We start from the raw sequence: 54,795 nt of genomic DNA, 5'->3' as shown, positions 1-54,795 counted from the left end.
CGTCGGACTTCCAGTTCCATCTGCAGATTGCGTTGTCCACCGGCAATCGCTACTTCACCGATATCATGACGCACCTGGGCACCAGCATTATCCCGCGCACCCGCCTGAACTCAGCGCGCCTGGCCCATGATGACCAGCAGCACTACATGAGCCGCCTGAGCCGTGAGCACGAAGAGATTTACGAAGCGATCGCCCGCCAGGATTCGGATGCGGCGCGAGCGGCGATGCGCCTGCACCTGACAAACAGCCGCGAGCGGTTGCGCCAGGCACATGAAGAGGCGCAGGCGCAGCGCGGCTGATGCTCGTCGATGGCGCAGACGCCGGCGTCCCGGCATCTGCGCCTGGTTTCAGGCTGGCGTATTGGGTGTGTAGTTTTGCAGCAGCAGGTAGGTGCTCCAGCCCCACCAATCATTCGTCCACTGTTTGTCGTTGAGGTTGTTGACGTCCTTGCGTCGCAGCACCTTGTCGCCCTCGGCCTTGAACAGCGGTGAGAAGTTAGTGCTCGGGTTGTTCACCGCATTCAGGTCCGGCACATACAGCGGTGCCTTGTACGTGGCCGGGGAGGGCAGGATGCCACTGACATAGGCCTCGAAAATCTCATCGGCCGAGACCTGCACCGCGCGTTTGACCTGAGCGCGGTTGGCCGCATCATTGCTGTCGAAATAGCGTTTGTCGCCATAGGCGTGCCACTCATCGCCCAGTGCGTTGCGTACCTTGAGCCCGAACTTGCTGTCTTCGTCATGCATGAAGCGGCTGATCAACGACCCCAACTCACCCGGTGTGACTACGCGAGCCAGTTGCTTGCGCGGTACGCGCAGGTGCCCCGCGGAAAACAGGTCGGTCAAAAAGTGATCAGCAAAACTGTTCATGGCATAAGCCAGTTCCAATTGCTGGTCGCTGCCACTTTGGTGGGCGACGACCGCTTGTTGCAGGGCGCCGGTATGCCCAGCCAGATAGGCTGACAGCGCCCATTCGCCGAAATGATCGGCGTTGTCGGCGGCCAGCTTAAGGTAGCGCCCCAAGGGCACCATGGCTGAAACGACGCTGCCGCCGCCGGTGATGCGGTTCCACTCTTCAGACAACGTATCTCCGAGTGCGTCATAGGCTTCATGGGCCTGCTTACCCTCCTTGATGGCCTGCTTGACCGCGTTGATCTCCTTTTGCATGACCGCGAGAATTTTGCCCGCTTCGTCCCGCGACGCCGGCAGCGTGGCCAGGGAGTTGAACGCGGCGGTAAAGCGCTGCACGCGCTCGGCTGGCGATGCACCGTCGCTGATGGGCTGGCCGGGGATCCCATAGAAATCACCGCCCAGGGCGATGATCTGGCCATAGGTCAAAGCCAGGCCATTAGGCAGATGCAGTTTGACTTGCGCCCCCGGAATAGAGGGCTCGCCCTGTACGAACCGCAGTAGCGTCTCATCGCCAATAGCGGTGTGCTCGCCGCCTTCGAAGCGTAGGGAGGGGAGGGGCTTGCGGGTGATGACCGATTCAAGTTCTGACATGTTAGCTCCTTGCTATGTCGTAGGATTCTTCCTTGATAGCTGTATGTATATACAGCTATCGCAAGAATAGCGGAGCAATTTCCTACGTCAAGGGGGTTGCCAGTAAACGTCCTCGAGACCCGCGCAAGTCGACGAAATAGTGTTGACGAATATTTTTATAGTTGTACGATGACGTACGACAACAAAAACCATTCCCCAGTATCAGTCGTTATCCAGGGTGTTCGAATAATGAATCCACAAGAACTGAAGTCCATCCTTTCCCACGGTCTGCTGTCTTTCCCGGTCACCGATTTCAATGCCCAGGGTGATTTCAACCAGGCGGGTTACATCAAGCGTCTGGAGTGGCTGGCCCCCTACGGCGCCACTGCCTTGTTCGCGGCAGGCGGCACCGGTGAGTTTTTCTCCCTGGCAGCCAGTGAATATTCCCAAGTGGTGAAAACCGCCGTTGATACCTGCGCCACCAGCGTGCCGATCCTCGCCGGTGTCGGCGGCTCCACGCGCCAAGCCATCGAATACGCCCAGGAAGCCGAGCGCCTGGGGGCCAAGGGCCTGCTGCTGCTGCCGCACTACCTGACCGAAGCCAGCCAGGACGGCGTCGCCGCCCATGTCGAGGCGGTGTGCAAGTCAGTAAAAATTGGTGTGGTGGTGTACAACCGCAACGTCTGCCGCCTGACCGCGCCACTGCTCGAACGCCTGGCCGAACGTTGCCCGAACCTGATCGGCTACAAGGATGGCCTGGGCGATATCGAACTGATGGTGTCGATCCGCCGTCGCCTGGGCGATCGTTTCAGCTACCTGGGCGGCCTGCCGACCGCCGAGGTTTACGCCGCGGCCTACAAGGCGCTTGGCGTCCCGGTGTATTCCTCGGCGGTGTTCAACTTCATTCCCAAAACCGCGATGGACTTCTACCACGCGATTGCCCGGGAAGATCACGCCACTGTCGACAAGATCATCGACGACTTCTTCTTGCCTTATCTCGACATCCGTAACCGCAAGGCCGGTTATGCCGTGAGCATCGTCAAGGCGGGTGCAAAAATCGCCGGCTATGACGCAGGCCCAGTGCGCACCCCGCTGACCGATCTGCTGCCAGAAGAATATGAAGCCCTGGCCGCGCTGATCGACAAGCAAGGTGCGCAATAACCCATGAATAAAGCCGCTGAGTGATCAGCGGCTTTTTGCGTCAGGAGAAGATTCGTGTCCCAAGCCAAGCGTTTTGACAACTACATCGGTGGCCAGTGGGTGGCCGGTGCTGACTACTCAAGCAATATCAACCCCTCGGACCTGTCGGATGTGATCGGCGAATTTGCCAAGGCCGATCTGGCCCAGGTCGACGCCGCCATCGACGCCGCGCGCGCGGCGTTCCCGGCGTGGTCGACTTCCGGCATCCAGGCCCGGCATGACGCCTTGGATAAAGTCGGCAGCGAGATCCTCGCCCGCCGCGAAGAACTCGGTACGCTGCTGGCCCGCGAAGAGGGCAAGACCCTGCCGGAAGCCATTGGCGAGGTGACCCGCGCCGGCAATATCTTCAAGTTCTTTGCCGGTGAGTGCCTGCGCCTGTCCGGTGATTACCTGCCGTCGGTGCGCCCAGGGGTGAATGTCGAAGTCACCCGTGAAGCCTTGGGCGTGGTGGGTCTGATCACCCCGTGGAACTTCCCGATTGCCATCCCCGCCTGGAAAATCGCCCCGGCCCTGGCCTATGGCAACTGCGTGGTGCTCAAGCCGGCCGACCTGGTGCCCGGCTGTGCCTGGGCCCTGGCAGAAATCATCTCCCGCGCCGGCTTCCCCAGTGGCGTGTTCAACCTGGTGATGGGCAGTGGTCGCGTGGTCGGCGATGCGCTGGTCAACAGTTCGAAGGTCGATGGCATCAGCTTCACCGGTTCCGTGGGCGTGGGGCGGCAGATCGCGGTCAGCTGCGTGTCGCGCCAGGCCAAGGTGCAGTTGGAAATGGGCGGCAAGAATCCGCAGATCATTCTCGACGACGCTGACCTCAAGCAGGCCGTCGAACTGTCGGTGCAGAGTGCCTTCTACTCCACTGGCCAGCGCTGCACGGCATCGAGTCGCTTTATCGTGACGGCCGGGATTCATGACCGGTTTGTCGCGGCCATGGCCGAGCGTATGCAATCGATCAAGGTCGGCCATGCCCTGCATGCCGGGACGGATATCGGCCCGGTCGTGTCCCAGGCCCAGTTGGACCAGGACTTGAAGTACATCGATATCGGCCAAGGCGAAGGCGCGCGGTTGGTCAGCGGTGGTGGCCTGGTGACCTGCGACACCGAGGGCTATTTCCTGGCGCCGACACTGTTTGCCGACAGCGAGGCCGCCATGCGTATCAGCCGTGAAGAAATCTTCGGCCCAGTGGCCAACGTGGTGCGCGTAGCGGACTACGAGGCGGCGCTGGCCATGGCCAATGACACCGAGTTCGGCCTGTCGGCGGGCATCGCGACCACCTCGCTCAAGTATGCCAACCACTTCAAGCGCCACTCCCAGGCCGGGATGGTGATGGTCAACCTGCCGACCGCAGGTGTGGATTATCACGTTCCCTTCGGTGGCCGGAAGGGTTCATCCTACGGTTCGCGTGAGCAAGGTCGCTATGCGCAAGAGTTCTACACCGTGGTGAAAACCAGCTACATCGGCTCATAAACCCAGCCCTGGAAAGAGGGGGTTTCTGTAGGAGCGAGCTTGCTCGCGAAAAACGTCAACGATAACGCGTACATCCAGGTAGGACGTGTCGCCCTGAAGTTTTTCGCGAGCAAGCTCGCTCCTACAAGAGCCAGCGTTACGCAACACACAACAATTACCCGCAAAAAAAATAATTAGTGGGAGTACATCTACATGCAAGCGACCAAGCCGACGCACGTCCGTTATTTGATCTTGCTCATGCTGTTCCTGGTGACGACGATCAACTACGCCGACCGCGCCACCATCGCCATCGCAGGTTCCAGCCTGCAAAAAGACCTCGGCATCGATGCCGTCACCCTCGGTTATATCTTCTCTGCTTTCGGTTGGGCCTACGTGGCCGGGCAAATCCCTGGAGGTTGGCTGCTGGACCGGTTCGGTTCGAAAAAAGTCTATGCCCTGAGCATCTTCACCTGGTCGCTGTTCACCGTGCTGCAAGGCTATGTCGGTGAATTCGGGGTCTCCACCGCGGTGGTTGCGCTGTTTATGTTGCGGTTCCTGGTGGGCCTGGCAGAGGCACCTTCTTTCCCCGGCAATGCGCGCATTGTCGCGGCCTGGTTCCCCACCGCCGAACGCGGTACGGCGTCGGCGATCTTCAACTCGGCGCAGTACTTCGCCACGGTATTGTTTGCACCCCTGATGGGATGGATCGTCTACAGCTTCGGCTGGCAGCACGTATTTATCGTGATGGGCGTGATCGGCATCGTGTTCTCCCTGATCTGGCTGAAAGTGATCTACAGCCCGCGTCAGCACCCGCTGATCAACGAGGCCGAGTTCAATCACATCGCTGCCAATGGGGCGATGGTCGATATGGATCAGGACAAGGCCAAGGGTAAGAAAACCGACGGGCCGAAGTGGGATTACATCCGTCAGTTGCTGACCAATCGCATGATGCTCGGCGTGTACCTGGGCCAGTACTGCATCAACGGCATTACCTACTTCTTCCTGACCTGGTTCCCGGTGTACCTGGTGCAAGACCGTGGCATGACCATCCTCAAGGCCGGCTTCATCGCGTCGCTCCCGGCGATCTGCGGCTTTATCGGCGGCGTGCTGGGCGGGGTGATTTCCGACTACCTGTTGCGCAAGGGCCATTCCCTGACTTTCGCGCGCAAGGCACCGATCATTGCTGGCTTGCTGGTTTCCAGCAGCATCATTGCCTGCAACTACGTGGATGTGGAATGGATGGTCGTTGGCTTCATGGCCCTGGCCTTCTTCGGCAAAGGCGTTGGCGCACTGGGGTGGGCGGTTGTGTCTGACACCTCGCCAAAACAAATCGCCGGCCTCAGCGGCGGCCTGTTCAACACGTTTGGCAACCTGGCTTCCATCACCACGCCAATCGTGATTGGCTACATCATCAGCACCACCGGTTCGTTCAAGTGGGCCCTGGTGTTCGTCGGCGCCAATGCGCTGGTAGCAGTATTCAGTTACCTGGTGATTGTCGGCCCGATCAAGCGTGTGGTGCTCAATGAGCCGCCGAGCAAAGGCCCTGAGTTGACTAACCTTTCCCAAGCGCAATCCTGAAGGGGCCGTGTGATGCAGTTGATTGAACATGCCGACTCGCCGCGCTCCATCCGTTTGCACGAGCGCGACAATGTAGTGATTGTGGTCAACGACCAAGGCGTGCCGGCCGGGACCGAGTTCCCGGACGGCCTGGTGACCGTGGAGTTCATTCCCCAGAGCCACAAGGTGACTCTGGAAGATATCCCCCAAGGCGGTCAGATCATTCGCTATGGCCAAACTATCGGTTACGCCTTGCAGCCGATACCGCGCGGCAGTTGGGTCCAGGAAGACCAACTGCGTATGCCCACCGCGCCGCCGCTGGACAGCTTGCCGCTGTCCACCGAAGTGCCCGACGCCCAGGCGCCCTTGGAAGGTTTCACCTTCGAGGGCTATCGCAATGCGGATGGCACCGTGGGCACGCGCAATATCCTTGGCATCACCACCACTGTGCAGTGCGTGACCGGCGTGCTGGACCATGCGGTCAAGCGCATCAAGGACGAGTTGCTGCCCAAGTACCCGCATGTCGATGACGTGGTGGCACTGACCCACAGCTATGGTTGCGGCGTGGCCATCACCGCCACCGACGCCTATATCCCGATCCGCACCGTGCGCAATCTGGCGCGCAACCCGAACCTGGGTGGCGAAGCGCTGGTGATCAGCCTGGGCTGCGAGAAGTTGCAGGCCGGGCAGGTGATGCACGACAACGACAGCTCGGTGGACCTCAGTGAACCGTGGCTGTATCGCCTACAGGACGCCAGCCACGGTTTTACCGAAATGATCGAACAGATCATGGAACTGGCCGAAACCCGCCTGAAAAAACTCGACCTGCGCCGGCGGGAAACGGTACCGGCTGCGCAACTGATCCTCGGCATGCAATGTGGGGGGAGCGACGCGTTTTCCGGGATCACCGCCAACCCGGCGCTGGGCTACGCCTCGGACCTGTTGCTGCGGGCCGGGGCGACGGTGATGTTTTCCGAAGTGACTGAAGTGCGCGACGCCATTTACCTGCTGACTTCCCGCGCCGAAAACCAGGAAGTCGCCCGCGAACTGGTGCGGGAAATGGACTGGTACGACCGCTACCTGGCCAAGGGCGAGGCCGATCGCAGCGCCAACACCACGCCGGGCAACAAGAAGGGCGGCCTGTCGAACATTGTCGAGAAGTCCCTGGGCTCCATCGTCAAGTCCGGTAGCAGCGCGATCAATGGTGTGCTCGGGCCGGGTGAGCGGTTCAAGGGCAAAGGCCTGATCTTTTGCGCGACGCCGGCCAGCGATTTTGTCTGTGGCACCTTGCAACTGGCGGCGGGGATGAACCTGCATGTGTTCACCACGGGGCGGGGCACGCCCTATGGGTTGGCGATGGCCCCCGTGGTGAAGGTTTCGACCCGTACGGAGTTGGCGCAGCGTTGGCCAGACCTGATCGATATCGATGCCGGAAGGATCGCGACTGGGCGTGCGACCATCGAGGAGTTGGGGTGGGAGTTGTTCCACTTCTACCTGGACGTGGCCAGCGGCAAAAAGCAGACCTGGGCCGAGCAGCACAAGCTGCACAATGACATCACCTTGTTCAACCCGGCGCCTATTACCTGAGACCGAGTTGCCTGTATTCGCGAGCAAGCCCGCTTCACACATTCCTTTAGGAGCACGGACAAAAATGTGGGAGAGCGCTTGCTCGCGAAAGCGGTCTGTCAGGCGGCGCTGGGCTGTTTGGCTTATCATTAGCCACCTACCGAAGCTCACCCAAGGTTCTCCCCAGCATGCTGGCTATATTCCTGCAAACCCTGACAATCACCGCGCCGGTATTTGCCATGTTGTTTCTGGGCGTCCTGCTCAAGCGCATCAATTGGATCAACGACAACTTTATCCACACCGCATCGTCCCTGGTGTTCAACGTCACCATGCCGGCGTTGCTGTTTCTGGGGATTCTGCACGCCGACCTGCATTCGGCGCTCAAGCCAGAACTGCTGATCTATTTCTCTGTCGCCACGCTGGTCGGCTTTGCTCTGGCCTGGGGCTGGGCGATTTTTCGCTGCCCGCGTGAGGACCGGGGTATCTATACCCAAGGGGCATTTCGCGGTAACAACGGGGTGATCGGCCTGGCACTGGCGGCCAGCATGTATGGGGACTACGGCATTTCCCTCGGGGCGATCCTCGCGGGGTTGGTGATCCTGTTCTACAACACCCTGTCGACCATTGTGTTGGCGGTCTACAGCCCAGTGATTAAGTCTGACCCGTGGAGTATCTGCAAGAGCGTACTGGCCAACCCGCTGATCCTCAGTGTGATTGCTGCGACACCGTTTGCCTATTTCCAGATTGGCTTGCCCAATTGGCTGGAAACCTCCGGGCGGTACCTGGCCGATATGACGCTGCCCCTGGCGCTGATCTGCATTGGCGGCACTCTGTCGCTGGCCGCATTGCGCCAAAGCGGCAACATGGCATTGAGCGCCAGCCTGGTGAAGATGATCGGCCTGCCGCTCGTGGCGACCGTCGGCGCCTGGCTGTATGGCTTCCGGGGGCCGGAGTTGGGGATTCTGTTCCTGTATTTTGGCGCACCGACGGCCGCTGCCAGTTTTGTCATGGCCCGTGCGGCCCAGGGTAACCATGAGCTGGCGGCGGCGATTATCGTGATCACCACATTGATGGCGGCGGTGACCACCAATATCGGGATCTTTGTGCTGCAGGCGGGCGGCTGGATCTGAAATGAGGGGTGGTCTTCAGGGCCAATCGCGGGCAAGCCCGCTCCTACACTTGAAGTATGTTCACAACTCAAAATGTGGGAGCGGGCTTGCCCGCGATAGCTCTCTTGCAGTCACTGCTCAGCTGGCTGATACGCCTCGATCACTTCTTGCGCCGCCCGAAATGCATCGATCGCCGCCGGCACGCCGGCATACACCGCGCAATGCAGCAGCGCTTCGCGAATTTCTTCAACAGTGCAGCCGTTGTTCAGCGCACCGCGTACATGGCCCTTGAGCTCCTGCGGGCACTTCAAGGCGGTCAGCGCAGCGAGGGTAATCAGGCTGCGCGTCTTCAGCGGCAAGCCTTCACGGTTCCACACCCCGCCCCAGGCATGTTCGTTGACGAAGTCCTGCAACGGCTGGGTGAATTCGGTGGCATTGCCCAGGGCGCGGTCGACAAATGCATCGCCCATTACCTGGCGGCGCATTTCAACGCCGGATTTCGCTTGTTCGGTCATTGCGACTCCCTCTTGTGTTGGCGGTGCCAGGCTCGCAGCGAGGTGAACAACAGGAAGGCCACCAGCGCTGGCAGGACGTAATACAGCATCAGTTGTTCCAGTTTGTTGGCCAGTGGCATGCCGGTGGTAAATGACACCACGTGCAGCCCATACGCCAGGTACAGCCCCAGCAGCAGCAAGCCTTCGGCGCGGGTGATGCGGTAGCCGGTGTAAAACACGGGCAGGCACAACACCACGACGCCGAGCATCACCGGCAGGTCAAAATCCAGGGCGTTGGGCGACACCGACAAAGGCAGCGGCGCCACCAGCGCGGTAAAACCCAGAACCCCCAACAGGTTGAACAGGTTGCTGCCGATCACGTTCCCCACCGCAATCTCCCGCTCGCCGCGCAGGGCGGCGATCAGCGAGGTCGCCAGGCACGGCAGCGAGGTGCTGACGGCGACGATGGTCAGGCCGATCACCCGCTCGGACAGGCCCAGGTCGCTGGCCACTTCCACCGCTGCGCCCAGCACCAGATGCCCGGCGAACACCAGCAACACGAGCCCGCCGATCATCCACAGCAAACTGCTCAGCCACGGCGCCTGTACCACCGTGTCGCGGGTCCGCGGGCGGCGCGAATGGCGGGTCTGGTACAGCAACAGGCCCAGGTAGGCGAGCAGGGCGGCAAGCAAGGTCAGGCCGTCGAGCGGTGTCAGTGCTTCATCACTGGCGAGAATAAACAGCAGCATGCTGGCGCCGATCATCACCGGGATATCCAGGCGCACCAGTTGCCGCGAGACGCGCAGGGGAATAATCAGCGCCGAAAGACCCAGGGTGACGAGGATATTGAAGATGCTGCTGCCAATCACACTGCCCACGGCAATATCGGTATTGCCGGCCAGGGTGGCCTGCAGGCTGACGGCGATTTGCGGCGCGCTGCTGCCAAAGGCGACGATGCTCAAGCCAATGATCAGTGGCCGGACTTTGAGGCTGGCGGCCAGGCGCACGGCGGCGCGTACCAGCATTTCGGCTCCTGCAATCAGCAGCAGCAGGCCGCTGGTCAGTTCAATCAGGCTTATGGGCGAAAGGGCGCTTAATCCGAAAATGGTCCGGGCTCCGTCAGTCAGTTGCTCAGGGCTTGCACGCGCACACGCGCGGTTCCGCTGCGCAGCATACCCAACTGCTCGGCGGCCTGGCGTGAAAGATCGATCAGCCGCCCACGGGTATGCGGGCCGCGATCATTGATGCGCACCACCACGGTTTTGTTGCTGGCAAGATTGGTGACCTTGACCCGCGTGCCGAATGGCAGGCGCCGGTGGGCGGCGGTCAGGGCGTGTTGGTTGAAGGGTTCACCGCTGGCGGTCTTCTTGCCATGGTGCTTGGCGCCGTAGTAGGACGCGGTGCCGGTTTCGTCGTAGCCGTTGGGGTCGATCATGCCGCTGGCGCAGCCGGTGAGCAGGGAGAACAGGGCGCAAAGGCCGAGTAGACGCTTCATTTTCAAGGTGTCCCCAAAATTGATATGGGAACCGACCCCTGTAGGAGCTGGCTTGCCTGCGATGCGGGCGCCTCGGTTTTTCAGATGTACCGAGGTGATGCTATCGCAGGCAAGCCAGCTCCCACATAAGTCGGTTCCCACAGGGCGGCAACCGTTATCAGCCTTCGAGCTTGCTCTTGAGCAATTCGTTGACCTGTTGCGGGTTGGCCTTGCCTTTGGAGGCCTTCATCGCCTGGCCCACAAAGAAGCCGAACATCTTGCCGCGCTTGGCTTCGTCGGCCGCACGGTACTGTTCGACCTGCTCCGCATTGGCTGCGAGCATTTCATCAAGAACGGCCGATATGGCGCCGCTGTCGGTGACTTGCTTGAGGCCGCGCTTCTCGATGATCTCGTCGGCGTTGCCTTCACCGCTGGCCATGGCCTCAAACACGGTCTTGGCGATTTTGCCGGAGATGGTGTTGTCCTTGATGCGCAGCAACATGCCGCCCAGTTGTTCGGCCGAGACCGGGGCTTCCTCGATTTCCAGGCCCTGTTTGTTCAACAGGCTACCCAGTTCGACCATGACCCAGTTGGCCGCCAACTTGGCGTCGCCAGCGATGCTCACGACTTTTTCGAAGTAGTCGGCCTGCTCGCGGCTCGATGCCAGGACGCTGGCGTCATACACCGACAGGCCGAACTGCGCCTGGAAGCGTTCGCGTTTTTGCGGTGGCAATTCCGGCAGGGTGGCGCGCACGTCATTGAGGAATGAATCCTCGATGACCACCGGCAACAGGTCCGGATCGGGGAAGTAACGGTAGTCGTTGGCTTCCTCCTTGCTGCGCATGGCGCGGGTTTCGTCTTTGTTCGGGTCGTACAGGCGCGTCTGCTGGATCACCTTGCCGCCGTCTTCGATCAGCTCGATCTGGCGACGGACTTCGGTATTGATCGCCTTTTCGATGAAACGGAACGAGTTGACGTTCTTGATCTCACAGCGGGTGCCGTACTCAACCTGGCCTTTAGGACGCACCGACACGTTGCAGTCGCAACGCAGGGAGCCTTCGGCCATGTTGCCGTCGCAAATGCCCAGGTAGCGCACCAGTGCGTGGATGGTCTTGACGTAGGCCACCGCTTCCTTGGCACTGCGCATGTCCGGCTCGGACACGATCTCCAGCAACGGCGTGCCGGCGCGGTTCAGGTCGATGCCGGTGGCGCCATTGAATTCTTCATGCAGGCTCTTGCCGGCATCTTCTTCCAGGTGCGCACGGGTCACGCCAACACGCTTGATGGTGCCGTCTTCCAGGGGGATATCCAGGTAGCCCTTGCCGACGATCGGCAATTCCATCTGGCTGATCTGGTAGCCCTTGGGCAGGTCCGGATAGAAGTAGTTCTTGCGCGCGAACACGTTGTGCTGGCCGATTTCGGCGTCAATCGCCAGGCCGAACATCACCGCCATGCGCACCGCTTCCTGGTTCAGCACTGGCAATACGCCAGGCATGCCCAGGTCTACGAGGCTGGCCTGGGTGTTGGGCTCTGAGCCGAACGTGGTGGCGCTACCGGAGAAAATCTTCGATTGGGTGGCAAGCTGGGTATGAATCTCCAGCCCGATCACAACTTCCCATTGCATAGTGTTCTCCTCAGAAGCCGGTTGGGGTGCGAGTGTGCCAGTCAGTATTCAACTGGTACTGGTGCGCCACATTGAGCAAGCGGCCTTCCTGGAAATACGGGGCAAGCAACTGCACGCCCACCGGCAGGCCATCGACGAAACCGGCTGGCATGGACAAGCCCGGCAAGCCCGCGAGGTTGGCGGTGATGGTGTACAGGTCTTCCAGATACGCGGCCACCGGGTCGCCATTCTTGGCGCCGAGTTTCCAGGCCGGGTTCGGCGTGGTTGGGCCGATGATCACGTCGACTTCATTAAAGGCCGCCATGAAGTCGTTCTTCACCAGGCGTCGGATTTTTTGCGCCTTGAGGTAGTACGCGTCGTAGTAGCCAGCCGACAAGGCGTAGGCCCCGACCATGATCCGCCGCTGTACTTCCACGCCGAAACCTTCGCCACGGGAGCGCTTGTACAGGTCGGTGAGGTCTTTCGGGTCTTCACAGCGATAGCCAAAGCGCACGCCGTCGAAACGCGACAGGTTGGAGGAGGCTTCGGCCGGAGCAATCACGTAGTAAGCCGGAATCGCGTGCTGGTTGTTCGGCAGGCTGATTTCCTTGATCACCGCGCCGAGCTTTTCCAGCGCCTTGATGCTGTTGTGCACCAGTTCGGCGATACGCGGGTCGAGACCGGCGCTGAAGTACTCTTTCGGTACGCCGATGCGCAGGCCTTTGAGCGAGGTGTTGAGGCTGGCGCTGTAGTCCGGCACCGGCTCATCGATGCTGGTGGAGTCCTTTGCATCGAAACCGGCCATGCCTTGTAACAATATTGCGCAGTCTTCGGCGGTGCGGGCCAGAGGGCCGCCCTGGTCGAGGCTGGACGCGTAGGCAATCATGCCCCAGCGGGAAACGCGACCGTAGGTCGGTTTCAGGCCGGTGAGGTTGGTGAAGGCAGCGGGCTGGCGGATCGAGCCGCCGGTATCAGTGGCCGTGGCGGCTGGCAGGAAGCGCGCGGCAACGGCTGCGGCCGAACCACCGGACGAACCGCCGGGCACGTGCTCCGCGTTCCACGGGTTTTTCACCGCGCCGTAGTAGCTCGATTCGTTGGCCGAGCCCATGGCGAATTCGTCCATGTTGGTCTTGCCCAGGGTCACGGCCCCGGCTTCGGCCAGCTTGGCGACGACGGTGGCGTCGTAGGGCGCCTTGAAGTTGTCGAGCATCTTCGAGCCGCAGCTGGTGCGGATGCCCTGGGTGCAGAACAGGTCCTTGTGACCGATTGGCGCACCCAGCAGCGCGCCGCTTTCACCGTTGGCGCGACGGGCGTCGGCGGCCTTGGCCTGGCCCAGGGCCAGCTCCTCGGTGAGGCTGATGAAGCTGTTGACCTTCGGATCCAGTGCGGCGATGCGCGCCAGGAGGGTCTTGGTCAGCTCTTCGGACGAAAACTTTTTATCGGCGAGACCGCGGGCGATCTCGGCCAGAGTCAATTGATGCATTGCAGGCTCTTTCCCTTTAGTCGATGACTTTCGGAACCAGGTACAGGCCGTTTTCGACCGCTGGTGCGATGGACTGGTAGGCCTCGCGATTATTGCGTTCGGTCACGACGTCTGCGCGCAGGCGCTGGCTGGCTTCCAGTGGGTGGGCCAGGGGTTCGATGCCGTCGGTATTCACCGCTTGCATCTGGTCGACCAGCCCGAGAATGCTGTTCAGGGCTGCGGTGGTCTGTGGAAGATCGGCTTCATTGAGGCCCAGGCAGGCCAGATGAGCGATTTTTTCCACGTCGGAGCGTTCAAGCGCCATGGGATTCTCCAGTGGAAAACAGAACGGAAGCTATCCGTGTGTTAGATTGTCGGAACACTACCGCATTTCTACGGTCATAAGGCCGCGATTGTGGGGTTAGGTGCACAGAAAGTCGGCCAATTTAGCACATTGGCGCCTTGCCCAAAATCCCTGTCGTTGTTAGAGTTTGCCGCACTTTTTTACCCACGCGTTGCCTAGGGTCCCTTTCCCATGTTCAAGAAACTGCGTGGCATGTTTTCCAGCGATCTTTCCATCGACCTGGGCACTGCCAACACCCTTATTTACGTGCGCGAGCGCGGTATCGTCCTGAATGAGCCATCGGTTGTGGCCATTCGGACCCATGGTAATCAGAAAAGTGTCGTTGCCGTGGGCACCGAGGCCAAGCGCATGCTCGGCCGTACACCTGGCAACATTGCCGCCATTCGTCCGATGAAAGACGGCGTGATCGCCGACTTCAGCGTCTGCGAGAAGATGCTGCAGTACTTCATCAACAAGGTTCACGAAAACAGTTTCCTGCAGCCCAGCCCTCGCGTGCTGATCTGCGTTCCATGCAAATCCACCCAGGTGGAGCGTCGTGCCATCCGTGAATCGGCCCTTGGTGCCGGTGCCCGCGAAGTGTTCCTGATCGAAGAACCAATGGCTGCGGCCATCGGTGCCGGCCTGCCGGTTGAAGAAGCGCGCGGTTCGATGGTGGTGGATATCGGTGGTGGTACCACTGAAATCGCCCTGATCTCCCTCAATGGCGTGGTGTATGCCGAATCCGTACGGGTTGGCGGCGACCGCTTCGACGAAGCGATCATCACTTATGTGCGTCGTAACTACGGCAGCCTGATCGGCGAATCCACCGCCGAGCGCATCAAGCAGGAAATTGGTACCGCTTACCCGGGCGGCGAAGTACGCGAAGTCGATGTGCGCGGTCGCAACCTGGCCGAAGGCGTGCCACGTGCCTTTACCCTGAACTCCAATGAAGTGCTGGAAGCTCTGCAAGAGTCCCTGGCTACTATCGTTCAGGCGGTAAAAAGCGCCCTGGAGCAATCGCCGCCGGAACTGGCTTCCGATATCGCCGAGCGTGGCCTGGTGCTGACCGGTGGTGGCGCCTTGCTGCGCGACCTCGACAAGTTGCTGGCCCAGGAAACCGGCCTGCCGGTGATCGTCGCCGAAGACCCGCTGACCTGCGTGGCCCGTGGCGGTGGTCGTGCACTGGAAATGATGGATAAACACACCATGGACCTGCTCTCCAGCGAATAAGATCGTTGGTTACGCCATGTTTCGCCAACAGGCAGCACTTTGCAGTGCTGCCTGTTGGCGTTTATCTTCTTCAATCTGCATCCAGGCCGGTTTGATGCCGTATGAATAAAGAGAATATCTGCCCGGGAGGAGCGGCCTATTAAACCGCTCTTCACTAAAGGCCCCTCATTGGGCGTGCGCTTGTTGGTGCTGGTCGTGCTATCGGTCGCGCTGATGGTGGTCGACGCCCGCTTCACACTGCTCAAGCCAGTGCGTAGCCAAATGTCGCTGGTATTGATGCAGTCCTACTGGATCACTGACCTGCCGCAACGGCTATGGCAAGGTGTGGCCAGCCAGTTTGGCAGCCGTACCGAACTGGTTGCCGAGAACGAAAAACTCAAGACCGAAAACCTGCTGTTGCAGGGGCGCATGCAAAAGCTGGCGGCCCTGACCGAGCAGAACGTGCGGCTGCGCGAGTTGCTCAATTCTTCCGCGCTGGTCAACGAAAAGGTCGAAGTGGCCGAGTTGATCGGCATGGACCCCAACCCCTTCACCCATCGCATCATCATCAATAAAGGTGAGCGCGATGGCGTGGTCCTTGGCCAGCCGGTGCTCGATGCCCGTGGCCTGATGGGCCAGGTGGTGGAGTTGATGCCCTATACCTCCCGCGTGCTGCTGCTGACCGACACCACCCATAGCATTCCGGTGCAGGTCAACCGCAACGGCCTGCGGGCGATTGCCAGTGGCACTGGCAATCCGGAGCGCCTGGAACTGCGGCATGTGGCAGACACTGCCGACATCAAGGAAGGCGACCTGCTGGTCAGCTCCGGCCTTGGCCAGCGGTTCCCGGCAGGCTACCCGGTGGCGACGGTCAAGGAAGTGATCCACGATTCCGGGCAGCCCTTTGCGATTGTGCGTGCGGTGCCAACGGCTGCGCTGAACCGCAGCCGCTACCTGTTGCTGGTGTTCAGCGACACGCGCACCCCGGAAGAGCGCGCCAACGACGCCGCCCAGGCCCAGGAAGCACAGGACAAGCAAGACGGCACTGCGACGCCGATCATCCCGGCAACCGTACCCAAGCCAGCGGCACCTGTGGCGACACCGGTTGTACCCGCTACGCCTGCTGCCGCGACACCGGCCAAGCCGGTGGCCCAACCTGCTCGGCCAGTCAAACCAGCGGCGACTGCGCCTGCTGCGGCGCCCACGCCGGCAACCACTCGACAGGGGGCGCAATAATGGCCGGTACTCATTCACGCAATGGCTGGATGGTCTGGTTGACCTTCGCCATCGGTATGCTGCTCAGCGTTTCGCCGATGCCGCAATTCATGGAAATCCTGCGCCCGCTATGGCTGGCATTGCTCCTGGCATTCTGGGCCCTGGCCCTGCCGCATAAGGTCGGTATGGTCACCGCGATGTGCCTGGGGCTGGCTGAAGACGTGATGTATGGCACGTTGCTCGGGCAGAATGCGTTGATTCTTACGCTGATTACCTTCCTGGTGCTGTCGTTGCAGCAACGCTTGCGCATGTTCCCGATGTGGCAACAGTGCCTGGTCATCCTGGTGATCTTCGGCCTGGCCCAACTGGTGCAGCTGTGGCTCAGTGCCTTGACCGGCAACCGCCAACCCACCTTGGCGCTGGTCTTGCCGGCCCTGGTCAGTGCGCTGTTGTGGCCATGGATCAGTTTCGGCCTGCGTGGGCTGCGTCGCCGCTATAAAATCAATTGAGTGGGTCGCGAGGCTCTGCCTGGTTATCGAACCCACAGGGAGAGTCTGCAATGCATGCGCTTTATCTGGCCTCCGGCTCTCCTCGGCGGCGCGAGCTGCTGACCCAGATCGGCGTGCCGTTCACCGTGGTCAACGCCGCCATCGATGAAACCCCCTTGGGCGACGAATCGCCCGCGTCCTACGTCGAACGCCTGGCCCGTGGCAAAGCCGCCGCAGGCCTGGCGACATTGACCGATACCGCGAATGCCTGCGTGCTGGGCGCCGATACCGCCGTCATCCTCGATGGGCGGATCCTGGGCAAGCCCCTTGACCAGGCCGATGCCCTTGCCATGTTGCTGGCCCTTTCTGATCGTGAACACGAAGTCCTCACCGCCATTGCCGTGCTCGACGGCCAGCGCTGCGAAACGCGCCTGGTCAGTAGCCGCGTGCGCTTTCGCAAGGTTTCCACACACGAGGCAACGACTTACTGGCACAGCGGGGAACCCCAGGACAAGGCGGGCGGCTATGCTATCCAAGGGTTGGCGGCAGTATTCGTCGCCGGCCTCAATGGCAGTTACTCCGCAGTCGTTGGTCTGCCGGTCTGCGAAACAGCAGAACTGCTGGGCCATTTCGGCATACCCTGTTGGCAACACCTTTCCGTGCGCTGAACGCGTTACTCCAGCGCCACATTTAAGCGATCGGCCACTATTGTGAAAACGCCTGAACGAGACCCAGCCATGAGTGAAGAGATTCTGATCAATATCACGCCGATGGAATCGCGCGTGGCGGTGGTAGAAAACGGTGTTTTGCAGGAAGTGCACGTCGAGCGCACCCAGAAGCGCGGGATCGTTGGCAATATCTATAAAGGCAAGGTCGTGCGGGTATTGCCGGGCATGCAGGCGGCTTTTGTGGATATCGGCCTGGACCGTGCTGCGTTTATCCATGCCTCGGAAATTTCCCTGCGCGAAGGTCCGGCGGTCGAGAGCATCAGCGCCCTCGTGCATGAAGGGCAGAGCCTGGTGGTGCAAGTCACCAAAGACCCGATCGGCTCCAAGGGCGCGCGCCTGACCACGCAACTATCGATTCCATCGCGCTACCTGGTGTACATGCCACGCACCGCCCATGTCGGCATTTCCCTGAAAATCGAAGACGAAGGTGAGCGTGAGCGTCTGAAAAAGGTCGTCAGCGATTGCGTGGCGGCCGAAGGCATCAAGGAAGCGGGCGGCTTTATCCTGCGCACCGCCGCCGAGGGCGCCGGTGCCGACGAGATCCTCATGGACATCCGCTACCTGCGGCGCCTGTGGGATCAGATCGCTGCCCAGATCAAGACCATCGGCGCGCCGAGCGTCATCTATGAGGACCTGGGCCTGGCCCTGCGTACCCTGCGTGATCTGGTCAGCCCGAAGATCGAGAAAATTCGCATCGATTCGCGGGAAACTTTCCAACGAACCACGCAATTTGTCGCCGAACTGATGCCGGAAATCGCCGACCGCCTTGAACACTATCCCGGCGAGCGGCCGATTTTTGACCTGTATGGCGTCGAGGACGAAATCCAGAAGGCCCTGGAACGCAAGGTGCCGCTCAAGTCCGGCGGCTACCTGGTGGTGGACCCGGCGGAAGCCATGAGCACCATTGACGTGAACACCGGCGCCTTCGTTGGCCATCGCAACCTTGAAGAAACCATCTTCAAGACCAACCTCGAAGCCGCCACTGCCATTGCCCGCCAACTGCGCCTGCGTAACCTGGGCGGGATCATCATCATCGACTTCATCGACATGGAAGATGAAGAGCACCAGCGCCAGGTGTTGCGCACCCTTGAGAAGCAGCTGGAGCGCGATCACGCCAAGACCAACATCATCGGTATCACCGAGTTGGGCCTGGTGCAGATGACCCGCAAGCGTACTCGCGAAAGCCTTGAGCAAGTGCTGTGCGAGCCGTGCAGCAGTTGCCAGGGGCGCGGCAAGTTGAAGACCCCGGAAACGGTTTGCTACGAGATTTTCCGGGAAATCCTACGGGAGGCGCGCGCTTACCAGGCCGAGGGTTACAGAGTTTTGGCCAACCAGAAGGTGGTGGACCGATTGCTGGACGAAGAGTCGGGCAACGTTGCGGAGTTGGAGGGGTTTATTGGCCGCACCATCCGTTTCCAGGTCGAAACCATGTATTCCCAGGAACAATACGACGTGGTGCTGCTCTGATCCGCATCAGTCCTTTTCAACGAGACCGGCAAACCTTGAGCTGCCGTCCGACTATTACCTTGAGGGTCGCCTGACATGGAGCGTCTGCAACGCTTTTTTGCCGCACTGACCCGTTGGGGCCTTGGCCTGTGTGCATTGCTGTTGGTCCTGGCGGCGGTCTACGTCAGCCTGGGCCGTGAATTGACGCCATTGGTCGCGGAGTACCGCGGCGAAGTCGAGGCCAAGGCACAGGCGGCGGTCGACATGCCACTGAGCATCGGCAGCCTGGAAGGGCGCTGGAGCGGCTTTGCCCCGGTATTGCTCGCCCATGATGTGATGGTCGGCGAAGGCCCTAGCGCCCTGCGCCTGGACCAGGTGCAAGTGGTGCCCGATCTCTGGGCCAGCCTGCTGGCGTGGGATGTGCGCATCGCCCATCTGGAAGTCAGCGGCTTGCAGCTCAGCGTCAAGGAGGACCAGGACGGGCATTGGGCATTGCAAGGCCTGCCGGTACAGGACGACCAACCCCTGGACCCGGAGCAACTGCTCAAGCGCATGCAAGCGGTGGCGAAGGTCTCGCTGCTGGACAGCCAGGTTACCTTGCAGCCGTTCGACCAAGCGCCGCTGACCTTGACCTACGTGGGCTTGAGCCTGCAAACCGGTGCCACTCGCCAGCGCCTGGATGCCCGCCTGACCTTGCCCGACGGGCAACCGCTGGCCCTGAGCCTGCGCACGCGGATCCGTGCCAGCCAGTGGCGCGACGGTGAGGTCCAGGCTTACCTGAGCCTGCCCCAGAGCAATTGGGCGCAATGGGTTCCGGCGAAGTTGACCCGGGACTGGAAGCTCAGCGAGTTGAAAGCTGGTGGTGAATTCTGGCTGACCTGGGCCAATGGCACGCTGCAAAGCGCGGCCGCGCGGCTCAATGCGCCGCAGGTGAAGGTTCGTTATGCCCAGCGCAAATCCACGAGCATCCAGAATCTGGGGCTGACGGCCTACCTGCAGCGCAGTGACAGTGGCCTGAAGGTGGTCTTCGACTCGTTGGCCATGAACCTGGGCGACACCCGTTGGGAGTCGCACCTGCAATTGCAGCAAACCCTGGCTACCGACAAGGCACAGGAGACCTGGAACCTGCAGGCCGACCGCTTGGACCTGGCGCCGATTACCCCTTTGCTCAACGCCCTGGCGCCATTGCCGGAAGGTTTTGCCAAGACCGTAGAAGCGTTGAAGGCCACGGGCGTACTGCGCAATGTGCGGGTCGATTATCGCCCGCAGGAGGCCGGCGACCAGCGCGTCAGCTTCGCTGCCAACCTCGAGCGCGTAGGCTTTGACGCCTATTTCGGCGCGCCGGCGGCCCGCAATGTATCCGGCAGCATCAGTGGCGACCTGGGCCAGGGCGAGTTGCGCATGGACAGCAAGGATTTCGTCCTGCACCTGGACCCGATTTTCGCCAAGCCCTGGCAGTACATCCAGGCCAATGCACGCCTGACGTGGAAGCTGGATAAGCAAGGCTTCACCCTGATCGCGCCGTATATCAAGGTGCTCGGGGAAGAGGGCAAGGTCGCGGCGGATTTCCTGATTCGCCTGCATTTCGATCATAGCCAGGAAGACTACATGGACCTGCGGGTCGGCATGGTCGATGGCGATGGGCGTTTTACTTCCAAATACTTGCCGGCTGTGTTGAGCCCGGCCCTGGATGAGTGGCTGCGTACTGCGATTCTCAAGGGCGCGGTCGATGAAGGTTTCTTCCAGTACCAAGGCTCGCTGAACCACGATGCGGTGACGGCGGCGCGCAATATCAGCCTGTTCTTCAAGGTGCATGACGCCGAGCTGGCGTTCCAGCCGGGCTGGCCCCATGTCAGCAAGGTGGCCGGTGAAGTGTTCGTCGAAGAGACCGGCGTGCGCATCCTGGCCAGCAAGGGGCAACTGCTCGATACCAAGGTCAAGGATATCTACGTCAACATTCCCCATGCGCTGCCTGGCCATGACAGCCATTTGCTGCTGACGGGCGGTTTTGCCGGCGGTCTGGGGGACGGCCTGAAGATCCTTCAGGACGCACCCATCGGCACGGCGTCGACGTTTGCCGGCTGGAAAGGCGAGGGCGACCTACAGGGTTCCCTGGACCTGGATATTCCCCTGGCGAAGGGTACCGAGCCGAAAATTGTAGTGGACTTCAAGACCGACAAGGCGCGCCTGCAACTGGCCGAGCCGACCCTGGACCTGAACCAGCTCAAGGGCGAGTTCCGCTTCGACAGCGCCAAGGGCCTGAGTGGCCAGAACATCAGCGCCCAAGCCTTCGACCGGCCGATCACGGCGCAGATTGCGCCTGGGGGCAAGCCGGGCAATCTCAGCACTCGGGTCACCGCCAAGGGCCAGGTAACGGTCAAGCGCCTTACCGACTGGCTGAAAGTCAGCCAGCCGCTGCCGGTATCCGGGGATATCCCGTATCAACTGCAGCTTGACCTGGATGGCGCCGACAGCCAGTTGCGGGTCAGCTCCAACCTCAAGGGCGTGGCGGTGGACTTGCCTGCGCCATTTGGCATGCCCGCCAGCCAGGGGCGTGACAGTGTGTTCCGCATGACTTTGCAAGGCGCGGAGCGGCGTTACTGGTTTGATTACGGCGAGTTGGCGAACTTTACCTTTGCAGCCCCGGCGGACAACTTTACCCAGGGCCGGGGCGAGCTGTTCCTCGGTGATGGCGATGCCTTGTTGCCCGGTGGCAAGGGCCTGCGGATTCGCGGGGTGCTGTCGGAACTGGATATCGATCCCTGGAAGAAGTTGGTGGAGCGCTACGCCGGCAATGATCCGGGCGGCAATGCCAAGCAACTGCTGAGCAGTGCCGATTTCAAGATCGGCAAGCTGACCGGGTTTGGGACCCAACTCGATCAGGTCACCCTGAAACTGGATCGCAAGCCCGCCGCCTGGGGCTTGCAGCTCGACAGCCAGCAGGCCAAGGGCACTGTTGGCCTGCCAGATGCCAAGGGCGCGCCCATTGCCATCAACCTGCAGTATGTGAAGCTGCCGGCGGTCGACCCTACGGTACAGGCCGATGAAAACGCGCCTGATCCCCTGGCCGGCATCGATCCCAAGGATATTCCCGCGCTGGATATCGCCATTGCCCAGTTGTTCCAGGGCCCCGACCTGATCGGCGCCTGGTCCTTGAAGGTGCGTCCGACAGCCAAGGGCATGGCCTTCAACAACCTCGACCTGGGTCTCAAGGGCATGCAGCTCAAGGGCGCTGGTGGTTGGGAAGGGGCTCCTGGCGCCAGCAACAGCTGGTACAAGGGGCGCCTGGATGGCAAGAATATCGCCGATGTGCTCAAGGGCTGGGGCTTTGCGCCCACCGTGACCAGCCAGGATTTTCATCTGGATGTAGACGGGCGCTGGCCGGGTTCGCCTGCGTGGGTCGGGCCCAAGCGTTTTTCCGGCAGCCTGGATGCGTCGTTCCGCAAGGGCCAGTTTGTCGAGGTCGAGGGCGGTGCCCAGGCGTTGCGGGTGTTTGGCCTGCTGAACTTCAACTCCATTGGCCGGCGTTTGCGCCTGGACTTCTCGGATTTGCTTGGCAAGGGCCTGAGCTATGACCGGGTCAAGGGCCTGCTGGCTGCCAGCAATGGTGTGTTTGTGACCCGCGAGCCGATAATCCTCACGGGGCCGTCGAGCAACCTGGAACTCAACGGTACCCTGGACCTGGTGGCTGATCGCGTCGATGCCAAGTTACTGGTGACCTTGCCGGTGACCAACAACCTGCCTATCGCCGCATTGATCGTCGGCGCGCCGGCCATTGGTGGCGCGTTGTTTTTGATCGACAAGTTGATCGGTGATCGGGTTTCGCGTTTTGCCAGCGTCCAGTACAAGGTGGAAGGGCCATGGAAAGATCCAAAAATCACCTTCGACAAGCCATTTGAAAAACCACAATAAGCGCCTGTGGAGTAGCATGGCCCCATGCTTTTTATGGAGTGTCGGCCCATGTCCTTTGCGGTAATCCAGATGGTCAGCCAGAGCGATGTCCTGGCCAACCTGGCCCAGGCCAGGCGCTTGTTGGAGCAGGCGGCGGCAGGGGGCGCGCAACTGGCGGTCCTGCCGGAAAACTTCGCCGCCATGGGCCGGCGCGATGTGGCCGCCATCGGCCGCGCCGAAGCCTTGGGCGATGGGCCGATCCTGCCCTGGTTGAAACTGGCCGCCCGTGACCTCAACTTATGGATAGTGGCCGGCACATTGCCGTTGCCTTCATTGGATCACCCCGATGCCAAGTCCAATGCCTGCTCGTTGTTGATCGACGCGCAGGGTCAGATCGTCGCCCGCTACGACAAGCTGCACCTGTTTGACGTGGATGTGGCTGACGCGCGCGGTCGTTATCGTGAATCCGACGACTATGCTTACGGCAACCAAGTGGTGGTGGCCGATACGCCGGTCGGGCGCCTGGGGTTGACGGTCTGTTATGACCTGCGCTTCCCGGAGCTATACAGCGAATTACGTGCTGCGGGTGCCGAATTGATTACCGCACCCTCGGCTTTTACGGCGGTAACGGGCGCGGCGCACTGGGATGTGTTGATCCGTGCGCGGGCCATCGAAACCCAGTGTTACCTGCTGGCGGCCGCACAGGGTGGCGTGCATCCGGGGCCGCGGGAAACCTATGGCCACGGGGCGATTGTTGATCCGTGGGGGCGAGTGTTGGCACAACAGGATCAAGGCGAAGCGGTGTTGTTGGCCGAACGTGATAGTAGCGAACAAGCGTCGATACGGGCGCGCATGCCGGTGGCAGGCCACCGGCGCTTTTTCTCGCAGGGCGCACAGCGACCTGCTTCAGAACGATGAATTTAAGGCCGAACCTATGAGCGAGTTGTTGTCCTCAGTCAGTGAACACCTCCTGGCGCCCGGTGGCGTGACCATCGAAAGTCTGCAAACCGTACTGGGCGACCTGGCCGGGCCTGGCATCGATGCCGCCGACCTGTATTTCCAGGGGCAGATCTCCGAGTCATGGTCCCTGGAAGATGGGATCGTCAAGGACGGCAGTTTCAACCTGGACCAAGGGGTTGGGGTGCGTGCGCAGTCCGGTGAGAAGACCGGCTTTGCCTATAGCAATGCCATCACCCTGGAAGCCCTGGGCCTGGCAGCTCGTGCGGCGCGCTCAATTTCCCGTGCCGGCCAGAACGGTACCGTGCAGGCGTTCAGTACCCAGGACGTGACCCAGTTGTACGGCCCGGACAACCCGCTGGAAGTGATCAGCCGGGCCGAAAAGGTCGAGCTGCTCAAGCGTGTAGATGCCGCAACCCGTGCCCTCGACCCGCGTATCCAGCAGGTGAGTGTGAGCATGGCCGGTGTCTGGGAGCGCATCCTGGTGGCGTCCACCGATGGCAGCCTGGCGGCGGATGTGCGGCCGTTGGTGCGCTTCAATGTCAGTGTGATCGTCGAGCAGAACGGCCGTCGCGAGCGTGGCGGCCATGGCGGCGGCGGGCGTACGGATTATCGCTATTTCCTCACCGAAGACCGAGCCATGGGCTATGCCCGCGAGGCGTTGCGCCAGGCGCTGGTCAACCTGGAAGCCATCCCGGCGCCGGCCGGTACGCTGCCGGTGGTGCTGGGTTCGGGCTGGTCCGGTGTATTGCTGCATGAAGCGGTGGGGCACGGCCTGGAAGGCGATTTCAACCGCAAGGGCAGTTCCGCCTATAGCGGGCGCATGGGCGAAATGGTCGCCTCGAAGCTCTGCACCATCGTTGATGACGGCACATTGGCCGGTCGTCGTGGCTCCCTGAGCGTCGACGATGAAGGCACGCCCACCGAGTGCACCACGCTGATCGAAAACGGCGTGCTCAAGGGTTATATGCAAGACAAGCTCAACGCGCGCCTGATGGGCGTGGCGCGCACCGGCAACGGTCGGCGTGAGTCCTACGCGCATTTGCCGATGCCGCGCATGACCAATACCTACATGCTGGCGGGCGAAAGCGACCCGGCAGAGATCATTGCCTCGGTCAAACGCGGGATCTATTGCGCCAACCTGGGTGGCGGCCAGGTGGATATCACCAGCGGCAAGTTCGTGTTCTCTACCAGCGAAGCCTATTTGATCGAGGACGGCAAGATTACCGCACCGGTCAAGGGCGCAACCTTGATTGGCAACGGCCCGGAGGCCATGAGCAAGGTGTCGATGGTCGGTAACGACCTGGCGTTGGACAGTGGTGTAGGGATGTGTGGCAAGGATGGGCAGTCGGTGCCGGTCGGTGTCGGCCAGCCAACCCTGAAAATTGATGCGATCACCGTGGGTGGCACGGGATCGTAAGGCGTGGAGCTTCGGGTGGCGAAGACCGCCACCCGGGGAAGAGGATCAGCGCAGGCCGCGTTGAGTCTCGTCCAGCTCACGGATGTACTTGAAGATTTTACGGCTGGTGGCCGGCGCCTTGTTCTGTGCCAGTTCGTGCTGGGCCTGACGGATCAGGGAGCGCAGTTGCTGGCGGTCGGCATCCGGATAGTCCAGGACGAACTTCTCCAATACAGCGTCGTCACCGCCGATCAGGCGGTCGCGCCAACGCTCCAGGTTATGGAAGCGTTCGTTGTACTGGCGGGTGGAAGCATCGAGTTGGTCGAGCAAAGTCAGAATGGCGTCAGTGTCCTGGTCGCGCATCAGCTTGCCGATAAACATGATGTGCCGTTTACGCGCGATGTTCGCGGTGTGCTTGGGTGCATCTGCCAGGGCCCGGCGCATTTCGTCGGTCAATGGCAGTTTGGCAATCAAGTCCGGCTTGAGTGTTGTAAGGCGCTCGCCGAGATCAACCAGAGCATGCAGCTCGCGTTTGACCTGGGTTTTGCTTTTCTCCCCATCGAGGGAGTCGTCGTAAGAATCAACCATGGTGGCAGTCCGCAAAGAAACGCCGCCATGATAACCAGTCGGGGGCCGCTTGTCCGGCCCGGTCGCTCGATGGCCTTAACCGAAAGCAGAATTTGAGTGGAGAAAACCATGAGTGCAGCCCAAAGCGTCGGTCCACAAGCGTTACCGGCACTGCAGGAACAAGTTGAGCAGATCATTGCCGAGGCCAAGCGCCAGGGTGCCAGTGCCTGTGAAGTGGCGGTGTCGCTGGAGCAGGGCTTGTCGACTTCGGTGCGCCAGCGGGAAGTGGAAACCGTTGAGTTCAACCGTGACCAGGGTTTTGGCATCACCTTGTATGTAGGGCAGCGCAAGGGGTCGGCCAGTACCTCGGCCAGCGGTCCGGAAGCCATTCGCGAAACCGTTGCTGCCGCCCTGGCAATTGCCAAGCACACCTCCGAAGACGAGGCGTCCGGTTTGGCGGATGCGGCCTTGATGGCGCGCGACCTGAAAGATTTCGATCTGTATCACGCCTGGGATATCACTCCCGAGCAGGCCATCGAAAAGGCCCTGGCCTGCGAAGCTGCGGCATTCGATACCGATAGCCGGATCAAGAATGCCGATGGCACTACCCTGAGCACTCATCAGGGTTGCCGTGTGTATGGCAACAGTCATGGCTTTATCGGCGGCTATGCGTCGACACGCCATAGCTTGAGCTGCGTGATGATCGCCGAGGCCGATGGCCAGATGCAGCGTGACTACTGGTATGACGTAAGCCGCCAGGGTGAGTTGCTGGCGGATCCGGTGAGCATTGGCCAGCGCGCTGCGCAACGGGCCGCGAGCCGCCTGGGCGCGCGCCCGGTGCCGACTTGCGAAGTGCCGGTGCTGTTTTCGGCGGAGTTGGCCGGCGGTCTGTTCGGTAGCTTCCTGGGGGCGATTTCCGGGGGGAACCTGTACCGCAAGTCGTCGTTCCTTGAGGGGGCGATGGGGCAGAAGTTGTTTCCTGAGTGGCTGACCCTGGATGAACGTCCGCACCTGATGCGCGCCATGGGTAGCTCGGCCTTTGATGGTGATGGCCTGGCGACCTACGCCAAGCCGTTTGTCGAAAATGGTGAGCTGGTGTCCTACGTGCTCGGCACCTACGCCGGGCGCAAGCTTGGTTTGCCCAGTACCGCGAACTCCGGTGGCGTTCACAACCTGTTCGTGACCCATGGCGATGAAGACCAGGCGGCGCTGCTGCGGCGCATGGGTCGTGGCTTGCTGGTGACCGAGTTGATGGGGCACGGCTTGAACATGGTGACGGGTGATTATTCCCGAGGCGCGGCGGGTTTCTGGGTGGAGAATGGTGAAATCCAGTTCGCCGTCCAGGAAGTGACCATCGCCGGCAATATGCGCGATATGTTCAAGCAGATCGTCGCCGTGGGTAACGATCTGGAACTGCGCAGCAATATCCGCACCGGTTCGGTGCTGATCGAACGGATGACCGTTGCCGGCAGCTAAACACTATTCCTTACACAGCAGCGCCACCCCAAGGGTGGCGCTTTTTTTTGCCTGGAATCTCACAAGGCCGACAAAGCTATAAGTTCAATGGCTTGTTTTGATTCTCAATATCATTTAATAATAAATATCATTATCGAGTGAGCTTGGATCATGAGTTCTGTCCTGCACGAGGATCCCTACCTGGAAAGCTGGCGCTGGATGAGTCGCCAGATTCGCTGTGGGCTCAACCCTGACGAGCCACGCCTGATCGAACATTACCTAAACGAAGGGCGTTATCTGGCCTGCTGCACGGCCACGCACCCGTGGACCATCGCTGAGACCTCGTTTCGCCTGTTGATCGATACCGCCACCGATATCGCCTTGCCCTGGCATTGGCGGTCCACGTGCCTGGACCAGGCCTGGCGCCCGCTACGCGACCTGGAAAACCTCTCTCACTGTGCCTGCCGCCTCAAGCGCTGGCAGACCTTTGCCTGGCAATTGGCGACCTGTGAATTGTTGCCGTCTATTTCTCACTCCGACTTGGTGCAAGGATCTTCCGATGAGTAATACCCGTATCGAACGCGACAGCATGGGCGAGTTGCAAGTACCCGCAGAAGCTTTGTATGGCGCCCAGACTCAGCGTGCGGTGAACAACTTCCCGATCAGCCACCAACGCATGCCGACCCAGTTCATTCGCGCCCTGATCCTGGCCAAGGCTGCGGCTGCCAAGGCCAATGTCGACCTCAAGCAGATCAGCGAAGGCCAGGGCAAAGCCATCGTCGAGGCCGCCCAGGGCTTGCTGGGAGGCGACTTCATGCAGCATTTCCCGGTGGATATTTTCCAAACCGGTTCCGGCACCAGTTCCAACATGAACGCCAACGAAGTGATCGCGACCCTGGCCAGCCGCCTGCTGGGCGAGGCGGTCAACCCGAACGACCACGTCAACTGCGGGCAGAGCAGCAACGACATCATCCCGACCACCATCCATGTCAGCGCCGCGCTGGTGCTGCATGAGCAGACTTTGCCGGCGTTGCTGCACTTGGTTGAAGTGATCGAGCGCAAGGCGGTTGAAGTCCATCCGTTCATCAAGACCGGGCGTACGCACCTCATGGATGCCATGCCGGTGCGCATGAGCCAGGTCCTGGAGGGTTGGGCGCAGCAACTCAAGGCCAATATCGGTCACCTGCAAGGCCTGTTGCCAAGTCTGCAAGCCCTGGCTCAGGGCGGCACCGCGGTTGGGACCGGGATCAATGCACACCCAGAATTCGCTGCACGTTTCAGCCAGCAACTGAGCCGTCTGACCCAGGTGCAGTTCACACCGGGCAAGAACCTGTTCGCCTTGATTGGCTCCCAGGACACTGCCGTTGCCGTTTCCGGCCAACTCAAAGCCATTGCCGTAACACTGATGAAAATCGCCAACGACCTGCGCTGGATGAACTCCGGCCCACTGGCAGGCCTTGGTGAAATCGAGCTCGAAGGCCTGCAGCCGGGGTCGTCGATCATGCCCGGCAAGGTCAACCCGGTGATCCCGGAGGCCACCGCGATGGTTGCAGCGCAGGTTATCGGCAATGACAGCGTAATCACCATCGCAGGCCAGTCCGGCAACTTCGAACTCAACGTGATGCTGCCGATCATCGCCCAGAGCCTGCTCGGCAGCCTGGAGTTGCTGGCCAACTCCAGCCGCCTGCTGGCGGACAAGGCCATCGCCAGCTTCAAGGTCAACGAACCCAAGCTCAAGGAAGCGCTGTCGCGCAACCCGATCCTGGTCACTGCACTCAACCCGATCATTGGTTACCAAAAGGCCGCTGAAATCGCCAAGAAAGCCTACCAACAAGGCCGGCCGGTGATTGATGTGGCGCTCGAGCACACCGACTTGCCGCGCAGCCAACTGGAAGTCCTGCTGGACCCGGAAAAGCTCACGGCGGGTGGCGTGTAATTACCGACCCTGCTTTGGAGGCTCACCATGGAGCACTGGAAACGCACGATCGAACGGGCCAATCGCTGCTTTATGCAGGGCGAACTGGTGGATGCCCGCGAGCATTACCTGCAGGCCCTGGCCCTGGCCCAAGTGTTGTTTGAGCGCTGGGGTGATGCCGACGAGGCTGTGGCAGCTTGCGTTATTTCCCACCACAACCTGGCGGACCTGCACCTGCGCCTGAATCAGCCTGAGGAAAGCGCCGAATACCTCTGCGCCATTCACCAGCGCTTGCTGCAGACGATGCAGGACACCCGGCTGCCTCAAGCCTTGCGCGAGGCGGCCTTGCGCCAGAGCAGCAAGACCTACGTCGAACTGTTGAATTTCATCAGCGATCACGGCGAGTACCCCCGTACCCATCGCTTGCTGGGCAGCAATACGGCGCAGACGGATACGCCGACCCGCAACAGCCCTTTTTATGGAGCACATTGATATGTCCTACACCTTGCCTGCCTTGCCCTACGCCTACGATGCCCTGGAGCCGCATATCGATGCGCAAACCATGGAAATCCACTACACCAAGCACCACCAGACCTATATCAATAACCTCAATGCTGCCGTCGAAGGCACCGAGTTTGCAGGCTGGCCGGTAGAAAAACTGGTCTCCAGCGTCCAGCAACTACCGGAAAAACTGCGTGCGGCAGTGATCAACCAAGGCGGTGGGCATGCCAACCATTCGTTGTTCTGGGCGGTCATGTCGCCCAAGGGTGGTGGTAAGCCCGAGGGCGCCCTGGGTCAGGCGATTGACGCGCAGCTGGGTGGTTTTGACGCATTCAAGGATGCATTCACCAAGGCCGCGCTGACTCGCTTTGGCAGTGGTTGGGCCTGGCTGAGCGTCACCCCGCAAAAGACCCTTGTCGTCGAAAGCAGTGGCAACCAGGACAGCCCATTGATGAACGGCAATACGCCGATCCTCGGCCTGGACGTCTGGGAGCACGCCTACTATCTGCTCTATCAAAACCGTCGCCCTGAGTACATCAACGCCTTCTACAGTGTTATCAACTGGCCGGAAGTCGCTGAGCGCTACCAGGCTGCACTGGCTTAATGCCCTCTCATAACAAGACCTAAGGCCGACTATGGGCACTGAAACACTGGCGATCAGCAGCGTGCGAATGTTCCGCTATGCGTTTGGCTCGCTGCTGCTATTGGCGGGAACTGCATTGCTGGTGGCCCACGGGCTGGCCTGGCTGGACCTGGAACCGCGCATCCTGCGCGCCCTGCAAGGTGGTGCAATCTGTGCCCTAGGCACGGCATTGGGTGCGGTGCCGGTGCTGGTGATCCGGCGGATGCCGCTGGCGGTCAGCGATACATTACTGGGGTTTGGCGCCGGGGTGATGCTGGCGGCGACGGCGTTTTCGCTGGTCGTGCCGGGAATCGCTGCTGCCGAAAACCTGGGGCTGACGCCCTGGGCCTCCAGCGGGTTGATCAGTTTTGGCATCATGCTGGGCGCATTCGGTTTGTTCCTGGTGGACCGCAAGGTCTCCGGTGCCAGCCCGGAAATGCTGGTCGGCACGCCTGACAAACCAGTGATCCCACCGCGCATCTGGCTATTTGTGTTTGCCATCATTGCCCACAACATTCCCGAAGGCATGGCGGTAGGTGTCTCGGCGGGTGGCGGTATGCCCGATGCCGATAGCCTGGCCATGGGTATCGCGTTGCAGGATGTGCCCGAGGGGCTGGTGATTGCATTGGTGCTGGCAGGGGCGGGGATGTCGCGGGTCAAGGCATTCCTGATCGGCGCTGCATCCGGGCTGGTGGAACCGGTGTTTGCCGTGCTCTGTGCCTGGCTGGTCAGCCTGGCCGAAATGCTGTTGCCCCTGGGCCTGGCCCTGGCGGCTGGGGCGATGTTATTGGTGGTGACTCATGAGGTCATTCCCGAGTCGCGGCGTAATGGCCATGACAAGCTGGCGAGCCTGGGGCTATGCATCGGGTTTTGCCTGATGATGGCGATGGATACAGCGCTGGGCTGACTTTTAGCGCAAAACCAATGTAGGCGCTGGCTTGTCGGCGATAGCGGTGTATTAGTCGATAAAAATGTTGGCTGATCCACAGCTATCGCAGGCAAGCCAGCTCCCACACAAGCCCGTACACATGGGATTTATGTTGGGCAAAGGGCTATTCGCCTTCATCGAAGTAGTTGTTGATCAACTTCACCAGCGCATCCAGCGCTTCCTGTTCCTGCTCACCTTCGGTCTTCAGATGAATCGTGGTGCCTTTGCCGGCAGCCAGCATCATCATCGCCATGATGCTTTTGCCGTCGACCATGGATTCTGGCGTACGTCCGGCCCGGACCTGGCAAGGATACTTGCCCGCAACCCCGACAAATTTGGCCGACGCGCGGGCGTGCAAGCCCAGTTTGTTGATGATTTCAATTTCCAGAGCGGGCATCGCGAAGGTGTTCCTTTCAGCTAAGGTCGCGGTGGCGAACCTGGACATTCTTGAGGGTTTTCTGCAAGACCTGGCCCAGGCGCTCGGTCAGGTAGACGGAGCGGTGGTGCCCGCCGGTACAGCCGATAGCGATGGTGACATAAGCCCGGTTACTGGCGGCAAAGCGCGGTAGCCACTTGAGCAGGTAGCTGGAGATATCCTGGAACATATCTTCGACATCCGGTTGAGCCGCCAGGTACTCGGCAACCGGTTGGTCCAGCCCTGACTGATCGCGCAGTTCCGGCTTCCAGTAAGGGTTGGGTAGGCAGCGCACGTCAAATACCAGGTCGGCGTCTATCGGCATGCCCCGCTTGAAACCAAAGGATTCAACCAGGAATGCCGTGCCGGGCTCTGGCTGGTTCAGCAGGCGCAGCTTGATGGCGTCACGCAGTTGGTAAAGGTTCAGGCTGGTGGTGTTGATCTTGAGGTCGGCCAAATCAATGATCGGCCCCAGCAGCTTGGTCTCGTCCTCGATGGCTTCCGCCAGCGAGCGGTTCGAGCTACTAAGCGGGTGGCGGCGACGGGTTTCCGAGAAGCGCTTGAGCAGCGTTTCTTCGTCGGCATCCAGGTACAGCACGTCGCAATGGATATGCTTGGCGCGTACCTCTTCAAGCAATTCCGGGAATCGCGTGAGGTGGCTGGGCAGGTTGCGGGCGTCAATCGATACCGCCACCAGCGGTTGCGCCAGCTCGGTATGGATCAGCGCGCGTTCGGCCAACTCGGGCAACAGGCCCGCCGGCAAGTTGTCGATGCAATAAAAACCGTTGTCCTCAAGCACGTTGAGGGCAGTACTTTTACCTGAGCCGGAACGCCCGCTGACGATGATCAAACGCATGATTACTGCCCGCTTTGCTCATCCAGGACAACCTGATACAGCGCTTCATTGGTGCTGGCGCTACGCAGTTTCTTACGTACTTCTTCACGGTCGAGCATGCTGGCGATCTGCCGGAGCAGTTCCAGGTGCGCATCGGTAGCGGCCTCCGGGACCAGCAGGACAAACAGCAGGTCAACCGGGGCGCCATCGATGGCGTCGAAATCAGTGGGGGCGTCCAGGTGTAACAGGGCGCTTACCGGAGTTTCACAGCCCTTGAGGCGGCAATGAGGAATAGCGATGCCGTTGCCAAAACCGGTCGAGCCGAGTTTTTCACGGGCAATCAGGGCCTCGTACACGTCTTGCATCACCAGTTCAGGCACTTCGCGGCTGATCAGGTTGGCAATCTGTTCGAGGGCTTTCTTTTTACTGCCGCCCGGCGCGTTCACGAGGGAACGGCCGGGGGTCAGGATGGTTTCAAGTCGAATCATGGGTGGGGAGTGTTAGCGGCCTGTGCCTTGAAGAAGGCTCTGCTGCTTTTCCTTATGCTTTTTGATTTGGCGATCCAGCTTGTCGGTCAGGTCGTCAATAGCGGCATACATATCTGCATGCTCTGCATTGGCGACTACTTCCCCGCCGGGTATACGCAAGGTGGCTTCGATTTTCTGCTTCAGCTTTTCGACAGACATGATGACTTGCACATTGGTGATCTTGTCGAAATGCCCCTCAATTCGTTTGAGTTTCTCGCTGATGTAGGCGCGCAGCGGTTCGGTCACTTCCAGTTGGTGTCCACTGATGTTGACTTGCATACAGCTTCTCCTTCGTTGCCAGTGCATAAAGCGGCGGGTAGGAATACCCGCCACTGGAACGCTGTGGCCCGCCCGTCACATCAACCGCTTACGCTCGCTGGAAGGCGCGATCCCAAGGGACTCGCGGTACTTGGCGACGGTTCGACGGGCGACCTGAATGCCTTGTGCCTCCAGTAAACCAGCGATCTTGCTGTCACTCAACGGCTTTTTCTGATTTTCCGCGGCAACCAGTTTTTTGATGATCGCGCGGATCGCCGTGGACGAGCATTCGCCGCCTTCGGAGGTGCTGACGTGGCTGGAGAAAAAGTATTTCAGCTCATATATACCCCGTGGGGTATGCATGAATTTCTGGGTGGTTACCCGGGAAATGGTCGACTCATGCATGCCAACGGCTTCGGCAATATCATGCAGTACCAACGGCTTCATCGCCTCGTCGCCGTACTCCAGGAAGCCGCGCTGATGCTCGACGATCTGGGTGGCTACCTTCATCAGGGTCTCGTTGCGGCTTTGCAGGCTCTTGATGAACCAGCGCGCTTCCTGCAACTGGTTGCGCATGAAGGTGTTGTCGGCACTGGTATCGGCCCGGCGCACGAACCCGGCGTATTGCGGGTTGACCCGCAGGCGTGGCACCGATTCCTGGTTCAGTTCTACCAGCCAGCGCTCGTTGTCCTTGCGCACGATCACGTCAGGCACGACATATTCGGCTTCGCTGGACTCGATCTGCGAGCCGGGGCGCGGGTTGAGGCTCTGTACCAGCTCGATGATCTGGCGCAGGTCATCTTCCTTGAGCTTCATCCGGCGCATCAACTGGCTGTAGTCGCGGCTGCCCAGCAGGTCGATGTAGTCGGTGACCAGGCGTTGGGCCTCGGTCAGCCACGGGGTCTTGGCGGGTAGCTGGCGCAGTTGCAGCAACAGGCACTCGCTGAGATTGCGCGCGCCAATGCCGGCAGGCTCGAACTGCTGGATGCGGTGCAGCACCGCTTCGATTTCGTCCAGCTCGATGTCCAGTTCCGGGTCGAAGGCCTCGAGGATTTCCTCAAGGGTCTCGTCCAGGTAGCCCTGATTATTGATGCAATCGATCAGGGTCACGGCGATCAGGCGATCGGTGTCGGACATCGGGGCAAGGTTCAGTTGCCACAGCAGATGGCTCTGCAGACTCTCGCCAACGGAGGTGCGGGTGGTGAAGTCCCACTCGTCATCGTCGTTGCTGGGCAGGCTGCTGGCGCTGGTCTGGTAGACATCTTCCCAGGCCGTGTCCACGGGCAGTTCATTGGGAATGCGTTCGTTCCATTCGCCTTCTTCCAGGTTATCCACCGTGGGGGCGGCTTCCTGGTAGGACGGTTCCTGGACGTCGGGATTGGGTTTTTGCTCTATGTTGTCGGCCAGTGGGTCGGCATTATCGAAGTCGTCGCCTTCTTCCTGGCGTTCGAGCATCGGGTTGGACTCCAGGGCCTCCTGGATTTCCTGTTGCAGGTCCAGGGTCGACAATTGGAGCAGGCGGATGGCCTGTTGCAGCTGCGGTGTCATCGTCAGCTGCTGGCCCATTCTCAGGACTAGCGATGGTTTCATGGCAGGGGCTTAACACCTTATTCGCCGGCGCAATGCGCCATCCACGACAGGGCGCGTGAGCGCCAAACATAAGCAAATTATATGCCTGATATCGGGGGCTTTGCCTAGAGCGCGGTAACAATAAAAATAATGAGGTTTTTATTGACTCCCGCGCCCGATGGCGAATGTCCTGACATCACAGTGGTTACAGGCGGAACTCGTGCCCCAGATACACTTCCTTGACCAGTTCGTTGGCCAGGATGGTGGCGGAGTCGCCTTCGGCAATCAGTTGGCCGTCGTTTACGATGTAGGCGGTTTCACAGATATCCAGGGTCTCACGCACGTTGTGGTCGGTGATCAGCACGCCGATCCCCTTGGCCTTGAGGTGATGGATGATCTGCTTGATGTCGCCTACCGAAATCGGGTCGACACCGGCGAAGGGTTCGTCCAGCAGGATGAACTTCGGTGCAGTGGCCAGGGCGCGGGCGATTTCCACGCGGCGACGTTCGCCGCCGGAAAGGCTCATGCCGAGGTTGTCGCGAATGTGGTTGATGTGGAACTCCTGCAGCAGGCTTTCCAGCTCCTGGCGGCGCCCATCGCGATCCAGTTCCTTGCGGGTCTCAAGGATCGCCATGATGTTGTCGGACACTGACAGCTTGCGGAAGATCGACGCCTCCTGGGGGAGATAGCCGATACCGGCCCGTGCACGACCGTGCATTGGCTGGTGGCTCACGTCCAGGTCATCGATCAATACACGGCCCTGGTCTGCCTGGACCAAGCCCACAATCATGTAGAAACAGGTGGTCTTGCCGGCACCGTTGGGGCCAAGCAGGCCGACGATCTGGCCGCTGTCGATCGACAGGCTGACGTCGCGCACGACCTGACGGCTTTTATAGGCCTTGGCCAGATGCTGGGCTTTCAGGGTTGCCATTACTGGGCCTTCTTCTTCGGCTGGATAACCATGTCAATGCGCGGACGTGGCGCGGTGACCTTGGTGCCATTGGCGCGGCCAGCAGTGGCGACCTGCTTGACGGTGTCGTAGACGATTTTCTCGCCTTCGGTCGAGTTGCCGTCGCTGCTGATCACTTTGGCGCGGTCAGTCAGTACGATGCGGTTCTGCGGCGCGTGGTACTGGATGGTTACGCCGTAGCCTTTGATCGGGCCTGGATCGGCGGCGTTTTGCTTCTGTTCGAAATAGGCAAGGTTGCCCACCGAGGTCACGACGTCAATGTCGCCGGCCGGGGTGCGGGTCAGGGTGACGGTATTGCCGGTAATCTTCATCGAACCTTGAGTGATGATTACGTCGCCCTTGTAGGTCGCGATACCTTGCTTGTCATCCAGTTGCGCATCGTCAGCCTGAATGTGGATCGGTTGCTGGCTATCGTTCGGCAGAGCCCAGGCGCTCACGCTTCCCAGTGCTGCGCCCAGACCGAGCAAAATAGGGAGGGTTTTAACGAGCCTCATACTGTCCTCTTACGTTCGATAGCAGGTGTATCCTGCTTTCTTTCAAATACGCTTTCATTCCCTTGCCAGTCGATACACCGCCAGCGCCGTCGATTCTAACGTCTTGCTCGGTCTGCGCATATTGCTTCTGTGGGAATACGGTCATGCGACTGCTGGTAATGATGGTGTCGCGGTTCTGGGCGTCAGTACGCGCAACGCGCACCGAGTCGATCAGTTCCACTTCGGTACCGTCCGGGTTGACCTCGCCACGCTTGCTGGTGACGTGCCACGGGAATTCGGTGCCGCGATACAGATTCAGGTCCGGGTTGGTCAGCAATGTGACCTCCGAAGCCTTCAAGTGTTCGACCTTGTCCGACGTCATTTCGTACTGCACCTTGCCGTCAGGCAGGAACTGCACGCTGTAGGCGTTGGTGGCGTAATAGTCGATGGCGCCCTGGTCGGCCTGCACGACAGGCTGATCGAGGAAGCGCTCCGGGCTGATATTCCAGTAGCCCACCGCGAGGAACAGTGCGGCAATGGCTCCGAATATCAGGAAGTTGCGAATCTTTTTGCTCAGCATAGAAGGCTCTATAGGTAGGCGGCGTGGGCCGCTTCAAGGCTGCCCTGGGCGCGCAGGATCAGCTCGCAGAACTCGCGGGCGGCACCTTCGCCGCCACGGGCCTGGGTAATGCCGTGGGCGTGTTCGCGAACAAACGATGCGGCATTGGCCACGGCCATGCCCAGGCCCACGCGCCGGATCACCGGCAGGTCAGGCAAGTCATCGCCCAGATAGGCGACTTGCTCATAGCTTAGGTTGAGTTTGCCAAGAAGCTCATCCAGAACCACCAGTTTATCCTCGCGGCCCTGATAGAGGTAAGGAATCCCCAGGTTTTGTGCGCGGCGTTCCACGACCGGGGTCTTGCGACCACTGATAATCGCAGTCTGCACGCCAGAGGCCATCAGCATCTTGATGCCCTGGCCGTCCAGCGTATTGAACGTCTTGAATTCGCTGCCATCTTCGAGGAAGTACAGGCGGCCGTCAGTCAGTACGCCATCGACGTCGAAAATCGCCAGCTTGATGGCCTTGCCCCGTTGCAACAGGTCGGTGTTCATTTACATCACTCCTGCGCGCAGCAAATCGTGCATATTCAGGGCGCCAATCGGATGATCGGCATCGTCGACCACCACCAGGGCGCCGATTTTGTGGTCTTCCATGATCTTCAGGGCTTCGGCGGCGAGCATTTCGGCGCGGGCGGTCTTGCCATGAGGGGTCATGACCTGATCGATGATCGCGGTATGGATATCAATGGCGCGATCCAGGGTGCGGCGCAGGTCGCCGTCGGTGAAGACCCCGGCCAGGCGGCCGTCGGCCTCCAGAATCACGGTCATGCCCAGGCCCTTGCGGGTCATTTCCATCAGCGCGTCCTTGAGCAGGGTGCCGCGCTGTACCTGGGGCAGTTCGTCGCCGGCATGCATCACATTTTCCACTTTCAGCAACAGGCGACGGCCAAGGGCGCCACCTGGGTGGGAAAAGGCGAAGTCTTCGGCGGTAAAGCCGCGGGCTTCCAGCAGGGCCACGGCCAGCGCGTCGCCCATGACTAGGGCGGCGGTGGTGGAAGAGGTCGGCGCCAGGTTGAGCGGGCAGGCCTCGTGCGCCACATGCACATTCAGGTTCACTTCGGCGGCCTTGGCCAGCGTCGAGTCCGGGTTGCCGGTCATGCTGATCAGCTTGATGCCCAGGCGTTTGATCAGCGGCAGCAGGGTCACGATTTCGTTGGTGGTGCCGGAGTTGGACAGGGCCACAATCACGTCATCACGGGTGATCATGCCCATGTCGCCATGGCTGGCTTCGGCCGGGTGCACGAAAAACGCCGTGGTGCCGGTGCTGGCCAGGGTGGCGGCAATCTTGTTGCCGACATGGCCAGACTTGCCCATGCCGACCACGACAACCCGGCCTTTGCTGGCCAGGATCATCTCGCAGGCGCGTACGAAATCTGCGTCGATATGGGCCAGCAAGCCTTCTACGGCTTCAAGCTCGAGGCGGATGGTGCGTTGTGCGGATTGAATAAGGTCGCTGGATTGGCTCATGTCTGAAATCGTATAGCCTGACGAAAAGTCGGCGATTATAGCGGTAATGAACAATTCCCTCACGCAAGTTCGTCAGGGTTTGTTCGCCTCGGATGTGAGAACACTCTCAAATACGCGTTTACCTGTCATGTTTCTGAACAAGCGCTGCTGCGGCCTTGGGCGCTTTATGTCAGCAGTGATATAGTTCGCCGCCAGTTCGGTCCGCGCAGCTCACATGTGTCTAACTGTCGCAAGCAGTTGTCCCAAACGTGGTGTCTGAGTGAGAAGCTGCATCCCAAGGAGTTTAGATGAGTGCCGATAACGCCTACGCGGTCGAGCTGAAGGGCCTTTCCTTCAAGCGCGGTACGCGCAGCATCTTCAATAATGTCGATATTCGCATTCCCCGCGGCAAGGTGACGGGCATCATGGGGCCGTCCGGTTGCGGCAAGACGACCCTGCTGCGCCTGATGGGCATGCAGCTGCGTCCCACTGCCGGCGAAGTCTGGGTCAATGGCCAGAACCTGCCGACCCTGTCGCGCAGCGACCTGTTCGATGCGCGCAAGCACATGGGGGTGCTGTTCCAGAGCGGTGCTCTGTTCACCGATCTCGATGTTTTCGAAAACGTCGCGTTCCCGCTGCGGGTGCATACCCAGCTGTCCGAAGAAATGATTCGTGACATCGTGCTGTTGAAACTGCAGGCCGTAGGGCTTCGCGGTGCCATCGACTTGATGCCTGACGAGCTTTCCGGCGGTATGAAGCGACGTGTAGCCCTGGCACGGGCGATTGCTCTCGACCCGCAGATCCTGATGTATGACGAGCCGTTTGTCGGTCAGGACCCTATCGCCATGGGCGTACTGGTGCGTCTGATCCGCCTGCTCAACGATGCGCTGGGCATCACCAGCATCGTGGTTTCCCATGACCTGGCCGAAACCGCGAGCATCGCCGACTATCTCTATGTCGTCGGCGATGGCCAGGTATTGGGGCAGGGCACGCCTGAAGAGCTGATGAATGCTGATAACCCGCGCATCCGCCAATTCATGACCGGCGATCCTGATGGCCCGGTGCCTTTTCATTTTCCGGCAGCGGACTACCGCTCAGATCTTCTGGGGAAGCGCTGATGCGCAAGACATCTTTAATCGAGAAGGTTCGCCTTTTCGGTCGCTCGGGCATCGACATCGTCGAAGTGCTCGGGCGTTCGACGATTTTCCTGTTTCACGCCTTGCTTGGCCGCGGCGGCATCGGCGGCGGTTTTGGCTTGCTGCTCAAGCAGTTGCATTCGGTTGGCGTGATGTCCCTGGTGATCATCGTGGTCTCCGGGGTGTTCATCGGCATGGTGCTGGCGTTGCAGGGGTTCAATATCCTGTCCAGCTACGGTTCAGAGCAGGCGGTAGGGCAGATGGTTGCGCTGACGCTACTGCGTGAACTGGGGCCGGTAGTCACAGCACTGCTGTTTGCCGGGCGCGCCGGTTCTGCCTTGACCGCCGAGATCGGTAATATGAAGGCCACCGAGCAGCTGTCCAGCCTGGAAATGATCGGCGTGGACCCGCTCAAGTACATTGTTGCCCCGCGCCTGTGGGCCGGCTTCATCTCCTTGCCACTGCTGGCGATGATTTTCAGCGTGGTCGGGATCTGGGGCGGTTCCTGGGTGGCGGTGGACTGGCTGGGAGTCTACGACGGCTCCTACTGGGCCAATATGCAAAACAGCGTGACCTTCAGCGGTGACGTGCTCAATGGCATTATCAAGAGCATCGTCTTCGCCTTTGTCGTGACTTGGATCGCCGTATTCCAAGGCTATGACTGTGAGCCCACTTCAGAAGGGATCAGTCGAGCCACCACCAAGACCGTTGTGTACGCCTCGCTGGCGGTACTGGGCCTTGACTTCATTTTGACCGCCTTGATGTTTGGAGATTTCTGATGCAAAACCGCACTGTGGAAATCGGTGTCGGCCTTTTCTTGCTGGCTGGCATCCTGGCTTTACTGTTGCTCGCCCTGCGAGTCAGCGGCTTGTCGGCCAGCCCGGCCGCCGATACCTATAAACTTTACGCCTACTTCGACAATATCGCCGGTTTGACGGTCAGAGCTAAAGTGACCATGGCCGGTGTGACCATCGGCAAGGTCACGGCAATCGATCTGGACCGCGACAGCTTCACCGGCCGAGTGACCCTGCAACTGGACAAGAAGGTAGATAACCTGCCGACTGACTCCACGGCGTCTATCCTCACGGCGGGTCTGCTGGGCGAAAAGTACATCGGTATCAGCGTGGGCGGGGAAGAAGCCTTGCTCAAGGATGGTTCGACCATTCATGACACACAGTCGTCGCTGGTATTGGAGGACCTGATCGGTAAATTCCTGCTTAATACGGTTAGTAAAGACGCCAAATGAGGAGTTTGTTCATGATCTCTACCTTGCGACGTGGCCTGTTGGTGCTGTTGGCAGCCTTGCCATTGATGGCTAACGCCGTGGCGGCGCCGTCGGCGCACGACATTATTGATAGAACCACCAAGGAGTTGCTGGCTGACCTTGCGGCAAACAAGGAACAGTACAAGCAGAGCCCAAGCGCGTTCTACGATGCCCTCAACGGGATTGTGGGGCCAGTGGTCGACGCTGATGGCATCTCCCGCAGCATCATGACCGTCAAGTACTCGCGCAAGGCCACGCCTGCGCAGATGCTGCGTTTCCAGGAAAACTTCAAGCGCAGCCTGATGCAGTTCTACGGCAACGCCCTGCTGGAATACAACAACCAGGGTATCGTCGTTTCCCCGGCCAAGGATGAGTCTGGTGATCGCACCAGCGTGGATATGCAGGTCAAGGGCAACAATGGCTCGATCTATCCGGTTTCCTACACCCTTGAGAAAATCAACGGTGAGTGGAAAGTGCGTAACGTGATCATCAACGGCATCAACATTGGCAAGCTGTTCCGTGACCAGTTCGCCGATGCCATGCAGCGCAATGGCAACGACCTGGACAAGACCATCAATGGTTGGGCTGGCGAAGTGGCCAAGGCCAAGGAAGTGACCGAAGAAGCCGCAGAGAAGCAGGCCCCATGACCGAGTCGGCTGTTCGTCAAGGCCAGGCCGGCGAGCTGCTCCTCAGCGGCGTGCTCGACTACAGCACCGGGCCGGCCCTGCGCAAGCAGGGCCAGGCGTTGATCAATGCCAGCACCGCGCAGGCATTGGTTATCGATTGCTCGGCGGTGGTGAAGTCCAGCAGTGTTGGCTTGTCATTGCTCCTGTGTTTCCTACGTGACGCCGCAGCGGTCAATAAACCTGTCAGTATTCGCGCATTACCCGAGGATATGCGTGAAATTGCCCAGGTTAGCGGTTTGACCGAGCTGTTGGCGCATCCTTAATACACATTATTGAAGAAGCCCCCCGTCAGAGTCCTGCTATGCGGGGTTCGCAGGCGCGGGGCTTTTTTGTATGATGTGCGACCCGCGCGCACTGGGCGCCGATAGAGGTTGAGCATGCAGGCCCTAGAAGTTAAAAGCTTCCTTGAAGGAAAGCTGCCGAATACTGAGGTTGCAGTTGAAGGCGAAGGCTGCAATTTCCAGCTGAACGTGATTAGCGATGAACTGGCGGCATTGAGCCCGGTCAAGCGTCAGCAGCAGATCTATGCCCATTTGAACCCGTGGATCACCGATGGCAGCATCCATGCGGTCACTATGAAATTTTTCAGCCGCGCGGCCTGGGCCGAGCGCACCTGAGCCCCCAAGGCGTCGAGATTCTTATGGATAAATTGATTATTACCGGCGGTGCCCGTCTTGATGGCGAAATCCGTATCTCCGGGGCTAAAAACTCGGCCTTGCCGATTCTGGCCGCTACCTTGCTGTGCGATGGCCCGGTTACCGTAGCCAACCTGCCACACCTGCACGACATCACCACCATGATCGAGCTGTTCGGTCGCATGGGCATTGAGCCGGTGATCGACGAGAAGCTGTCGGTCGAAATCGACCCGCGCACCATCAAGACCCTGATCGCACCGTACGAATTGGTGAAAACCATGCGTGCCTCGATCCTGGTACTGGGCCCGATGGTTGCCCGTTTCGGCGAAGCCGAAGTGGCACTGCCTGGCGGTTGCGCCATCGGCTCGCGTCCGGTCGACCTGCACATCCGTGGCCTTGAGGCCATGGGCGCGACCATCGACGTCGAAGGCGGCTACATCAAGGCCAAGGCGCCGGAAGGCGGCCTGCGTGGCGCCAACTTCTTCTTTGATACCGTCAGCGTGACCGGTACCGAGAACATCATGATGGCTGCGGCCCTGGCCAATGGCCGTAGTGTCCTGCAGAACGCTGCGCGCGAGCCGGAAGTGGTCGACCTGGCCAACTTCCTGATCGCCATGGGTGCAAACATCACCGGCGCCGGCACCGACACCATCACCATCGACGGTGTGAAGCGCCTGCACTCGGCGACCTACAAAGTGATGCCGGACCGTATCGAGACCGGTACCTACCTGGTTGCTGCTGCCGTCACCGGTGGTCGCGTCAAGGTCAAGGACACCGATCCGACCATCCTTGAAGCGGTCCTGGAAAAGCTGCGCGAAGCGGGTGCCGAAATCACCACCGGCGAAGACTGGATCGAGCTGAACATGCACGGCAAGCGGCCTAAAGCCGTCAACGTGCGTACCGCTCCGTACCCGGCCTTCCCGACCGACATGCAGGCGCAGTTCATCTCCTTGAACGCGATTGCCGAAGGCACCGGTGCGGTGATCGAGACCATTTTCGAAAACCGCTTCATGCACGTGTATGAATTGCACCGCATGGGCGCCAAGATCCAGGTCGAAGGCAACACTGCCATCGTTACCGGTATCGAGCAGCTCAAGGGCGCGCCAGTAATGGCCACCGACCTGCGGGCTTCGGCCAGCCTGGTGATCTCGGCGCTGTGCGCTGACGGCGACACCCTGATCGATCGCATCTACCACATAGACCGTGGCTACGAGTGCATCGAAGAAAAACTGCAGATGCTCGGCGCAAAAATCCGCCGCGTACCGGGCTAGTCCCAGCTGCACTGTAGGCGCGAGCTTGCTCGCGAAAAACGTCAAAGATAACGCGTTTATCCAGAATCAACGTGGTGTCCTTGAGTTCTTCGCGAGCCAGCCCGCTCCTACAACCACTGGTTTGTTTCAAATCGAGGCTGTCATGGCCTCGATCTGTGTCTGGCGCCGTTTGCGACCTGACAGCAATAGCCTGATGAAGGACTGACGTTTCCCATGTTGACCATCGCACTGTCCAAGGGCCGCATCCTTGACGATACATTGCCGCTTCTGGCTGAAGCGGGCATCGTGCCGACCGAGAATCCGGACAAGAGCCGCAAGCTGATCATCCCCACGACCCAGGACGACGTTCGCCTGTTGATCGTGCGTGCTACCGACGTGCCGACCTATGTTGAACATGGCGCCGCCGACCTCGGTGTCGCCGGTAAGGACGTGCTGATGGAATACGGTGGCCAGGGCCTGTACGAGCCGCTGGACCTGCGTATTGCCCTGTGCAAACTGATGACCGCCGGCCGTGTCGGTGACGTCGAGCCCAAGGGCCGCCTGCGGGTAGCCACCAAGTTCGTCAACGTCGCCAAGCGTTATTACGCCGAGCAAGGCCGTCAGGTCGATATCATCAAGCTCTACGGCTCGATGGAGCTGGCGCCGCTGATTGGCCTGGCCGACAAGATTATCGACGTGGTCGACACCGGCAACACCCTGCGCGCCAATGGCCTGGAACCCCAGGACTTTATCGCCGACATCAGCTCCCGCCTGATCGTCAACAAAGCTTCGATGAAAATGCAGCACGCCCGTATCCAGGCGTTGATCGACACCCTGCGCAAGGCAGTGGAGTCTCGACACCGCGGTTGACTCACCTGCGCGGCCTTAGGTCGCGCCCGTCTATCCGCCTCATAGCCAGAATTCTCGGGTGCCCAAGCGGAAACGACTGCTAGTTTAGGGCGCCTGAGTTTTTGCCAATTCTATTGAGGCCCTCGCTATGACCACGTCCACTGCAATTGCCCGACTCAACGCTGCCGACCCGGATTTCGCCCATCATCTGGATCATCTGCTGAGCTGGGAAAGTGTGTCCGACGACTCGGTCAACCAGCGGGTTCTCGACATCATCAAGGCTGTGCGCGAGCGCGGCGATGCGGCGCTGGTGGACTTTACCCGGCAGTTCGACGGCCTGGACGTCAAGTCCATGGCCGACCTGATCCTGCCCCGCGAACGCCTGGAGCTGGCCCTGACGCGCATCACTGCGCCCCAGCGTGAAGCCCTGGAAGTCGCGGCAGCGCGGGTGCGCAGCTACCACGAAAAACAGAAGCAGGACTCATGGAGCTACACCGAGGCTGATGGCACGGTGCTGGGGCAGAAAGTCACGCCCCTGGACCGCGCTGGCCTGTACGTGCCGGGTGGCAAGGCTTCTTATCCGTCATCGGTCTTGATGAATGCCATCCCCGCCAAGGTTGCCGGCGTGACAGAAGTGGTCATGGTGGTCCCGACCCCGCGCGGTGAAATCAACGAACTGGTGCTGGCCGCGGCCTGCATTGCCGGGGTTGACCGCGTGTTCACCATCGGCGGTGCCCAGGCAGTCGCCGCGTTGGCCTACGGCACCGAGAGCGTACCGAAGGTAGACAAGGTGGTCGGCCCCGGCAATATCTACGTGGCCACCGCCAAACGCCACGTGTTTGGCCAGGTCGGTATCGACATGATTGCCGGCCCGTCGGAAATCCTCGTGGTGTGCGACGGCCAGACCGACCCGGACTGGATCGCCATGGACCTGTTCTCCCAGGCCGAACACGACGAAGACGCCCAGGCGATCCTGGTCAGCCCCGACGCCGAGTTCCTCGACAAGGTGGCGGCCAGCATCAATAAACTGCTGCCGACCATGGAACGTGCCGAGATTATCGAGAAGTCGATCAATGGCCGTGGCGCGCTGATCCTGGTGCAGGACATGGAGCAGGCCATCGAAGTGGCCAACCGCATCGCTCCCGAGCACTTGGAGCTGTCCGTGGCCGACCCACAAGCCTGGCTGCCGTCGATTCGCCACGCCGGGGCGATCTTCATGGGCCGCCACACCAGTGAGGCCCTGGGTGACTACTGCGCAGGTCCCAACCACGTATTGCCAACGTCGGGTACCGCGCGTTTCTCGTCGCCGCTGGGGGTGTATGACTTCCAGAAGCGCTCGTCGATCATCTTCTGCTCGCCCCAGGGCGCTTCCGAGCTGGGCAAGACTGCCTCGGTGCTGGCCCGTGGCGAATCGTTGAGCGCACACGCCCGTAGCGCCGAATACCGCATCGTCAAGGGAGAGTAAGGCATGAGCAAATTCTGGAGCCCCTTCGTCAAGAACCTGGTGCCTTACGTGCCCGGCGAGCAGCCGAAGCTGACCAAGCTGGTCAAGCTCAACACCAACGAAAACCCCTATGGGCCATCGCCCAAGGCGCTGGCAGCCATGCAGGCCGAGCTGAACGACAACCTGCGTTTGTACCCCGACCCCAACAGCGACCTGCTCAAGCAGGCCGTGGCCAAGTATTACGGGGTCGATGCGAGCAAGGTTTTCCTCGGCAATGGTTCCGATGAAGTCCTGGCGCACATCTTCCACGGCCTGTTCCAGCACGACTTGCCGCTGCTGTTTCCGGATATCAGCTACAGCTTTTATCCAGTCTACTGCGGGCTGTACGGCATCAAGTCCGACCCAGTACCGCTGGACGAGCAGTTCCAGATCCGCGTGGCGGACTACGCCAAGCCCAATGGCGGCATCATCTTCCCCAACCCGAACGCGCCGACCGGCTGCGTGCTGGCGCTGGATGCGGTGGAGCAGTTGCTCAAGGCCAGCCCGGATTCGGTGGTGGTGGTCGATGAAGCCTATATCGACTTCGGTGGCGAAACCGCCATCAGCCTGGTAGACCGTTACCCCAACCTGCTGGTCACCCAGACCCTCTCCAAATCGCGCTCACTGGCCGGTTTGCGCGTAGGCCTGGCGGTGGGCCATCCGGACCTGATAGAGGCGCTGGAGCGGGTCAAGAATAGCTTCAACTCCTATCCGCTGGATCGCCTGGCGATTGTTGGCGCGGCGGCGGCCTTTGAAGATCGTGAATACTTCGAGAAGACCTGCCAGTTGGTCATCGACAGTCGCGAGAAGGTGGTTGCGCAGTTGCAGGGTAAAGGCTTTGAAGTGCTGCCTTCGGCGGCCAACTTCATCTTTGCCCGCCACCCACGGCACGACGCCGCCGGCCTGGCGGCCAAGCTGCGCGAGCAAGGGGTGATCGTGCGGCACTTCAAGCAGGAGCGGATTGCCCAGTTCCTGCGGATCAGCATCGGTACGCCAGAGCAGAACCAGGCGCTGGTCGATGGCTTGGGCGATCTTTAAGGCTTAAACCTGTATTGGCTGCCCTGGCCTCATCGCGGGCAAGCCCGGCTCCCACACACAAATGCATTGCAATGTGGGAGCCGGGCTTGCCCGCGATGAGGCCATCAGCAACACCGACAATCCGTAGCCTTTAGAGCAGCGGCTCGTCCGGCTTCTTGTGCTTCCAGCCGTCATTGCCCGGCAGCAGCAGGTTCAAGCCAATCGCTACCACCGCACACAGGGCGATGCCCTTGAGGCCGAAATCGTCCGGACCGGTGCCGGTGCCGATCAGCACACCGCCAATCCCGAATACCAGGGTCACCGACACAATCACCAGATTGCGTGCTTCCCCCAGGTCGATCTTGTGACGGATCAGGGTATTCATCCCCACCGCGGCAATCGAGCCGAACAACAGGCACAGAATCCCGCCCATCACCGGCACCGGAATGCTCTGCAGCAGCGCGCCGAACTTGCCGACAAAGGCCAGGGTGATGGCAAATACCGCCGCCCAGGTCATGATCTTCGGGTTGTAGTTCTTGGTCAGCATCACCGCGCCGGTCACTTCGGCGTAGGTGGTGTTGGGCGGGCCGCCGAACAGGCCGGCAGTGGTGGTGGCGATGCCGTCGCCCAATAGCGTGCGATGCAGGCCGGGCTTTTTCAGGTAATCGCGACCGGTCACGCTACCCACGGCAATCACGCCGCCGATGTGTTCGATAGCGGGTGCCAGGGCCACCGGCACGATAAACAGGATCGCCTGCCAGTTGAATTCCGGCGCGGTGAAGTGGGGCAGGGCGAGCCATGGCGCGGCGGCGATCTTCGCGGTGTCGACCACGCCAAAGTAGAACGACATGCCAAAACCCACCAGCACCCCGGCAATGATCGGCACCAGGCGGAAAATACCCTTGCCGAACACGGCCACGATCAGCGTGGTCAGCAGCGCTGGCATCGAGATCATCATGGCCGTCTGGTAATGGATCAGCTCGGCACCGTCACCACTCTTGCCCATCGCCATATTGGCGGCAATCGGCGCCATGGCCAGGCCAATGGAGATGATCACCGGCCCGATGACCACGGGCGGCAGCAGCCGGTCGATAAAACCGGTGCCCTTGATCTTCACGGCCAGGCCGAGAAAGGTGTAGACGAAACCCGCTGCCATCACACCGCCCATGGTCGCCGCGAGGCCGAACTGGCCCTTGGCGAGAATGATCGGGGTGATAAAGGCAAAGCTCGATGCCAGGAACACCGGCACTTGGCGCCCTGTCACGATCTGGAACAGCAACGTGCCCAGGCCTGCGGTAAACAGTGCAACGTTTGGATCAAGACCTGTGATCAGTGGCATCAACACCAACGCGCCAAATGCTACGAAGAGCATCTGTGCGCCAGACAGGATCTGGCGCCAAAGCGGGTCGTTGAATTCATCCTGCATGTTCACGCGTCCTTCTGCTTGGTGCCGAAGATTTTATCGCCCGCATCGCCCAGGCCCGGAATGATGTAGCCGTGTTCGTTCAGGCGTTCATCGATGGACGCGGTGTAAATCACCACATCCGGGTGCGCTTTTTCTACGGCGGCGATACCTTCGGGCGCAGCCACCAGCACCATGGCGCGGATGTCCTTGCAGCCGGCTTTCTTCAGCAGGTCGATGGTGGCGACCATGGAACTGCCGGTGGCCAGCATCGGGTCGATGATCATCGCCAGGCGTTCGTCGATTTCCGGGACGAGCTTTTCCAGGTAGGTGTGGGCCTGCAGGGTTTCTTCGTTGCGGGCGACGCCCACAGCGCTGACCTTGGCGCCCGGGATCAGGCTCAGCACGCCTTCGAGCATGCCGATACCGGCGCGCAGGATCGGCACCACGGTAATTTTCTTGCCGGCGATTTTCTCGACCTGGACGGGACCGCACCAACCGGGGATCTCGTAGTTTTCCAGGGGTAAATCTTTCGTGGCTTCGTAGGTGAGCAACGCTCCGACTTCCTGAGCAAGCTCACGGAAGTTCTTCGTGCTAATGTCGGCGCGGCGCATAAGGCCGAGCTTGTGTCGGATCAGCGGGTGGCGGATCTCACGGATGGGCATGGGGAAAGGCTCCGGCGGCGGGCAAAAAAACCGGCCTAGATTAATCTATCCGAGGGTGTTGTCCTATAGACAACAAGTACGTTAGTCCATAAAGGCTTGAACGTTGCGTCCCAGAGGCGTACCTTCGCCCGCTTTTCTTGCCACAGTACCCCTGGAGAGCGCCATGTCCGCTGATCTCGACCATATCCGTCAAATCATGCGCGAGGCTGACTGCCTGTACACCGAAGCACAAGTCGAAGAGGCTATCGCCAAGGTCGGCGCGCACATCACCCGCGAAATGGCCGACACCAATCCGGTGGTGTTCTGTGTGATGAACGGTGGTCTGATTTTCGCCGGCAAATTGCTGACTCATCTGCAATTCCCCCTGGAAGCGTCCTACCTGCACGCCACGCGCTATCGCAATGAAACCAGCGGCGGCGACCTGTTCTGGAAGGCCAAGCCGGAAGTGTCGTTCATCGACCGCGACGTATTGATCATCGACGACATCCTCGACGAGGGTCACACCCTGGGCGCGATCATCGACTTCTGCAAACATGCCGGCGCGCGCAAAGTGCACACCGCGGTGCTGATCGACAAGGACCACGACCGCAAGGCCCGCCCGGACCTGAAGGCCGATTACGTTGGCCTGCCGTGCATCGACCGCTACATTTTCGGTTATGGCATGGACTACAAGGGCTACTGGCGCAATGCCAATGGCATCTTTGCTGTGAAGGGGATGTAAGCCATGGCGCGTTTTCTTGATCAATCGCTGTTTGCCGAATTGGCCGAGAAAGCCGCCGCCAACCCCCGGGGCCGGCAGAACGTCAACTTCCATCAGATGGCAGAGCCGTGCCATCGCATGGCTGTCGGTTTGCAGCCACACACCTACGTGCAACCTCATCGTCACCTCACCGCTGACAAGGCCGAGACCTTGCTGGTGCTCAAGGGGCGCCTGGGCATTCTGATCTTCAGCGAGTCAGGCGAAGTCCTGGAGCGGCGCGTCCTGCAGGCGGGTGGCGATTGCCAGGGTGTTGATCTGTCGCCCGGCGTTTTCCACGGCCTGGTGGTGCTTGAGCCCGACTCGGTGATGTTCGAGTGCAAGGCTGGCCCCTATCGCCCGGTGGGCGAAGGCGAACTGGCCACCTGGGCACCCCGGGAAGGCGAAGCCGGTATGGCTGAGTATCATCGCTGGATGCTGGCCCAGTTCAATTGAACACTTGCTGTGTAGCAGCCAGTAAGCCGGCTCCTACACAAGCGTGTGTCCCGCAGGTAGACTTCGTACCCCCGTGTAAATGTCTGCAGGCTGGAGTCGGCAATGCGTAAAGATAAGAAACAAGTGATTGGTGACGAGATCGGCGACGATCAGATCAAGCTGTTCCTGGATTTTGAACCGGTCGACGCCACTTCACCTTCCCTGCACAAACTGATCAAAGCCTATCGCGGCTTGCGCATCGACGATTTCGGGCGTTTCCTGACCTTTTTCAAGGAGGCCGGCCTGGACCTCGATGGCAAGGACGAGCACGGCCAGACCTTCGTCGACCTGATCAAGGACCAGCGCAATGCGGACGAGTACATCGAGTTGATCGACCAAGCTCGCGGCTGATTGTCCAAGGCATAAAAAAACGCCCCGCTCTCATCACGAGAGCGGGGCGTTTTTTATCGCTTCTTTGTAGGAGCGAGCTTGCTCGCGAAGAGCCTGAGAGCGCCGCGTTGAATCAAGTACGCTGCGTTATCGTTAACGATTTTCGCGAGCAAGCTCGCTCCCACAGGTTTCGCTGCTTTGCTCAACCAGTTCCAGGCTGATGTTGTTCTGCACGCTGATCTTGCGGTACAGCTCGGCATCGGTCTCCAGGATTTTTTCCCGGGCCGGGAAGATTTCCTGCAGCTTGGCCGCCCACTCACCGGCCGCCTGTGCCGGGAAGCAGCGCTCGATCAGTTCCAGCATGATTGAAACCGTCACCGAAGCACCTGGGGAGGCGCCCAGCAGCGCAGCCAGCGAACCGTCCTTGGCAGCAACCAGTTCGGTACCAAATTGCAGCACGCCGCCTTTCTTCGGGTCTTTCTTGATGATCTGCACCCGTTGGCCGGCCACTTCCAGGCGCCAGTCCTCGGCTTTGGCCTCGGGGTAGAAGCGGCGCAGGGATTCCAGGCGCTGCTCCATCGATTGCATCACTTCGCTGACCAGGTACTTGGTCAGGTCCATGTTGTCGCGGGCTACGGCCAGCATCGGGCCGATATTGCCGAGGCGGATCGACATGGGCAGGTCAAGGAACGAGCCGAACTTGAGGAACTTGGTAGTAAAGCCGGCGTATGGACCGAACAGCAGGGATTTCTTGCCCTCCACCACGCGGGTGTCCAGGTGCGGCACCGACATCGGTGGCGAACCCACGGCCGCCTGGCTGTAGACCTTGGCCTGGTGCTGCTTGACCACTTCCGGGTTGTCGCAACGCAGCCACTGGCCGCTGACCGGGAAGCCACCAAAACCTTTGCTTTCTTCGATACCCGAGGCTTGCAGCAGCGGCAGGGCCGCGCCACCGGCGCCGAGGAACACGAACTTGGCGTCGACATGGCGGGTGTTGCCGCTGTTGACGTCCTTGATGCTCACGGTCCAGCCGGCGCCATTGCGCTTGAGGCCGGTGACGCGCTTGCTGTACTTGACCTGGGCATCTGCCGAGCTGCTCAGGTGCGCCAGCAATTGGTTGGTCAGGGCGCCGAAGTTGACGTCGGTACCGTTCATCACGCGGGTCGCGGCGACTTTTTCGTCAGCGGGGCGGCCGGGCATCATCAGCGGCATCCACTCGGCCATTTCTGCCCGGTCTTCGGTGTAGTGCATGTCCGAGAACGCGTGGTGTTGGCTGAGTGTCTCAAAGCGCTTCTTGAGGAACGACACGCCTTTTTCGCCCTGCACGAAGCTCAAGTGCGGCACCGGGCTGATAAAGGACTTGGACGAGCCAAAGGTGCCTTTTTTGGTCAGGTACGCCCAGAACTGCTTCGACACCTCGAACTGGGTGTTGATGTGCACGGCTTTCTTGATGTCGATGGAGCCATCGCCAGCCTGCGGGGTGTAGTTCAGCTCACACAGCCCTGCGTGACCGGTACCGGCGTTGTTCCACGGGTTGGAACTCTCCGCGGCACCCGAGTCCATCAGCTCAACGACTTCCAGCTTGAGGCCGGGGTCGAGCTCCTTGAGCAGTACGGCGAGGGTGGCACTCATGATGCCCGCACCTACCAGTACTACGTCGACTGCTTCGTTATGCGCCATTTAACGCGTCTCCAAAATCTGCAGCACCAAATTGACGGCATGGCTGCCAGGAGTGACGGGGCGGTTCACGTAATGCCCCAGGTTACCCATGGCCAGGATCGCCATGTCCGATTCTTCGCAATTTTTTTGCAACTTCAGCGGACGCTGCCGACCAGGCCTTATCTGCATATGAACGCATTTCAGGGGCCCTGTGGCAATTCGACTTATGGTCAAGTACGTCCGATCGTGCAACCAAATCCGTAGCGGACAGGCTTCAAGCTCCGGTTTTTGAGGAGTACTCGGTCCTGTGTGGTTGGGCAGTGCCAGACGTTGATGGTGCTTGTACAAACGCAAAACTATTCATTTGCTCGCCACACTCTTGTGAAGTTGTGAAAACCCGTTTTTTTCACGCTCTTTTGAAGACGTGAACCTCAAAAAAGGGCTGCCCCAGTCTGGCACCTGGCCCGAAATCACTGCCGACACGCGGCATAACGGGCAAACAACTCAAGTGGCCGAGCGCAATGGCAGCTCTGGCAGATTCGGTAAAGGCGCAGGTTTGCAGACAAAACAGCCAGCTCACCAGCTTCACTCGATCTGTGTGGGCGGCTCTCTGTGGGCGGTGCGGGGGAGCTAATACCTGGGCATTAGCGATGCTGCGAGGCCCGATCAGGAGACGTCCTTATAATCGGGGGGAGATTGTAGCGAAGAACTGCGGGGAAATGGACGTGTTTTATGACTTTTATTAGCGCTTCGGTCAGGCGGTCAACGGCAGGCGGTGCGATGACCGTGCGCGGCGCGGGCTGACGCGTGCGCGGGCGGGCAGCGGATGGTGCATCCAGCTCAGGCGGATCTCGTCGACTTCGACCCAACCTTCGCCTACGGGCGGCTGGCTGCATTGCTTGAATGCCTGGCAGCGACCTTGCAGGTCGAGCAGGGCAAAGTTGCGACGGGCGGGCGTGCGAGCGAAAAAGCGCCAGAGAAGATTGAGCATGGTCGGCCTCCTGATAATGGGTGCAAGCATGCCAGCCCAGCATGACATATCGGTGACATTGAACCGCGGCAGGCGGGCCTGGGTCCGAGGTTGTAACTGGCGCTAGTTCCAGGCGGTGGCGCGCCGCTATACTGCCGGCCTGTCGGTACCTGAATTCTGGAGAGAAAAGCATGTTGCAACGCCTGTTGTTCGGTTTGATCACTGTGACCAGCTTGACCCTGGTTGGCTGCGCCCACAGCCCGCAGCAACTCAGCCCGCAACCCAAGCTCACCACCCAGTTGGCGCCTGTGGGCCATGGCCAGCCGGTATCGGTGCGTGTCGTTGATGGTCGTCCATCGCCGACCCTGGGCACCCGCGGCGGCCTGTACCCGGAAACCAGCGCTATCACGGTGACCGGCGCCGACGTACTGCCCAAGCTGCAAGCCCAGGCCGAAGCGGCTGTGCGTCTGCTGGGCTTCACCCCGACCAGCAACTCGCCAGGCGCACCGCAGTTGACCGTGACCCTGGCCGAGCTGAAGTACCAGTCGCCCAAGGAAGGCCTATACGTGACCGAAGCCACCATCGGCGCGACCTTCCGCTCTGATGTGTCGGCCGGCAACCGCCGCTACAGTGGCCGTTACGGTGCATCCCTGGACCAACGCTTCGGCATGGCGCCGAACCAGGAAACCAACACCAAGCTGGTCAGCGACGTGTTGAGTGATGCCCTGACGCGCTTGTTCAAGGATCCAAGCATCGGCCAGATCCTCAGCTCGCAATAATCGCTGGTAAAAAAGCCGGGCCCCGTCACGGGCCCGGCTTTTTTGTGCCTGTGGGCGTCATGCCGCCGTTTCGACATAAAAGTCCAGCACACTCACGCCAGTCAGCAGATCCAGCTCCGGCAGGTCGGCATGTTGATGCCCGCCGAGGGCGCAGTACACCAGCCAGTGCCGGTCCTGGACATTGAACGCCAGGCCGCCGACCAGCGCCTCTTGCTCATCGCTTGGGGCGATCAGGTACAGCCGATCCTGGTTCTGCGCGTGCAACATGACAAGCTCCCGGGTGTTCGAAGGGCAACAGAGTGGCTTGTTAAGGTGACGTTCAGGTGACGTTGTAAATTACCCGATACATTGCTCGTCAATGGGGGCAGGGAGCTGCAATGCGCGGGAGAGCGCATCTGGATGGACAATTGTCACACTGGGGTTTGAAATGCCGTTGTCTGCGCTACTGATCAATACCGCTGCACTGCTGATTGCGTGCCCTGGCGCGGGGCTGCTGTTCGTCACTCGGCTGCGCGAACAACGCGCAATGGCCAATCTGGCCGCACAGAGCGAAGAACGGGCCATCGACCAGCCGATGTTGTTTCTGGATGTGCGCACCGAGCGCAGTCATCGCCTGGGCTATCGCATTAGCTTTGCCTGTCTTAGCCTGGCGTTGCTGCTGTCCTGGCTCAGTACTCGACTGTAAAAACACCACAAAAGAACTGTGGGAGCGGGCTTGCTCGCGAAAGCGGTGGATCAGTCAAATCTGTACTAACTGATCCACTGCTTTCGCGAGCAAGCCCGCTCCCACATTTAGACGGTAGTTTAAAGGGGGATCCCGGCTTTGACCCGGTACTGATTACGCACTGGCGTCGCATATTGCAGCACCAGATACGGTCGGTGCTCTGCCGGGCAGGCATTCAAACGCCGTTCCCACTCCGCTTTCGCCTTGGCCAGCTCGTCCGCCGGGAATACCTCGGCCGCCGTCGGCACCTGCAGCTGCGGGTCGGCGTCGCTCCACTGTGCATACGCCAGGTAGTGCACTGGAAACAACCGATACCCGCCGAGAATCTGCCGGTCCATCTCGATGGCCAGCAGCTTGGTGTCTTCAAAACGCTCGGTGATGGGCGGCGCAAAGTTGATATGGACCCGGCCCTTGTAGCCGGTGATGCCCAGGGCAATGCTCACGTCATCCTCACCTGGCGCCTTGGTGTAGGTCCCGGTGGTGGCGCGGATATACAGCTCACGGGCCTTGGCGGCGTCGCACGGGTCGTATTCGTAGCTGATGGACACTGG

59 protein-coding genes (2 of these 59 running past the window's edge) are annotated in these 54,795 nt (G+C 60.4%); 35 read left to right on the top strand and 24 right to left on the bottom strand.

Translation table 11 applies throughout. From position 1 onward, the window contains the following. On the top strand, window positions 1-299 hold the 3' end of the coding sequence (locus tag BHC62_RS02290; protein WP_029291897.1) for a FadR/GntR family transcriptional regulator. Its footprint begins 451 nt before the window's first position; the window shows 299 of its 750 coding nt (coding positions 452-750); its start codon lies off the left edge, out of view; it ends in the stop codon at window positions 297-299. Window positions 300-347: 48 nt separating this feature from the next. On the opposite strand, the gene BHC62_RS02285 is transcribed toward BHC62_RS02290, so the two are convergent. After that, the gene (locus BHC62_RS02285; protein ID WP_070994113.1) at window positions 348-1,502 is read right to left on the bottom strand and encodes a phospholipase; all 1,155 of its coding nucleotides are present in this window, start codon (window positions 1,500-1,502) and stop codon (window positions 348-350) included. A 228-nt stretch (window positions 1,503-1,730) separates the two neighbouring features. Here BHC62_RS02285 and kdgD point away from each other — a divergent pair, with 228 nt between their 5' ends. The 5 genes from kdgD to BHC62_RS02260 all read left to right on the top strand — a co-directional run bounded on the left by kdgD (window position 1,731) and on the right by BHC62_RS02260 (window position 8,374). After that, window positions 1,731-2,642 (top strand): 5-dehydro-4-deoxyglucarate dehydratase, encoded by a 912-nt coding sequence (gene kdgD / locus BHC62_RS02280; RefSeq protein WP_029291893.1) that lies wholly within the window; start codon window positions 1,731-1,733, stop codon window positions 2,640-2,642. A 54-nt stretch (window positions 2,643-2,696) separates the two neighbouring features. Beyond that, window positions 2,697-4,142 (top strand): aldehyde dehydrogenase family protein, encoded by a 1,446-nt coding sequence (locus BHC62_RS02275; RefSeq protein ID WP_029291891.1) that lies wholly within the window; start codon window positions 2,697-2,699, stop codon window positions 4,140-4,142. Between the two features lie 192 nt (window positions 4,143-4,334). Continuing rightward, on the top strand, window positions 4,335-5,699 hold the full coding sequence (locus BHC62_RS02270) for an MFS transporter (RefSeq protein WP_029291889.1): 1,365 nt from the start codon (window positions 4,335-4,337) through the stop codon (window positions 5,697-5,699). 12 nt (window positions 5,700-5,711) lie between these two features. Next, the gene (garD, locus tag BHC62_RS02265; RefSeq protein ID WP_070994112.1) at window positions 5,712-7,265 is read left to right on the top strand and encodes a galactarate dehydratase; all 1,554 of its coding nucleotides are present in this window, start codon (window positions 5,712-5,714) and stop codon (window positions 7,263-7,265) included. Between the two features lie 167 nt (window positions 7,266-7,432). Further along, window positions 7,433-8,374, top strand: a complete 942-nt coding sequence (locus BHC62_RS02260) for an AEC family transporter (protein WP_070994111.1) — start codon at window positions 7,433-7,435, stop codon at window positions 8,372-8,374. Window positions 8,375-8,484: 110 nt separating this feature from the next. Here BHC62_RS02260 and BHC62_RS02255 read toward each other — a convergent pair whose 3' ends face one another. The 6 genes from BHC62_RS02255 to gatC form a co-directional block, all read right to left on the bottom strand. Further along, complete coding sequence (locus tag BHC62_RS02255) at window positions 8,485-8,868, bottom strand: carboxymuconolactone decarboxylase family protein (protein WP_070994110.1); 384 nt, start codon at window positions 8,866-8,868, stop codon at window positions 8,485-8,487. Continuing rightward, window positions 8,865-9,911, bottom strand: a complete 1,047-nt coding sequence (locus BHC62_RS02250) for a calcium/sodium antiporter (RefSeq protein ID WP_032866451.1) — start codon at window positions 9,909-9,911, stop codon at window positions 8,865-8,867. Before BHC62_RS02250 ends, BHC62_RS02255 begins: the two co-directional genes overlap by 4 nt. Before the next feature lie 59 nt (window positions 9,912-9,970). Further along, entirely contained in the window at window positions 9,971-10,342 is a 372-nt protein-coding gene (locus tag BHC62_RS02245; RefSeq protein ID WP_029291879.1) for a septal ring lytic transglycosylase RlpA family protein, read from the bottom strand. 157 nt (window positions 10,343-10,499) lie between these two features. Next, the gene (gatB, locus tag BHC62_RS02240) at window positions 10,500-11,945 is read right to left on the bottom strand and encodes an Asp-tRNA(Asn)/Glu-tRNA(Gln) amidotransferase subunit GatB (protein WP_029291877.1); all 1,446 of its coding nucleotides are present in this window, start codon (window positions 11,943-11,945) and stop codon (window positions 10,500-10,502) included. Between the two features lie 10 nt (window positions 11,946-11,955). After that, entirely contained in the window at window positions 11,956-13,407 is a 1,452-nt protein-coding gene (gene gatA / locus BHC62_RS02235) for an Asp-tRNA(Asn)/Glu-tRNA(Gln) amidotransferase subunit GatA (protein WP_029291874.1), read from the bottom strand. Window positions 13,408-13,423: 16 nt separating this feature from the next. After that, entirely contained in the window at window positions 13,424-13,711 is a 288-nt protein-coding gene (gene gatC / locus BHC62_RS02230; protein ID WP_003216077.1) for an Asp-tRNA(Asn)/Glu-tRNA(Gln) amidotransferase subunit GatC, read from the bottom strand. Between the two features lie 210 nt (window positions 13,712-13,921). Between gatC and mreB the strand changes: the two genes are divergently transcribed. The 8 genes from mreB to tldD all read left to right on the top strand — a co-directional run bounded on the left by mreB (window position 13,922) and on the right by tldD (window position 25,083). After that, window positions 13,922-14,959 carry a rod shape-determining protein MreB gene (gene mreB, locus BHC62_RS02225; RefSeq protein ID WP_002555108.1) on the top strand — a complete coding sequence of 346 codons (1,038 nt, stop codon included), beginning with the start codon at window positions 13,922-13,924 and terminating at the stop codon, window positions 14,957-14,959. Between the two features lie 138 nt (window positions 14,960-15,097). Continuing rightward, a complete protein-coding gene (mreC, locus tag BHC62_RS02220) occupies window positions 15,098-16,174 on the top strand; it encodes a rod shape-determining protein MreC (RefSeq protein WP_071609992.1) in 1,077 nt (358 codons plus the stop codon). After that, on the top strand, window positions 16,174-16,662 hold the full coding sequence (mreD, locus tag BHC62_RS02215) for a rod shape-determining protein MreD (RefSeq protein ID WP_029291827.1): 489 nt from the start codon (window positions 16,174-16,176) through the stop codon (window positions 16,660-16,662). The genes mreC and mreD overlap by 1 nt, the downstream gene beginning before the upstream one ends. A gap of 50 nt (window positions 16,663-16,712) precedes the next feature. Next, on the top strand, window positions 16,713-17,309 hold the full coding sequence (locus BHC62_RS02210; protein ID WP_070994109.1) for a nucleoside triphosphate pyrophosphatase: 597 nt from the start codon (window positions 16,713-16,715) through the stop codon (window positions 17,307-17,309). A gap of 69 nt (window positions 17,310-17,378) precedes the next feature. Further along, window positions 17,379-18,836 carry a ribonuclease G gene (gene rng, locus BHC62_RS02205; RefSeq protein WP_029291823.1) on the top strand — a complete coding sequence of 486 codons (1,458 nt, stop codon included), beginning with the start codon at window positions 17,379-17,381 and terminating at the stop codon, window positions 18,834-18,836. A 75-nt stretch (window positions 18,837-18,911) separates the two neighbouring features. Continuing rightward, a complete protein-coding gene (locus tag BHC62_RS02200) occupies window positions 18,912-22,727 on the top strand; it encodes a YhdP family protein (RefSeq protein WP_070994108.1) in 3,816 nt (1,271 codons plus the stop codon). 48 nt (window positions 22,728-22,775) lie between these two features. Then, a complete protein-coding gene (locus BHC62_RS02195) occupies window positions 22,776-23,624 on the top strand; it encodes a carbon-nitrogen hydrolase family protein (protein ID WP_070994107.1) in 849 nt (282 codons plus the stop codon). A gap of 16 nt (window positions 23,625-23,640) precedes the next feature. Beyond that, window positions 23,641-25,083 carry a metalloprotease TldD gene (tldD, locus tag BHC62_RS02190; RefSeq protein ID WP_029291818.1) on the top strand — a complete coding sequence of 481 codons (1,443 nt, stop codon included), beginning with the start codon at window positions 23,641-23,643 and terminating at the stop codon, window positions 25,081-25,083. A gap of 45 nt (window positions 25,084-25,128) precedes the next feature. On the opposite strand, the gene yjgA is transcribed toward tldD, so the two are convergent. Beyond that, a complete protein-coding gene (yjgA, locus tag BHC62_RS02185; RefSeq protein ID WP_029291815.1) occupies window positions 25,129-25,650 on the bottom strand; it encodes a ribosome biogenesis factor YjgA in 522 nt (173 codons plus the stop codon). A gap of 108 nt (window positions 25,651-25,758) precedes the next feature. Here yjgA and pmbA point away from each other — a divergent pair, with 108 nt between their 5' ends. From pmbA to BHC62_RS02155, 6 genes are all read left to right on the top strand, one after another. Beyond that, window positions 25,759-27,105, top strand: a complete 1,347-nt coding sequence (pmbA, locus tag BHC62_RS02180; RefSeq protein WP_070994106.1) for a metalloprotease PmbA — start codon at window positions 25,759-25,761, stop codon at window positions 27,103-27,105. Window positions 27,106-27,255: 150 nt separating this feature from the next. Continuing rightward, entirely contained in the window at window positions 27,256-27,651 is a 396-nt protein-coding gene (locus tag BHC62_RS02175; protein ID WP_029291811.1) for a hypothetical protein, read from the top strand. Continuing rightward, window positions 27,644-29,020, top strand: coding sequence for a lyase family protein (locus BHC62_RS02170; protein WP_070994105.1), 1,377 nt, complete (start codon window positions 27,644-27,646; stop codon window positions 29,018-29,020). The genes BHC62_RS02175 and BHC62_RS02170 overlap by 8 nt, the downstream gene beginning before the upstream one ends. A gap of 27 nt (window positions 29,021-29,047) precedes the next feature. Continuing rightward, window positions 29,048-29,491 (top strand): hypothetical protein, encoded by a 444-nt coding sequence (locus BHC62_RS02165; protein ID WP_029291807.1) that lies wholly within the window; start codon window positions 29,048-29,050, stop codon window positions 29,489-29,491. Between the two features lies 1 nt (window position 29,492). Continuing rightward, window positions 29,493-30,104: a superoxide dismutase gene (locus BHC62_RS02160; protein WP_029291805.1), complete on the top strand. Its 612-nt coding sequence runs from the start codon at window positions 29,493-29,495 to the stop codon at window positions 30,102-30,104. A 31-nt stretch (window positions 30,105-30,135) separates the two neighbouring features. Next, on the top strand, window positions 30,136-31,029 hold the full coding sequence (locus BHC62_RS02155) for a ZIP family metal transporter (protein ID WP_029291803.1): 894 nt from the start codon (window positions 30,136-30,138) through the stop codon (window positions 31,027-31,029). A gap of 145 nt (window positions 31,030-31,174) precedes the next feature. Here the strand turns inward: BHC62_RS02155 and BHC62_RS02150 are convergent, their stop codons facing one another. The 10 genes from BHC62_RS02150 to BHC62_RS02105 form a co-directional block, all read right to left on the bottom strand. Next, complete coding sequence (locus BHC62_RS02150) at window positions 31,175-31,447, bottom strand: HPr family phosphocarrier protein (RefSeq protein WP_070994104.1); 273 nt, start codon at window positions 31,445-31,447, stop codon at window positions 31,175-31,177. A gap of 16 nt (window positions 31,448-31,463) precedes the next feature. Beyond that, on the bottom strand, window positions 31,464-32,321 hold the full coding sequence (gene rapZ / locus BHC62_RS02145; protein ID WP_029291798.1) for an RNase adapter RapZ: 858 nt from the start codon (window positions 32,319-32,321) through the stop codon (window positions 31,464-31,466). A 2-nt stretch (window positions 32,322-32,323) separates the two neighbouring features. Beyond that, complete coding sequence (gene ptsN / locus BHC62_RS02140) at window positions 32,324-32,788, bottom strand: PTS IIA-like nitrogen regulatory protein PtsN (RefSeq protein WP_029291796.1); 465 nt, start codon at window positions 32,786-32,788, stop codon at window positions 32,324-32,326. Between the two features lie 12 nt (window positions 32,789-32,800). Then, window positions 32,801-33,106, bottom strand: a complete 306-nt coding sequence (gene hpf / locus BHC62_RS02135; protein WP_029291794.1) for a ribosome hibernation-promoting factor, HPF/YfiA family — start codon at window positions 33,104-33,106, stop codon at window positions 32,801-32,803. Between the two features lie 75 nt (window positions 33,107-33,181). Continuing rightward, entirely contained in the window at window positions 33,182-34,675 is a 1,494-nt protein-coding gene (locus tag BHC62_RS02130; protein WP_029291792.1) for an RNA polymerase factor sigma-54, read from the bottom strand. A 184-nt stretch (window positions 34,676-34,859) separates the two neighbouring features. Then, window positions 34,860-35,585 (bottom strand): LPS export ABC transporter ATP-binding protein, encoded by a 726-nt coding sequence (lptB, locus tag BHC62_RS02125; protein WP_029291791.1) that lies wholly within the window; start codon window positions 35,583-35,585, stop codon window positions 34,860-34,862. Then, on the bottom strand, window positions 35,585-36,118 hold the full coding sequence (gene lptA / locus BHC62_RS02120) for a lipopolysaccharide transport periplasmic protein LptA (RefSeq protein WP_029291790.1): 534 nt from the start codon (window positions 36,116-36,118) through the stop codon (window positions 35,585-35,587). Before lptA ends, lptB begins: the two co-directional genes overlap by 1 nt. Next, the gene (lptC, locus tag BHC62_RS02115; RefSeq protein ID WP_029291788.1) at window positions 36,105-36,677 is read right to left on the bottom strand and encodes an LPS export ABC transporter periplasmic protein LptC; all 573 of its coding nucleotides are present in this window, start codon (window positions 36,675-36,677) and stop codon (window positions 36,105-36,107) included. The genes lptA and lptC overlap by 14 nt, the downstream gene beginning before the upstream one ends. Before the next feature lie 8 nt (window positions 36,678-36,685). Beyond that, window positions 36,686-37,210, bottom strand: a complete 525-nt coding sequence (locus BHC62_RS02110; protein ID WP_029291786.1) for an HAD family hydrolase — start codon at window positions 37,208-37,210, stop codon at window positions 36,686-36,688. Then, window positions 37,211-38,185: a KpsF/GutQ family sugar-phosphate isomerase gene (locus BHC62_RS02105; protein WP_070994103.1), complete on the bottom strand. Its 975-nt coding sequence runs from the start codon at window positions 38,183-38,185 to the stop codon at window positions 37,211-37,213. Between the two features lie 287 nt (window positions 38,186-38,472). Between BHC62_RS02105 and BHC62_RS02100 the strand changes: the two genes are divergently transcribed. The 10 genes from BHC62_RS02100 to hisC all read left to right on the top strand — a co-directional run bounded on the left by BHC62_RS02100 (window position 38,473) and on the right by hisC (window position 46,505). After that, window positions 38,473-39,282, top strand: a complete 810-nt coding sequence (locus BHC62_RS02100) for an ATP-binding cassette domain-containing protein (protein WP_029291781.1) — start codon at window positions 38,473-38,475, stop codon at window positions 39,280-39,282. After that, window positions 39,282-40,079 (top strand): lipid asymmetry maintenance ABC transporter permease subunit MlaE, encoded by a 798-nt coding sequence (mlaE, locus tag BHC62_RS02095; protein WP_029291779.1) that lies wholly within the window; start codon window positions 39,282-39,284, stop codon window positions 40,077-40,079. Before BHC62_RS02100 ends, mlaE begins: the two co-directional genes overlap by 1 nt. Then, window positions 40,079-40,546 carry an outer membrane lipid asymmetry maintenance protein MlaD gene (gene mlaD, locus BHC62_RS02090; protein ID WP_029291777.1) on the top strand — a complete coding sequence of 156 codons (468 nt, stop codon included), beginning with the start codon at window positions 40,079-40,081 and terminating at the stop codon, window positions 40,544-40,546. The genes mlaE and mlaD overlap by 1 nt, the downstream gene beginning before the upstream one ends. A gap of 11 nt (window positions 40,547-40,557) precedes the next feature. Continuing rightward, window positions 40,558-41,211 carry a phospholipid-binding protein MlaC gene (locus BHC62_RS02085; RefSeq protein ID WP_070994102.1) on the top strand — a complete coding sequence of 218 codons (654 nt, stop codon included), beginning with the start codon at window positions 40,558-40,560 and terminating at the stop codon, window positions 41,209-41,211. Next, window positions 41,208-41,513 (top strand): lipid asymmetry maintenance protein MlaB, encoded by a 306-nt coding sequence (locus BHC62_RS02080; RefSeq protein ID WP_029291773.1) that lies wholly within the window; start codon window positions 41,208-41,210, stop codon window positions 41,511-41,513. The genes BHC62_RS02085 and BHC62_RS02080 overlap by 4 nt, the downstream gene beginning before the upstream one ends. A gap of 114 nt (window positions 41,514-41,627) precedes the next feature. After that, window positions 41,628-41,867, top strand: coding sequence for a BolA family protein (locus tag BHC62_RS02075; RefSeq protein ID WP_010567702.1), 240 nt, complete (start codon window positions 41,628-41,630; stop codon window positions 41,865-41,867). Window positions 41,868-41,890: 23 nt separating this feature from the next. Next, entirely contained in the window at window positions 41,891-43,156 is a 1,266-nt protein-coding gene (gene murA, locus BHC62_RS02070; protein ID WP_029291769.1) for a UDP-N-acetylglucosamine 1-carboxyvinyltransferase, read from the top strand. Window positions 43,157-43,369: 213 nt separating this feature from the next. Further along, a complete protein-coding gene (gene hisG / locus BHC62_RS02060; RefSeq protein WP_003188599.1) occupies window positions 43,370-44,005 on the top strand; it encodes an ATP phosphoribosyltransferase in 636 nt (211 codons plus the stop codon). 127 nt (window positions 44,006-44,132) lie between these two features. Beyond that, the gene (gene hisD / locus BHC62_RS02055; RefSeq protein WP_029291757.1) at window positions 44,133-45,449 is read left to right on the top strand and encodes a histidinol dehydrogenase; all 1,317 of its coding nucleotides are present in this window, start codon (window positions 44,133-44,135) and stop codon (window positions 45,447-45,449) included. 3 nt (window positions 45,450-45,452) lie between these two features. Continuing rightward, window positions 45,453-46,505: a histidinol-phosphate transaminase gene (gene hisC / locus BHC62_RS02050; RefSeq protein ID WP_070994100.1), complete on the top strand. Its 1,053-nt coding sequence runs from the start codon at window positions 45,453-45,455 to the stop codon at window positions 46,503-46,505. 130 nt (window positions 46,506-46,635) lie between these two features. Here the strand turns inward: hisC and BHC62_RS02045 are convergent, their stop codons facing one another. Both BHC62_RS02045 and upp read right to left on the bottom strand, forming a co-directional pair. Continuing rightward, a complete protein-coding gene (locus BHC62_RS02045; protein ID WP_070994099.1) occupies window positions 46,636-47,910 on the bottom strand; it encodes a uracil-xanthine permease family protein in 1,275 nt (424 codons plus the stop codon). A 2-nt stretch (window positions 47,911-47,912) separates the two neighbouring features. Further along, window positions 47,913-48,551, bottom strand: a complete 639-nt coding sequence (upp, locus tag BHC62_RS02040; protein ID WP_029291751.1) for a uracil phosphoribosyltransferase — start codon at window positions 48,549-48,551, stop codon at window positions 47,913-47,915. A 163-nt stretch (window positions 48,552-48,714) separates the two neighbouring features. Here upp and BHC62_RS02035 point away from each other — a divergent pair, with 163 nt between their 5' ends. From BHC62_RS02035 to BHC62_RS02025, 3 genes are all read left to right on the top strand, one after another. Next, window positions 48,715-49,272, top strand: coding sequence for a hypoxanthine-guanine phosphoribosyltransferase (locus BHC62_RS02035; protein ID WP_029291749.1), 558 nt, complete (start codon window positions 48,715-48,717; stop codon window positions 49,270-49,272). A 3-nt stretch (window positions 49,273-49,275) separates the two neighbouring features. Further along, on the top strand, window positions 49,276-49,743 hold the full coding sequence (locus BHC62_RS02030; protein WP_070994098.1) for a WbuC family cupin fold metalloprotein: 468 nt from the start codon (window positions 49,276-49,278) through the stop codon (window positions 49,741-49,743). A 102-nt stretch (window positions 49,744-49,845) separates the two neighbouring features. Next, window positions 49,846-50,133 (top strand): PA4642 family protein, encoded by a 288-nt coding sequence (locus BHC62_RS02025; protein ID WP_070994097.1) that lies wholly within the window; start codon window positions 49,846-49,848, stop codon window positions 50,131-50,133. A 132-nt stretch (window positions 50,134-50,265) separates the two neighbouring features. On the opposite strand, the gene mqo is transcribed toward BHC62_RS02025, so the two are convergent. Together mqo and BHC62_RS02015 are read right to left on the bottom strand one after the other, a co-directional pair. After that, window positions 50,266-51,792: a malate dehydrogenase (quinone) gene (gene mqo, locus BHC62_RS02020; protein ID WP_029291742.1), complete on the bottom strand. Its 1,527-nt coding sequence runs from the start codon at window positions 51,790-51,792 to the stop codon at window positions 50,266-50,268. A gap of 733 nt (window positions 51,793-52,525) precedes the next feature. Then, window positions 52,526-52,762, bottom strand: coding sequence for a hypothetical protein (locus BHC62_RS02015; protein WP_070994096.1), 237 nt, complete (start codon window positions 52,760-52,762; stop codon window positions 52,526-52,528). 170 nt (window positions 52,763-52,932) lie between these two features. Here BHC62_RS02015 and BHC62_RS02010 point away from each other — a divergent pair, with 170 nt between their 5' ends. Then, window positions 52,933-53,520 (top strand): YajG family lipoprotein, encoded by a 588-nt coding sequence (locus tag BHC62_RS02010; RefSeq protein WP_029291738.1) that lies wholly within the window; start codon window positions 52,933-52,935, stop codon window positions 53,518-53,520. A 57-nt stretch (window positions 53,521-53,577) separates the two neighbouring features. Here the strand turns inward: BHC62_RS02010 and BHC62_RS02005 are convergent, their stop codons facing one another. Further along, a complete protein-coding gene (locus tag BHC62_RS02005) occupies window positions 53,578-53,787 on the bottom strand; it encodes a hypothetical protein (protein WP_008434269.1) in 210 nt (69 codons plus the stop codon). 160 nt (window positions 53,788-53,947) lie between these two features. Here BHC62_RS02005 and BHC62_RS02000 point away from each other — a divergent pair, with 160 nt between their 5' ends. Beyond that, the gene (locus tag BHC62_RS02000) at window positions 53,948-54,205 is read left to right on the top strand and encodes a hypothetical protein (RefSeq protein WP_070994095.1); all 258 of its coding nucleotides are present in this window, start codon (window positions 53,948-53,950) and stop codon (window positions 54,203-54,205) included. 119 nt (window positions 54,206-54,324) lie between these two features. Here the strand turns inward: BHC62_RS02000 and BHC62_RS01995 are convergent, their stop codons facing one another. Continuing rightward, a protein-coding gene (locus BHC62_RS01995) for a 1-acyl-sn-glycerol-3-phosphate acyltransferase (protein WP_029297779.1) crosses the window boundary here: on the bottom strand, window positions 54,325-54,795 show its final stretch. 693 nt of this gene lie beyond the right edge of the window; only the last 471 of its 1,164 coding nucleotides appear in the window; its start codon lies off the right edge, out of view; it ends in the stop codon at window positions 54,325-54,327.

It is taken from the genome of Pseudomonas sp. 06C 126, assembly GCF_001855215.1.
Lineage (GTDB): Bacteria > Pseudomonadota > Gammaproteobacteria > Pseudomonadales > Pseudomonadaceae > Aquipseudomonas > Aquipseudomonas proteolytica.
This window is presented reverse-complemented; position numbering and strand designations above follow the sequence as displayed.

Bases quoted from the DNA above. Each gene is read 5' to 3' on its own strand.
- lptB (WP_029291791.1), bottom strand. From the start codon at position 35,585: ATGGCAACCCTGAAAGCCCAGCATCTGGCCAAGGCCTATAAAAGCCGT.
- BHC62_RS02260 (WP_070994111.1), top strand. From the start codon at position 7,433: ATGCTGGCTATATTCCTGCAAACCCTGACAATCACCGCGCCGGTATTT.
- BHC62_RS02030 (WP_070994098.1), top strand. From the start codon at position 49,276: ATGGCGCGTTTTCTTGATCAATCGCTGTTTGCCGAATTGGCCGAGAAA.
- lptA (WP_029291790.1), bottom strand. From the start codon at position 36,118: ATGAGGCTCGTTAAAACCCTCCCTATTTTGCTCGGTCTGGGCGCAGCA.
- upp (WP_029291751.1), bottom strand. From the start codon at position 48,551: ATGCCCATCCGTGAGATCCGCCACCCGCTGATCCGACACAAGCTCGGC.
- BHC62_RS02080 (WP_029291773.1), top strand. From the start codon at position 41,208: ATGACCGAGTCGGCTGTTCGTCAAGGCCAGGCCGGCGAGCTGCTCCTC.
- BHC62_RS02160 (WP_029291805.1), top strand. From the start codon at position 29,493: ATGTCCTACACCTTGCCTGCCTTGCCCTACGCCTACGATGCCCTGGAG.
- pmbA (WP_070994106.1), top strand. From the start codon at position 25,759: ATGAGTGCAGCCCAAAGCGTCGGTCCACAAGCGTTACCGGCACTGCAG.
- garD (WP_070994112.1), top strand. From the start codon at position 5,712: ATGCAGTTGATTGAACATGCCGACTCGCCGCGCTCCATCCGTTTGCAC.
- BHC62_RS02105 (WP_070994103.1), bottom strand. From the start codon at position 38,185: ATGAGCCAATCCAGCGACCTTATTCAATCCGCACAACGCACCATCCGC.
- BHC62_RS02005 (WP_008434269.1), bottom strand. From the start codon at position 53,787: ATGTTGCACGCGCAGAACCAGGATCGGCTGTACCTGATCGCCCCAAGC.
- mlaD (WP_029291777.1), top strand. From the start codon at position 40,079: ATGCAAAACCGCACTGTGGAAATCGGTGTCGGCCTTTTCTTGCTGGCT.
- yjgA (WP_029291815.1), bottom strand. From the start codon at position 25,650: ATGGTTGATTCTTACGACGACTCCCTCGATGGGGAGAAAAGCAAAACC.
- gatC (WP_003216077.1), bottom strand. From the start codon at position 13,711: ATGGCGCTTGAACGCTCCGACGTGGAAAAAATCGCTCATCTGGCCTGC.
- BHC62_RS02015 (WP_070994096.1), bottom strand. From the start codon at position 52,762: ATGCTCAATCTTCTCTGGCGCTTTTTCGCTCGCACGCCCGCCCGTCGC.
- gatA (WP_029291874.1), bottom strand. From the start codon at position 13,407: ATGCATCAATTGACTCTGGCCGAGATCGCCCGCGGTCTCGCCGATAAA.
- BHC62_RS02195 (WP_070994107.1), top strand. From the start codon at position 22,776: ATGTCCTTTGCGGTAATCCAGATGGTCAGCCAGAGCGATGTCCTGGCC.
- BHC62_RS02170 (WP_070994105.1), top strand. From the start codon at position 27,644: ATGAGTAATACCCGTATCGAACGCGACAGCATGGGCGAGTTGCAAGTA.
- BHC62_RS02010 (WP_029291738.1), top strand. From the start codon at position 52,933: ATGTTGCAACGCCTGTTGTTCGGTTTGATCACTGTGACCAGCTTGACC.
- BHC62_RS02155 (WP_029291803.1), top strand. From the start codon at position 30,136: ATGGGCACTGAAACACTGGCGATCAGCAGCGTGCGAATGTTCCGCTAT.
- BHC62_RS02210 (WP_070994109.1), top strand. From the start codon at position 16,713: ATGCATGCGCTTTATCTGGCCTCCGGCTCTCCTCGGCGGCGCGAGCTG.
- mlaE (WP_029291779.1), top strand. From the start codon at position 39,282: ATGCGCAAGACATCTTTAATCGAGAAGGTTCGCCTTTTCGGTCGCTCG.
- ptsN (WP_029291796.1), bottom strand. From the start codon at position 32,788: ATGATTCGACTTGAAACCATCCTGACCCCCGGCCGTTCCCTCGTGAAC.
- gatB (WP_029291877.1), bottom strand. From the start codon at position 11,945: ATGCAATGGGAAGTTGTGATCGGGCTGGAGATTCATACCCAGCTTGCC.
- mreB (WP_002555108.1), top strand. From the start codon at position 13,922: ATGTTCAAGAAACTGCGTGGCATGTTTTCCAGCGATCTTTCCATCGAC.
- rapZ (WP_029291798.1), bottom strand. From the start codon at position 32,321: ATGCGTTTGATCATCGTCAGCGGGCGTTCCGGCTCAGGTAAAAGTACT.
- hisC (WP_070994100.1), top strand. From the start codon at position 45,453: ATGAGCAAATTCTGGAGCCCCTTCGTCAAGAACCTGGTGCCTTACGTG.
- BHC62_RS02110 (WP_029291786.1), bottom strand. From the start codon at position 37,210: ATGAACACCGACCTGTTGCAACGGGGCAAGGCCATCAAGCTGGCGATT.
- tldD (WP_029291818.1), top strand. From the start codon at position 23,641: ATGAGCGAGTTGTTGTCCTCAGTCAGTGAACACCTCCTGGCGCCCGGT.
- hisG (WP_003188599.1), top strand. From the start codon at position 43,370: ATGTTGACCATCGCACTGTCCAAGGGCCGCATCCTTGACGATACATTG.
- BHC62_RS02075 (WP_010567702.1), top strand. From the start codon at position 41,628: ATGCAGGCCCTAGAAGTTAAAAGCTTCCTTGAAGGAAAGCTGCCGAAT.
- BHC62_RS02270 (WP_029291889.1), top strand. From the start codon at position 4,335: ATGCAAGCGACCAAGCCGACGCACGTCCGTTATTTGATCTTGCTCATG.
- BHC62_RS02150 (WP_070994104.1), bottom strand. From the start codon at position 31,447: ATGCCCGCTCTGGAAATTGAAATCATCAACAAACTGGGCTTGCACGCC.
- BHC62_RS02175 (WP_029291811.1), top strand. From the start codon at position 27,256: ATGAGTTCTGTCCTGCACGAGGATCCCTACCTGGAAAGCTGGCGCTGG.
- murA (WP_029291769.1), top strand. From the start codon at position 41,891: ATGGATAAATTGATTATTACCGGCGGTGCCCGTCTTGATGGCGAAATC.
- BHC62_RS02025 (WP_070994097.1), top strand. From the start codon at position 49,846: ATGCGTAAAGATAAGAAACAAGTGATTGGTGACGAGATCGGCGACGAT.
- hpf (WP_029291794.1), bottom strand. From the start codon at position 33,106: ATGCAAGTCAACATCAGTGGACACCAACTGGAAGTGACCGAACCGCTG.
- mqo (WP_029291742.1), bottom strand. From the start codon at position 51,792: ATGGCGCATAACGAAGCAGTCGACGTAGTACTGGTAGGTGCGGGCATC.
- BHC62_RS02045 (WP_070994099.1), bottom strand. From the start codon at position 47,910: ATGCAGGATGAATTCAACGACCCGCTTTGGCGCCAGATCCTGTCTGGC.
- hisD (WP_029291757.1), top strand. From the start codon at position 44,133: ATGACCACGTCCACTGCAATTGCCCGACTCAACGCTGCCGACCCGGAT.
- BHC62_RS02285 (WP_070994113.1), bottom strand. From the start codon at position 1,502: ATGTCAGAACTTGAATCGGTCATCACCCGCAAGCCCCTCCCCTCCCTA.
- kdgD (WP_029291893.1), top strand. From the start codon at position 1,731: ATGAATCCACAAGAACTGAAGTCCATCCTTTCCCACGGTCTGCTGTCT.
- BHC62_RS02165 (WP_029291807.1), top strand. From the start codon at position 29,048: ATGGAGCACTGGAAACGCACGATCGAACGGGCCAATCGCTGCTTTATG.
- mreD (WP_029291827.1), top strand. From the start codon at position 16,174: ATGGCCGGTACTCATTCACGCAATGGCTGGATGGTCTGGTTGACCTTC.
- lptC (WP_029291788.1), bottom strand. From the start codon at position 36,677: ATGCTGAGCAAAAAGATTCGCAACTTCCTGATATTCGGAGCCATTGCC.
- BHC62_RS02130 (WP_029291792.1), bottom strand. From the start codon at position 34,675: ATGAAACCATCGCTAGTCCTGAGAATGGGCCAGCAGCTGACGATGACA.
- BHC62_RS02035 (WP_029291749.1), top strand. From the start codon at position 48,715: ATGTCCGCTGATCTCGACCATATCCGTCAAATCATGCGCGAGGCTGAC.
- BHC62_RS02255 (WP_070994110.1), bottom strand. From the start codon at position 8,868: ATGACCGAACAAGCGAAATCCGGCGTTGAAATGCGCCGCCAGGTAATG.
- BHC62_RS02000 (WP_070994095.1), top strand. From the start codon at position 53,948: ATGCCGTTGTCTGCGCTACTGATCAATACCGCTGCACTGCTGATTGCG.
- BHC62_RS02085 (WP_070994102.1), top strand. From the start codon at position 40,558: ATGATCTCTACCTTGCGACGTGGCCTGTTGGTGCTGTTGGCAGCCTTG.
- BHC62_RS02100 (WP_029291781.1), top strand. From the start codon at position 38,473: ATGAGTGCCGATAACGCCTACGCGGTCGAGCTGAAGGGCCTTTCCTTC.
- rng (WP_029291823.1), top strand. From the start codon at position 17,379: ATGAGTGAAGAGATTCTGATCAATATCACGCCGATGGAATCGCGCGTG.
- BHC62_RS02245 (WP_029291879.1), bottom strand. From the start codon at position 10,342: ATGAAGCGTCTACTCGGCCTTTGCGCCCTGTTCTCCCTGCTCACCGGC.
- BHC62_RS02200 (WP_070994108.1), top strand. From the start codon at position 18,912: ATGGAGCGTCTGCAACGCTTTTTTGCCGCACTGACCCGTTGGGGCCTT.